A 57671-nucleotide genomic window follows, 5' to 3' on the forward strand; every position below is an offset into this window, starting at 1 on the left:
CAACGTACAGCGATATCCGCAGGTAAATGGGTATTAACACCCATTGTCCATGCGGGATCTTTACGGTGCGCCGTTGTTTCAAAATGGACAACTTGCCCCGTTGCATGCACTCCAGCATCTGTTCTTCCGGCACAAAAAACTGATATAGGTTCATTAGCCACTTGTGAAAGGGCTTTTTCTAACCGTTCTTGTACACTGCGCACTTCATTTTGGCGTTGCCAGCCATAATAACGACTACCATCATACTCAACGCCTAACGCGATTTTGATTGTTGTGCTTTCAGAAATAACCGTTGACTCAGTCAAAGGTTGTTCTGTTACTTCAGCACTCACTGGCGCATTCATTAGTAAAACTGCTCCTGCATTAATTGTTCTGCCACTTCAACAGCCATTAATGCCCCACCAAAGCGCACATTATCTGCCACTGACCAAAATTGTAAGGCTTCTGGCATACCATAATCATTACGGAAGCAACCTAAATTTAGGCTCACATTTCCCGAAGCATCGGTCACTTGTGTTGGAAAATCATTTTCATCACTGATACTCAGGTCTTCATTTTCTTGCAATGTTTCACGTGCTTCATCACTGCCCATTGGGCGTGATGTTTCTAATTGCACTGATTGCGCATTACCATAGAAAACTGGAGCTTGTAATGTAGTGACTGAAATTGGAAGGCCTTCGTCTTGTAAGATTTTACGAATTTGGTCAACCATGCGACGCTCTTCTTGTACTGAGCCTTCGTCATCAACCATAAGAGGTAGAATATTAAAGGCCAGTTGCTTATTAAAACGGCCTAATTCAGGTGGAACACCATTAAGTAAACGAGCACTTTGTCCAGCAAGTTCATCAACTGCTTGTTTTCCAAAACGGGAGACTGACATTAAATTGGTCACGCTAAGACGAGTTAAACCAGCAGCTTCTGTTAATGGATTAATCGCACGTAACAATTGGCTCACCATACTGTCAGCAATAGAAACGATATTACGGGTGCGATATTCTGCAAGCATTGAGCTATTCACGCCAGGGACTATCAGTGGTACATCCCAATCCATAGCAAATATGCCACTACAATCAATGACGATGCAGCCTGAATCTGCTGCTTGCTGTGCATATTGCGCACTAATTTCTGTCGGAGCAGCAAAGAAAGCTAATTGAATATCTGCCCATTCGATATTGTGAATACCTTGAACAGCAACACTTTTGCTGTTTACACGCACAGATTTTCCAATACTGTCTTCACTTGCGATTGCGGTCAGTTCACCAATGGGAAATTCACGCTCTTGCAACAGCTCTAAAATAGCTTCACCAACAGCACCTGTTGCACCAACAACAGCAATATTCCAACCTTCTCCCATAAGATATCCTCCAATACCATAAAATTTTAAAAATAATGTTGTGCTTTATTTGCGTGTAGCACTTTTGTATGTAGCACTAAAACCAATCGCACTTAATGTATTGGCCGTGGTTTGGTTATCACAAATTACATGTAGTGAAGACCATTCACGGCGTACAGGATAAAGTTTGCGTAATTTATCAAACTCTCCTTTTACACCGGCCACTTTTCGTAATGGTGCATCATCTCGACGCACATCATAAACAAGGTGGATCAGTTGTTTTAATAACGTTTGTGTTAGCTCACCTTGTACTGAAATTGTTGAAATAGTCGGTGCTGGCAACAAGGTTGATAATTCAACTTGTTGAGGCTGTCCAATAAAATCACAGTAAGCTTCAAATACTTGTGTTGTACCGCGCGCTTTACCTTCTAAGGTATAACCCGCAATATGTGGAGTGCCTATATCGACTTTATTTAATAATTCAATAGAGAGATCTGGCTCTGGCTCCCAAACATCTAATACCACACGTAAGGATTTACCTTTCTCAAGTACAGATAATAGTGCTTGATTATCAACAACCTCACCACGGCTCGCATTAATTAAAATACGTCCTTCAGGTAATTTTTCGAGGTTGTTCTCATTTATCAAATGATAACTTTTGTATGGACCTGATTTATTGAGAGGTGTATGGAAAGTCAGAATGTCCGCTTTTTCTAATAGCGTTTCCAATGAATGAAATTCTTCATTATCACCGTTATCTGCTCTAGGTGGATCGCAAAGTAATACATTGACACCTAATGCGCGTAAGCGTGTTGCTAATCGCCCACCGACATTACCCACGCCCACAATACCAACAACTTTATCGGCTAATTGAAAGCCATCTTGCTCTGCAAGCATCATCAGTGCAGAAAATACATATTCTACAACAGCAATAGCATTACAACCTGGTGCTGATGAAAAACCAATTTGTTGTTGCTCTAACCATGCAATATCCACATGGTCAAAACCGGCCGTTGCCGTTCCAACAAATCTCACTGGCTTGCCTGATAATAAGGATTCATTGACTTTAGTAATCGATCTCACCATTAAGGCATCAGAATCATTAAGTTCATCAATAGGTAAAGGACGACCAGAAACCGCTTTTACCTCACCTAATTGGCGGAAAAGCTGTTCCGCATAAGGCATGTTTTCATCAACCAGAATTTTCACTGTGTTATCTCACTGATTTGGTATTTATGTGTGTAAACAATCAATCAAAAAATAAATTTAAGCGGTCTATTTTGCCACTTATTAACAACAAAGCCTATTATTGACAGTAAAATCTGCCTAGATTTTAAGTAAATATATGAAAAGAAGACTTAGCAATTGGGTAATCGACGAAAACGTTCTGGCGTTGTGCCAGCAAATTGTTGAAACATTGCAATAAATGTAGACGAAGAGCTGTATCCCACATCAAACGCAATTTCATTCACACTTTTTCCTTGTTCTAATAAAGAAATTGCATGTAAAAAACGTAAGCGCTTACGCCATTCGCTAAAAGACATGCCTAATTCTTGTTGGCAACGACGAGAAAGTGTTCTCTCTGAGGTATAACGTTTTTTAGCCCATTCTTCTAACGAAGTATTATCAGCTGGGTCCTGCTCTAATGCAGAAAGTATTGGGGCAAGTAATTTATCTTTAGAAGAAGGTAAGTATGTATGATGAATCGGTGAAGCTTTAAGCTGATCTATCAACACTTGTGCTAAGCGAAAATCTTCTTCTGTTTGTGGTTTACAGACACCACGATGAAAGAAATCAGAAAATATAGTTGAAAAAATAGCACTTAATTGAATTAAACACGGTTTATCTAACAAACCTTCACACCAACTTGGTGCGATATCTAGCACCTTAAAAGAGAGTGTCTTTTTATTATAACTAGCATGCCCTACATTTTTAGGGATCCACACACTAAATTCAGGGGGTGCTAAAAACCGCTGTCCTCCAGCTTCTAAATCCATGACACCAGAAATCACATAAAGCAACTGACCAAAATCATGTTGATGATAAACAAACTCGGTTTCAGCTAATAGTTGCTCATCACGAAATCGCACTGTATCTGGATCAGACAATAACCATTGCATTTTTTGTTGTTCAATTGTCATCTTTATGTTGTTCTCTTGTCATGTTGTCTTTATTGGCCTATCTGTTGTCTGGTTTTCATTATATATATCTAATCAGACAAGCTTACAATAGCAACCTGGTTTAAAAATAGATGTGAGAACAATGAAAAACGCAATATTTCCGCTTTTAGCAGTACTGATCTGGTCCATTAATGCCGTCGTCAATAAAGCAGCTGCGTCTGTTATCGATCCTGCGGCTATCTCTTTTTATCGTTGGTTTCTCGCCTTTTTAATTATGACGCCTTTTTTGATCATGCCTGTTTGGCACCATCGTAAAACCGTCAAACAATATTGGTGGAAATTATTTATTCTTGGTGCATTAGGAATGGTGATGTACCAGAGTTTGGCTTATTATGCTGCACATTATGTTAGCGCCACATTTATGGGCATCTTGAACTCGTTGATCCCATTACTGACGGTTATTATCAGTATTTTTGTTTTACGCGTTGTGCCTACTGTCGGAATAGTGCTCGGTACTGTGCTTTCAATTAGTGGTTTGGTCTGGCTAATTAGTCGTGGAGAACCGACCCAGTTACTTTCTCAAGGATTGGGATATGGCGAGCTAATGATGTTTATTGCTTCGGCATCATACGCACTTTATGGCGTTTTAACAAAACGGTGGTCTATCGCACTACCTAATTGGCAATCACTTTATGTTCAAATTGGGTTTGGTGTTCTGTTATTATTACCAAACTTCTTTCTTGCCGAAAGCGTGGCATTAACGAAAGACAATATTGGATTAGTGATTTTCGCGGGGATTGGTGCTTCTATTCTTGCTCCTTACCTGTGGATCTTAGGTGTGATGAAATTAGGTGCGAATACAACCTCTATTTTTATGAACCTAATGCCATTATTTACAGCAATGATTGCTATCACACTTCTTGGTGAAGAAATGCATAGTTATCATTTAGTGGGTGGTGGTATTGTGTTATTGGGTGTGCTCTTAGTGCAACAACTGAGAGCACCACTGAATTTCCGACGTCAGTCTGCAACGAAAAAAGCAGATTGTCATCAGGAGATGTGAGTCAATGTCAAAAAGACAACAATAAAAAAATACCGGCTAAATTCTTAGCCGGTCACATCATGATGTTAGGTTTTATAAATAAAACTGACATAAGAAATCAAAGTATAAAATATAAAGTAATACAAGTATCCGTGGCAAACATTACCAACTTTTATATTAAATAGCTTCTACTTATTTGTAATAAAATAATCCAGATCAATTTTTTTCAGCTCTTTTTGTCCTATTAGTCCTTTCTATTAACCTAACTCCATATAAAACAAAACATTTAATGATTTTAGTTACAATTAAATTAAACGATTGAAATAAAACACGATTAATTTCATTTAATTATTTAAAACAATTAGTTATAAAAAACCGTCTATTTTATTAGAATAATAAAACAGGTAACTATTAGAAGGGGTATTTTTAAAGATTATTTATATAATCTTTTTTAAATAGTTTTTATTCAAAAAGTATCTTTATTAGAATAATAATTTATTTTAACTTGTGAATTTAAAATAAAAAGGCAGTCTCCATTAAAATGAAGCCTGCCTTTTTTAATAAGAAAATATAAGTATAACTAACTAGTTTTTATATTTGCTCATTACTAATGAAGCATTAGTACCACCAAAACCAAAGCTATTTGACATTACAGTGTTTAACTTTTGTTCTGTTGGCTGAGTAATAATATTCATACCCAGTGCTTTATCATCTAATTCTTCAATATTAATGCTTGGTGCAATAAAACCATGCTCTAACATCAATAAGCTATAAATTGCTTCATGTACACCAGCCGCACCTAATGAGTGACCGGTCATCGCTTTAGTGGCTGAAATAGCTGGTGTATGTGTACCAAATACTTCAGTGATAGCTTCAAGTTCTTTTAAATCACCAACTGGCGTTGAAGTACCATGTGTATTGATGTAATCAACTTTCTCAACATCTTGCATTGCCATTTGCATACAACGCACAGCACCTTCACCAGAAGGAGCAACCATATCTGCGCCATCGGAAGTTGCACCATAGCCTACAACTTCAGCATAAATATGTGCACCACGCGCTAATGCGTGTTCTAACTCTTCAACAACCACAATACCGCCACCACCAGCGATAACAAAACCATCACGGTTTTTATCGTAAGTACGGGAAGCTTTACTTGGTGTTTCGTTATATTTCGTTGAAAGTGCGCCCATAGCGTCAAATTCGCAGGTCATTTCCCAACTTAATTCTTCGCCACCACCAGCAAACACAACATCTTGTTTGCCTAATTGGATAAGCTCAACGGCGTGGCCAATACAGTGTGCTGATGTTGAACAAGCAGAACTGATTGAATAGTTAACGCCTTTAATTTTAAAAGGTGTTGCTAAACACGCTGAAACACCCGATGCCATTGCACGAGTCACCATATAAGGACCTACGCCACGTAGACCTTTTGCTCTCATGCCATCAGAACCTTGGACTTGGTTACGTGGAGAACCACCACCAGATCCTACGACTAAACCTGAACGAATATTAGAAACTTGGTCTTCACTCAGACCTGAATCTGCTATCGCTTCTTGCATAGATAAATAGGCATAAACCGATGCGTCGCTCATAAAACGGCGGATTTTACGGTCAATAAGACCTTCAGTATCAAGCTTAACGTTGCCCCAAATGTGGCTACGAAGCCCCATCTCTTTAAATTCTTCTGAGAAAGTTATCCCGGAACGGCCTTCCTTTAAAGAATCCAGCACTTCTTTCTGGTTATTACCAATGCTCGAAACAATACCCAGACCCGTGATCACTGCGCGCTTCATTCATACCTCTTTACAATAATAGTTGTAGCTGCGGGATTTCTGAGTAGCACTCTAGCGTACAGTTGTACGCTGAACAAGTCCGATCAGGATCTTTTTTACAAAAATGCAGATAAGCTGATAAAACAGTTTCCCCTTAAAGGCTGGTACAACCTAGCTAACAGCGCTAAGATATTAGACAATTTTTTGGAGAAATACAGGCAGTTCCGTGAATAATAGCTCGATAAATACCGCATCTTTAAGTTGGAATGAACTTGGTACGCCTATCTCAGAACAATTTGGCGATATTTACTTTTCAAACCAAGACGGCCTAGAAGAAACAAGACACGTATTCTTACAGGGAAATCATTTTCCATTACGTTTTGGTACACATGTACGCTCTGAATGTGTTATTGCAGAAACAGGGTTTGGTACTGGACTGAATTTTTTAACACTGTGGCAAGCGTTTGAGCAATTTAGACAAACATCACCCAACGCATGTTTAAAGCGCCTTCACTATGTTAGCTTTGAAAAATTCCCTCTCACAAAAAATGATTTACAATCCGCTCATTGCCATTGGCCTGAACTTGAAAAATATTCAAAAGCACTTTGTTCTCAATGGCCATTACCTATCGCTGGTTGCCACCGTATTATTCTCGCAGATGGGGCAATCACACTAGATTTATGGTTTGGTGATATCAACACCTTGTTACCGCAAACTCGCCAAGCACTACGCAATAAAGTAGATGCATGGTTTCTCGATGGCTTTGCCCCTTCTAAAAATCCACAAATGTGGAGTGAAACACTCTTTCAATCCATGGCAGATTCAATGAGAGAAAATGGTACATTTTCGACATTTACTGCTGCCGGTATTGTAAAACGAGGTTTGCAAAGTGTTGGGTTTGAGATAAAAAAAATCAAAGGATTTGGGCAAAAAAGAGAGATGTTGACAGGTGTATTCCCTCATTCATCCTCCCCCGAATACCTACCTTATTATGCACGACCTCATGCAACACAAGCACAAGATATCGCTATCATAGGTGGTGGTATTGCTAGCACCTTTATCGCACTTTCTTGCTTAAGAAGAGGCGCTAAAGTCACCTTATATTGTGAAGATAAACAGCCCGCAACAAATGCATCAGGTAATCGACAAGGTGTTTTATACCCTTTGTTAAATGGTAAGTCCGACGAAATAGAGCAATTTTTTACAACCGCATTCTTATTTGCTCGACGTGCTTATGACAATCTAAACCAAGCTGGCATTATGTTTTCTCACCAATGGTCTGGTGTTGCTCAACTTATTTATAATGATAGAGTGCGAAAAAAAGCAGAACGAATAATTAATCATTCTGCATCTTTTCACGAAATAGCTTGTTACCTTTCTCAAGATGAGATGAATACCCAGTGCGGGTTAGATATTAATTACGAAGGGCTTTTTTACCCGCAAGCTGGCTGGCTTTCTCCCACTGAATTAACCACTCAAGCACTAAAATATGCTCAACAATTGGGTTTAATACTGCAATTTAATCATCAAGTTACGCAGATAATGCAACATGACTCATCTTGGAGCTTAAATATCGTTCATCGTAACGATAATCATGTGACACAAATTCAATCACAACATGATTGCGTAATTTTGGCAAATGGACATCGAATTACCGACTTTACCCAAAGTGCCAAGTTACCGATTAGTGCGGTTAGAGGCCAAGTTAGTCATATTCCAACAACAAATACACTATCAAAATTAAAAACAGTGCTTTGTTATGATGGCTATTTTACGCCAGTTGATAATCAAGATAATTTGCATTGTGTTGGCGCAAGCTTTCGCAGAGATAGGTTAGATTTGACGGTTTCCAGTGAGGAGCAAGAAGACAATCAATATCATCTTACGCACTGTTTAGCCAAAACACCTTGGTGCTTTGATGTTGATTTTAGCCAAAACAATGCACGAGTCGGTATTCGTTGTACGATACGCGATCATCTACCGCTATTAGGTGAAGTACCCAACTTTGAAAACTTGCTATTAGCATATACCCATTTAGATAGGTTTAAGCGTAGAAGACAAACGCCCGTTTTAGCGCCTGCTTATCATCAGCTTTATATCATCAGTGCATTAGGCTCTCGTGGATTATGTTCAGCACCGTTATCAGCCGAAATTCTCGCAAGCCAAATTTTTGATGAACCCTTCCCTGTCGAAGATAGTGTATTGAATGCCTTACACCCTAATCGTTTTTGGGTAAGGCCTTTACTACGCGGAAAACCGATTGAAGTAAAAAAGTAAAAGTAGCTTCTCCCGTTAGTGTATAAGCAACCGCTTTAGGTTGCTTATTTTAACGTTATTATTTTTTAATGTTATGAACTAATAAATCTTACATTTCATTGCACAGCGCGTTTCTTTCACGAATCCCCCTCTTTCAACTTCATCGTCTAAGATTTCTTGCAAAGAGTGTGGAACTTCATTTTCTGGCAAAATAGAAAAACCTAAGCGTTGATAATACGGTGCATTCCAAGGAACATGACGAAATGTTGTCAATGTAACGGTACTGAATTGGCGCGCCGTTGCTTCATCTTTGACTTTTTGAATAAGTAATTTACCAATTCCGTTATTTTGCCAATCTTGGCTGACAGAGAGTTCATGAATAAATAAACTATCAGTCAATGCTTGCGTCATAATAAATCCCACAGGTTCATTGTCGTGATTAACCGCAACCCAATGTTCATGTTGGTTAATAAATTCTAGATGTGTTTCAACCCCTTGGACATCACTTTCGCTGATCCACTTTAAGTCTTCTAATATGCTAAAAAGTTGCCCTGCAGATTGCTCAATCGTAGGTAATTTAATGGCATCATCAATTTGTGTTTGACGAAGTGTAATACCATTATTTTTTATTTTATTTTGTGTGATCGTCATATCTATTTCCAGTTCTATACTTTAATACTTTGATAGTTAAACTTATTAAAAAGCCATCCTATTGGATGGCTTACATTAACACTAAATTGATGACTACTTTTTCAGCTATTTTAATCTTTCGGTAAAATACCATAAGATTGAAACTGACCACTCGCCTCAATAAAACGTGTGTAATATTTATTATCTTCTACCGAGTCCTTTACAGCCCTATTAGCATACGCATTAGAGACTGCCAATGTCGCCTTATAAAGTTTATCTTTTAATGCGTTGTGGATCTTTGGATCTTCACTTTCCTGAATTTGATTTAAAAGCGACACAAGCTCTTCTGCTTCTGCTTGAATATCGGGATCAGTAAATTCTGCCGTCGGTAGCATGTAATCTAAATTGAGATTCACCGAATCGTTATACTCATCTTCTTGTGTAAATGGATTTAAATCTTTAGCGTACTCAGCAGAAATGTATTTAATAAATTCTGGTTTATCAAAACACTTATTTTTTATACCACCGTCATTATTTTTATTGCGTGTACGAATTTCATTAGGAAATGGCTCGCCTAGAGGGTAGGTACATTGAAAGGTATTACCATCAATTAATGTAGCATTAGTGCTACGTACGGGGAGTTCAAACTCGTAACCATTAATAATCAGTGGGTAGTCAACCGTTTTAAACTGGTCTGTTTTCCCTTTCACGGCATACACTTCAGAAAGGGTGTAGTACATGAAATTATCAGGGTTTAATATGCCACCATTATTGTTGTCATAAACCATAAAAAGGGCATTATTGCCTGCACTGTCTTTTAAGTTATGCTCACCAGGCGACAATGTAATATAGCCATTTTTACCAGGTTCAACCTGATATTCTTTACCATCAACACTAAAGCTGATCATATTTTCGCTTGGATTACTGTAATAAAATTTATTTTTTTTATTATCTAAATCAACTTGATCACAAGCAGACAAAAATAAAATGGCGCTTGTAAGTAGGCTTATTTTAAAGAAATTTTTCATCGTATCGTTATCCTTATCATAAATATTCTATGCAAATCATTTGCATCCCGAGAAACATTCCTAAAAAACATTTAAAAGTAATTTTACAGAAATGGCAAGGTGTTACAAAAGATAGCACTATTATGCTTAATCAATGAGAGATACATCGACTTTGAAAAATCAAATAAAAACAATTGATAAATAGTGAGGATTGATTTTTGACTAAACACTCACCTTTTTCAACAGCAAATATCCTAAATATGACTTAAGTGTCATTATTTTAATAAGATTTTAAGAAAGAAAAAACAACCGATTGTGCCGGTTGTTCTCTTAGGTAGACATATAGAATTAATTAATTGAATTAACTAAATCGTGCCACGTAGATAATACTAATACTTGATCAGGTGGCGATAGCTCACCTGCTTTTATTGCCTTTTGAATGCTCTCTTCCACACGCGCTCTTAGCGCTTCTAATTGTGTGTTGTTTTCTTGCTCAAGCTCAGCAATAGCCAGTGTTATATGGCCTTGTAAATATCCACCAGCAAATAACTCATCGTCAGTGGCATGTTCAACACGGCTATCAATTCTATCTAACAAGTACGTTTCATACTCAGAAAGCATTATTTATCCTCAATATATAATGTTGCTGTATTCAGTATCTACACTGCATTATCAATGCAGAAAACGTATGATACAGCAACCTTACTACATCAGACTCCACCCTATCGGGTAAAACCTTCACAGTGGATAAGCGATAGTTATTCTCGCAATCCTTAATTAACTAAAGGGTTTTCCTGATAAGGAAACATCTCTTCCGTTAGCTCAGGGGTATTGTAAAACAAATGTAACGCATTAATAAATAGCTGAGCACGAGGTGGCGTGTTTTTATCTCGTAAATAAGCAAGCACTTGTTCTCTGACCTTGTTTCTAAACTCATAGCGATCAGGCTCAAAGTTACCTTCTAGATTGTCACAACTGACATTAAAAGGATAACCCGCAGCTTGGCAAAATAACCAATCCAGTGCTTGAGGTTTAATTTCTACCGCCTCAAACTGCCCTTGCGTCGTTTCATCGCGTCCATCGGGGCAATACCAGTAACCATAATCAACTTGTTGACGACGAGCCGCGCCTGCAATACACCAGTGTGATATTTCATGTAATGCACTCGCATAAAAGCCATGAGCAAAAATGATTTGGTGATAAGGTGTCTCTTCATTTGCTGGCAAATAAATCGGCTCATCATCCCCTTTGATTAAACGGGTTTGAAAACTTTCGCTAAAACATTGATTAAAGATATCAATTAACTGTTGGTAATGATGTGCTGACATTTAAAAAACCATTTATTCCTAATTAAAAAGTGCAGAGAACCAAAGTGCAATAGTATCGCCATGATTGTCATTAATGAGTTTGATGCTCATCAAGAAGGAGATAATGACCAGCATAGGCCTTATTAATTTTTGCCCTTTCGTTAAAACCAAGCCTGCACCTAAGCGAGCACCAATAAATTGCCCACAAAGCATAACTAAACCAAGAGTCCAAATAACTTGCCCACCAATAATAAAAAATAGTAGGGATCCAAAATTAGAGGTGAAATTGAGTAACTTAGCATGGGCAGTCGCTTTTGAGAGATTATATCCAAGTAACATGACATAACCTAAAGCGAAAAAAGAACCTGTACCAGGTCCAAAAATACCATCATAAAAACCCACACCTCCGCCTAATATTGCGCCAAATGTATAGTAACCAATACGTTGTTTACTGTCTTGAGCACCAATTGACGGAGTAAGAAGAAAATAAAGACCAATAGCAATAGTGAGAATTGGAAGTGCTTGTTTCAGAACCTCTGGATTAATAAATTGCACCAACATAGCGCCAGAAACCGCACCAATAAAGGTCATTAAAATCGCAAATCGTTGGGATTTTAAATCAATAACCCTGCGACGTATAAAATAGAGTGTTGCAGAAAATGAACCACCAACAGATTGCAGTTTATTGGTTGCAAGCGCTTGTACTGGTGAAATACCGACCGAAAGTAAAGCAGGAATAGTAATTAAACCGCCGCCACCAGCAATTGAATCGATAAAACCCGCAATTAAAGCGACAAAGAAGAGAAGAAGGTAGATGCCATCTGAAAAGAGCCAATCCATTTATCTATCCGAATTATCAGAAATGAAAGGACGTGTTGCTGTCTCTTTCGTTTATTTATTTTGAAGAGAGTAACAGCAACACAGTCTGAGCATAATAAAATTAGGCGCTCACACCTTTAAAGCTAACATCAAACTTACTACAGCTTATCAATCACGTTATTGATGTAGAATGATTACCACTGCATTAAAGGTGGCACAACATCACCACACTGACCACGCTGACGCAATGCATGATCGAGTAATACAATTGCCATCATCGCTTCTGCAATTGGAATAGCGCGTATTCCCACACAAGGATCGTGACGCCCCTTAGTTATCATATCGACTTCCTCACCGTCACGATTAATTGTTTTGCCTGCAATCGTGATACTGGAGGTCGGTTTTAATGCGATATGTGCAACAATAGGCTGACCACTGCTAATTCCCCCTAAAATCCCACCAGCATGATTACTGGTAAAACCATTCTTGGTGATTTCATCTCGGTTCTCTGTACCTTTTAATGTTACAACACCAAAACCATCACCAATTTCAATACCTTTAACGGCATTAATACTCATCAAAGCATGTGCTAAATCAGCATCTAGTCGATCAAAGACAGGTTCACCAAATCCAGCAGGTACGCCTTGAGCAACAACGGTGACTTTTGCACCAATAGAATTGCCTTCTTTTTTAAGTGCGCGCATATATTCATCAAGTGCATCTAAACGCGAAGGATCAGGACAGAAAAATGGATTACTTTCGACAATAGACCAATCAACAAGATCACACGTAATTGGCCCTAATTGAGATAGGTAACCTCGAACTTCGATACCTAATTTCTCTTTTAGGTATTTTTTTGCAATTGCACCTGCGGCAACACGCATAGCTGTCTCACGAGCAGAAGAGCGTCCACCACCACGATAATCACGTAAACCATATTTTTGTTCGTAGGTATAATCAGCATGACCAGGACGAAAAACATCTTTGATTTCACTGTAATCTTGAGAGCGTTGGTCAGTGTTTTCAATCAACAAACCGATGCTAGTTCCTGTAGTGACACCATTAAATACACCCGACAAAATACGAACTTGATCAGGCTCACGACGTTGTGTGGTATAGCGTGAAGTTCCGGGTCTACGTCTATCTAAATCAACTTGTAAATCGGCTTCTGTTAAAGGTAATCCAGGAGGCACACCATCAACAATACAACCTAATGCAACACCATGAGACTCACCGAAAGTCGTCACTCTGAATAATTGTCCGATACTGTTTCCTGCCATCCCTTTATTCCTATCTTTTACTGTGTGATGTTATCAATATGTTATTTGCAATAAATAACAATCTACCGTCTCATTGCTGTTACATCAACGTTTATCAGTAGAAAAACACGCTGAATATTCGACAAGCTGTTCGCGAGTTAACATAAAGACACCAAGCCCACCATTATCAAACTCAAGCCATGTAAACGGAACGTCTGGGAATTGTTCGATAAGATGAACCATGCTGTTTCCTACTTCACACACAAGAACACCTTTTTCACTTAAATATTCAGGCGCTTTTAGTAAAATTTGGCGTGTAATATCAAGACCATCAATACCTGATGCCAATGCTAATTCTGGTTCAACTTGGTATTCATCTGGTAAATCACCCATATCTTCAACATCAACATAAGGCGGATTCGTCACAATAATATCGTAAGGCGTTGGAACAATAGCGTTAAATAAATCAGATTGCATTGGGTAAACACGATGAGCCAGACCGTGGTTTTCAATATTAAATTCTGCCACTTCCAGAGCATCTACAGAAATATCAACCGCATCCACTTCCGCATCTTCAAATTCATGAGCACATGCAATGGCGATACAACCACTTCCGGTACATAAATCAAGAATACGTGTTGGCTCTTGCTGGATTAAACCATCAAAATGGTTATTGATTAATTCACCAATAGGGGAACGAGGAATAAGCACACGTTCATCAACATAAAATTCATGACCGCAGAACCAAGCTCGATGAGTTAAATAAGGAACAGGGATCTTTTCCTCAATTCGACTTTCAATCAGAGTAATAATTTCCATTTTTTCAGAGGTTGTTAATTTAGTCGATAACAGCGCATCTGGAATATCTAAAGGAAGTGCAATAGTTGGTAATACAAGCTGTAATGCTTCATCCCATGCGTTATCTGTGCCATGACCATAATAAATGTCAGATGAATTAAACTGACTCATAGCCCAACGTAGCATATCTAGGATAGTGCTTAAATCAGCAACTGCTTCCTCTTTTAGTGTTATATCCAAAATGGTTGTCCTCTGAAGAAATAGAAAGTCTGTAGTTTGCCATGAAGATGGTGATAAATCAGCGGGAAACCGTAAAAAAACATAACAACGTTATCACTACGGCTTATATCAACACACTTATTATGGTTTTATACTTCAGTCATAGAATAAAAAGCAAAACATACAAACTATTTAAAATTAAAATTTGATATTTTATACTTTTAATTTAACTTTCATTAGCAAGAAATTAAAAACGAGCCATACTTAATACATGAAAGAATTAACTGTATACCAATATGCGCCTAGAGATGTTTTTCATTCAATATGCAGTCACTTGATAACAAATACATAATTTTTGAAAACTCTTTTTGATATCTTTTTATCTTAGTTTTACCGCAAGCTTAAGATATAAAAAAGTTTATGTTCCACAGATATTCTGAGCAAAGCAACTTGTTAATCACCTCGTATTTGCTAGCTATGTGACTATTTCGGCAGGGTAGATACCCTGCCTTTTTTTATGCCAAATTTATAACCTATACTTTTTTATCTCTGACACTATTTCATGTACTATTGCCTTATAAAAACAGTAACACTATGAAGAATCATAAAAAATGAATAAAAAATTTTCACTGCCACCTTCTGAAATTGAGTTATTTCAGGAAATGATAAAAGGTACAAAGAAATTACCTCAAGATAAAATACTTCACTCGCCAAAACGTAAAAAAGTGACACACTACGCTATTGAACGTTTGCAACAAGAACAAGTTGATGCTTCATATTATTTTTCTGATGAATTTCAACCTAATTTAGCGACAGAAGGCCCTATGCGCTACCTAAGAGAAGGCGCAAATGCTTATGAGTTGAAAAAACTACGTCGTGGCGATTATGTTCCTGAGTTTTTTCTAGATTTACATGGTTTAACACAACTAATTGCCAAACAAGAGATTGGTGCTTTGATTGCAGCCTGTAGGCGAGAGCACGTTTACTGTGCTTGTATTATGCATGGACATGGCAAACATATTTTAAAACAACAAACACCACTTTGGTTAGCGCAGCACCCAGATGTCATTGCGTTCCATCAAGCCCCAAAAGAATGGGGAGGTGATGCCGCGTTATTAGTGTTAGTCGAAAATGATGATATTGCCCGTCGTTGATATATCAGTTATCTCAAGCATTAACCCTTAAATCACCCGAATGGTGAAATAAGGCGTTAATTATTTTTATTGAACTAATTTATTTCAATGTTGAAGGTGAGACTTGCCATAGCAACTCCCCTGCACCTTTTGACAAATCAAAATCAACACAAGCAATCGTTGATGTTGAAAACATAGGCGCGCACACCGCAGGGCACAATTCAGCCACAACATAGCCGACTAAAGGCAAATGGGATATAACCAAGATATTTTGATATCCTGTATCTCCTAAAGCACGTAAATAATGTGCAATATGTGAAGGATTACCACCAGGAATAAGCCCTTCGTCGGTTTCTATTTTGCTTGGTAGCGCTAAATCTGTTTTTACAGCCTCTAATGTTTGTTGAGCTCGTAAATAAGGGCTAACTAAAACATAATCGATAGGATGCCCTTGCGTTGTCATCCATTCAGCCATCTTTATTGATTCACTTCTTCCACGCTCAGTCAGTGGTCGTAGTGCGTCGCTTGCAGCATCAAGCGCTGCTTCTCCATGGCGCATAATAAAAATTTGCATAGTAAATTATTAAACCTATTTTATTTTTTGTAATTACTGGCATTAACGTTTTTAAGATAATTAATCTAATCAAGATAAAATGAATATATTCTTATATCAAATCGCCAATGTCCTAATTGCAATTGCATAATTCACCTATTTAAAATCATGCCATTGTTTTACAAATTTCATGTCATTTTTCAGGATTTTATTTTAAAAAACTTCATTTTTAAATTTATTTTCAAATAACTATATTGCCATATCTGGCTATCATTAACACTTTCGACCCTTTTTTCCATTAAAAATTCATCAATTATTAATCTGACGCAAAAAGTACAAGAAAAAAGGCGCCTAAGCGCCTCAATCTAAACAAGTGTCACAAAAGGAAAATGCAATGGTATAGAGGTTTAATTAGTCATAAAAACGTTCATTTCGTTTAGCCATTTCAACTAACCGTTCACAAGGACGATATCTTTCACCATATTTATCAGTAAGTTGATTAAGTTTTTCTACTACTTTTGTTGTTCCCATGCTATCCATATAACGGAAAGGGCCACCAAAGAAAGGAGGGAAACCGATACCAAAAACAGCACCAATATCACCATCACGAGGTTGTTTTATAATATTTTCATCTAAGCAACGAACCGCTTCATTTAGCATCAATAACAAACAACGTTCTGTGATTTCAGAGTAAGACAATTGGCTTTTGGGTTTAATTTGTAAAAGACGATAAATAGTAGGATCGGGCTGTTTTTTATTTTTTCCAAATGAAAAAGGCAGAACATGTTTTGTATAAAGGTAAAAACCTCTGCCATTTTTACGCCCTTTTCTATCATCAGCAATAATGGCATCAACAGCAGGTGGAGAAGCAAATCGTTCACCAAATGCATTCACTAATATTGGTGTTATTTTTGTACCAATATCGATACCAACTTCATCCAATAACTGAATAGGCCCTACAGGGAAGCCAAATTGAACGAGTGCTTTATCAATATTTTCAATCGGTTCACCCTGTACTAAACAGGTCAATGCTTCACTAATATAAGGAGCTAGAATACGATTAACATAGAATCCGGGTTTATCACCTACAACTATCGCAACCTTACCTTGCTTTTTAGCGAAAGCCACCGTTGTTGCAATAGTTTTTTCGTTAGTATTATCATGTGGAATAACTTCAACTAATGGCATTTTTTCTACAGGGCTAAAATAGTGAAGCCCAATCACTTTTTCTGGATATTTCGCTGTTTTTGCAATTTCATGAATAGGTAATGAAGAGGTGTTAGATGCAAAAATAATTTTACCTTTCCCCACATCTTCAATATCTGCCACCATTTTCTGTTTTAAAGCAAGATCTTCAAACACCGCTTCAACAATAATGTTGGATTGATGAAAACCGCTGTAATCCAATGAACCAGAAAGTAAGCTCATTTGGCGTTGACGTTCACGTGCAGATAATCTTTTTTTACTGACCTTGGACGAAAGCGCTTTCCAACTATAATTTAAGGCTTGAGCAATTCCCTTATCGCTAATATCTTTGATCCTTGCAGGTAAATTGCCCTTTGTGGCAGTAACAAAAGCAATACCGCCCCCCATTAATCCCCCACCTAAAATACCGATATGATGCAAACCATCAGGTTTTTGAGATGAACCTGTCTCATTTTTAAGTGTTGTTGAAGCAAAAAAGAGATGTCTTAACGACGATGAAACTGGTGTCATCGCTAACTCACCAAAAGCAGTTGCCTCTTCTTTAAACCCTGTTTGAATATCTTTTTCGAGTCCACGCTCTATTACATGCAAAATACGTTCAACTGCAGGATAATGCCCTTTTGTCTTAGCTAATGCGCGTTTTTTCGCTTGCCCAAAAAGTATATTTCTCCCTAATGTGGTATTTGCCCAGAAACGATCCATGATTGAATGTTTTTTCTGCTCTTTTTTACCCGACAAAATCCATTTTGCTGCAACATCTAATAAAATATCTTGTGAAACAACATCATTAACAAGACCTAATTTCAACGCTCGTTTAGCATTGATTTGTTTACCTGTTAAAATTAAATCTAACGCCGACGTCACACCAATAAGACGAGGTAAACGCTGAGTTCCCCCTGAGCCGGGCAATAACCCAAGTTGCACCTCAGGAAGCCCTAAACGTGTTTTGTTATTATCCGAACAAATTCGTCCGTGGCAGGCCAATGCTAATTCAAGTCCCCCACCAAGACATGCACCATTGATAGCTGCAACAACGGGTAATGGGTAATTTTCAAGTTGGGTAAAAAGGTCTTGTCCTGCTTTTGCGAGTGCACTTGCTTCTTCTTTTGTTTTGCAACCCGCAATCATTGAGATATCAGCGCCAGCAATAAAACTATCTGCCTTACCTGATGTGATAATTAATCCTTTTACACCAGAATGTTGTTGCGCTTGTTTCAAAACATCTTGGAACTGCTGTACAAATTCAGCTTTTAAGGTATTCACTTTTTCGCCGATAACATCAATTGTTATAACGCCGACTTTATCGTTACGAACTGAAAATTGGAAAACGGAAGGTTTTTCTAGTGTTGTTTGTTGTTGTTCCATTATTCCACCTCCAAAATCATAGCTGCACCTAATCCACCAGCCGCACATGCGGTCGTTAACCCAAACCCACCACCTCGGCGTTTAAGCTCATGGAGCATCTGTGTCACCATTCTTGCCCCAGTTGCTGCAAATGGGTGTCCATAAGCAATAGAACCACCTAGCACATTAAATTTATCCATATCCACCTCTCCAATTGCCTTAGATAATCCTAATTGCTCTTTAGCAAATCGTTCACTCGCAAATAACGTCAAATTACTCAACGTTTGCGCAGCAAAAGCTTCATGCATATCAATTAATGTTAGATCACTCAAAGAGAGGCCTGCGCGCGAAAGCGCAAGTGGCGTGGCATAAGATGGTCCTAATAACATATCTTTCCAGACATCTGTTGCAGTAAACGCATAACTACGTAGATAACCAATCGGTTGATAGCCTAAGCTTTTTGCAACTGACTCTTTCATCATTAATACTGCGGCTGCGCCGTCCGTTAATGGCGTACTGTTTGCAGCAGTAACACTACCATGGCGACGATCAAAAGCCGGTTTTAACTTGGCGTAAGAATCAAGAACGGAGTTTTTACGAATATTGTTATCTTGATGAAAACCTTCTTTGTAAGGCGGGAAAAAAGCGGTCATTACCTCATTATCTAGTTTTCCCATTTCCCATGCTTTAGTGGCTAATTGATGAGAACGATGTGCTAATTCATCTTGAGCAACTCTAGAAATATGATAAGTCTTTGCCATTTGCTCAGCGGTATCTCCCATACGTAATCCCGTTGAATACTCAGCCACAGCAGGAGCAACAGGGAGAAGATCACGAAACCGCAATTGACTTAAATAACTTAAACGCTGGCCTAATGATTTTGCTTTATTAAGACTTAACAAGACATCCGCTAATTTTTTACTGACACCAATTGGTAAAACTGATGATGAATCTGCACCACCCGCAATACCTACAGAAACATGCCCTGCCATCATGCTTTCAGCAACATTTGCAATCGCTTGAAAACTCGTTGCACATGCTCTTGTAACGCTGTAAGCGTCTGTTTTTACACTTAAGCCAGCACCGAGTACAATTTCTCTGGCAATATTCGGTGCTTCTGGCATTTGAACCACTTGTCCGAAAACAAGTTGATCGATAATTTCGGGAGGAATTTCATTGCGAGTCACTAATTCTTGAACCACTGAACGCCCTAATTCAACCGCAGGTATTCCTCGATACGCAGTCGCTTGTTTAGCAAAAGGTAAGCGTAGCCCGCTGACAATGGCGATGCGATCTTTCATAGCACTGTTCGTTGATGACTTCATAACGGCTCCTGACAAAATGAGTTCCTAACACCAAAGAGGTCTGACCTGACAATAGTGTTAACAAAAATTTCACCTATCAGAAACATCATTTTATGAGAAGTGGGAGTTAGCGCGCATTATTTCGATAGAATGTCTGAAACCCAACAATAACGATAGAAAGGGTAAAAACACAATGGTGGGCAATAAAAAAGGCTGTTGAATTTCAACAGCCTTAAATCTATTTATTTTCAGCGGATTAACGTAATCCTAACTGGAAGATCAGGTTTTCTGCTTCACACGAAAATGTAAAATCAGCAGTAAGTTGAACACCACCATCTACATCAGCAAATTGTTGATTAATTTTGCAAGGCTCTGAAGCGATAGATTGTGCTTTTGCACTGAGTTGATCCAACATTGCTTGCGCTTCTACTTTATCAGCGAAGACATGCTGATATGACGCAGTGCAATTTTTATTGTCAATAATAGTACCCACATCTACACAACAGCAAGCAGCGGTTTCTTCTGCACTACAACGATTAATTGCGTCTGCCATTTTAGTCTCCCAACGAAAGAAATGTTAATTATCTATCATAATTGCAAAAAAATAAAATAAACTGCTTTAGCTCAAATTATCTTACAATTTTACAAAAATAATTGATTATTCTGTTTATTTAACAATCAAAAATATCTTTATTGGGATGCTTTGTGAAAATAATGTTAAGTAAATCCCAATTATTAAATCAAAACAGCAATATTTGTAAAACATACTTGCAACATTTGGGGTGTTCAACTTTATACTTAAACAACTGGTCTGATTTGTCATAGCGACAACCGCACCTAAAATCCAGCGCTTCTAATCAGAAGTAACAACTTAAAAAAATTATGAGGGTTTAGGTCATGAACCGTAAAAACCTGTTTACCCGCACAGCACTAGCTACCTTGGTAGGTGTTATCTCCTCTCAAGCAGGTGCTGCCGGTTTTCAGTTAAATGAATATTCTACTTCAGCACTAGGGCGTGCATTTTCAGGAGAAGGCGTTATTGCCGATGACGCAAGCGTAGGTAGCCGTAACCCAGCTGCACTCACTATGTTTGATCGTCCTGAATTCTCTGTTGGTGCTATCCATATTAATCCAAGCGTCGACATTAAAGGTAAATCTCCACTTACAGGAACTAGCACTACTGCTGGTGATATCGCACCAAGTGCATTAGTCCCTAATATCCACTTTGTTGCCCCTATTAATGATAAATGGGCGATTGGTGCCTCAGGCACAACAAACTTTGGCTTAGCGACTGATTTTAAAAAGGATTATGCTGCAGGCCTTATTGGTGGTAAAACCGATTTAAAAACCATGAACTTAAACTTAAGTGCAGGTTATCGAGTAAATAATCAATTCAGTGTCGGCTTAGGCTTAAATGCCCTTTATGCTGATGCTGAAATTACCCGCCATGCTGGTGAACTACCTGGAATGCTTGGTCTTCCTGTATCACCTTCAGCGAGAGTTGCTCAACTTAAAGGTGATGCTTGGGGCTTTGGTTGGAACGCCGGTCTATTATATGAATTTGACGAAGGTAACCGAGTTAGTTTCACTTATCGTTCTAAAGTTAAAGTGAAATTTAAAGACGGTGAATACCAAAACGATCTACCACCACTGCCTGCACTTGATGCGATGGGTATTATTGGCACCAACGGCGAAACCATTAAAGGTAAACTTGATCTTAACTTACCAGAGATTTGGGAGTTTGCCGCTTATCACCGTGTTGCACCAAAATGGGCGGTTCACTATAACTTTGCTTATACAAGCTGGAGTGCTTTCGAAGAGTTAAAGGCCACACGTAAGAGTGATGGTCAACAACTGTTCAGGAAAGAAGAAGGCTTCCGTGATGCATGGCGTGTGGCTTTAGGTACAACCTATTATCACGATGATAACTGGACATTCCGTACCGGTATCGCTTTCGATGATAGCCCAGTCCCTGCTGATAAACGTTCTATCTCTATTCCAGACCAAGATCGTTTCTGGTTAAGTGCGGGTACAACCTATGCATTTAACAAAGATATGTCTGTTGATGTTGGCTTAGCATATATGCACGGTAAAAAAGTCACAATCAAAGAGAAACTGGCTGAAACACCACTTTCCCCTACCTATGAATTCGAGTCATCAGGTAAAGCATGGTTATACGGTATGAACTTTAATTACCGTTTCTAATTTCTCACTGTGCTTTTTATACAAAAAATGGTCTTTTTTAAGACCATTTTTTATTTATTCATCAAGCTAACAAAGATAATAAACTAATCGATAGAATCTAAGTCATCTTCAATCGCTTTCGCGTTAGGGTTCTCTTTTACCGTACCAGCTTTGAAGTCATTACTCTGGAAGTAAGCTTCTCGCATCATTAAGTAAGGATCAGACGAATTTTGCAAAATAGCATCAGAATCGAGCAATTGTGCCCGTGTTTCAATGCCTTCTAATGCCCACTTACCTGCTGACATCCAAAACGTTAAATAACTCAGCATAGGATACGTTAAGTCAGCCCAGTCACCACCCTCTTCACGGACAGTGAAGCTACCATAGCCCGGTACAACCACATAAGGGCCATAATCCATACCATAATGACCTAATGTACTACCAAATCGCATTGGAACTTCTTTTTCCATCGTTTCTTTGGACATACCAGCAACATCAATTAAGCCACCCATACCAAAGACTGTATTGATCCAAAAACGACCAAAATGTTTTGCTCCTTTTTCAAAATCGCCACGCAATACACTATTTAACATACTAGCGGGCTCTTCTAAGTTACCGAGAAAATTAGATAAGCCATTTCTTGCTGGTGGCGGTACATAGTCACGCCAAACAACAGCAACGGGGCGTAGGATATAAGGGTCTAAAACATAGTAGTTAAAATCAAACATCTGGCGGTTAAACCCTTCCAATGGGTCAGAGCGCCCCTCCCCATTATTAGGGGTACTTGCACATCCTGAAAGTAAGGCGACTGAAAGAGCAACACCGCACAGGCGATACTTCATAATGTTCTCCGCTAATTATCTTATGATGAGCAGCATCATAGTTCGCATATTCATAAACTCTATATATAATACTGTCAATGCGTAACAAGTGGTACTTTTATTAGGCGTTGATCTTATAAGATAATTCAGTTTTTAGGATTATCCCATTGAGCTAATTTACAATATTAGCCCAATATTATGGGCTAATATAAAAATCTATGATGTTATTTAATTATATTCTTTTATCACTAATCGCTCTTCTGGAACAGGGTACGAAAAATGCTCTGTAATAAAATCAAACTCTACTTCTGTGGTTTTAAACGGGTTCTCATCTGATTGATTACGTAAAGATAATCGTTTTTTACACTCAGCACTTTCTACTTTCAAAACATGAAATAAATAGGGCATTCCCGTATTATCAGCTAATGATTTTAACCATTGTCGTTGCTTCGCTGTATTCGCCGGAAAATCCATAATAACGGTATTTCCAGCTTTAAGAAGAACTGCAATATGTTCGCTTAATACACTCTTCACTAACTCACTTTTTTCAATATAGTCAGTTACTGTCTTTATTTGATTTGGATAAAGTCGCGATAACCATTCATCTTCATTGATTAATACCGTTCTGGGTGATTTAGCAAATGATTTTGCTAACGTTGATTTACCAGAAGCAATTTTTCCACAGAAAAAATGCAAACGAGCATCAGAAGATAATTTTAATAAATCAGTACCATAAGAGTTATCGATAACACAAAGCCATTGGTCATTAATAAGTTTAAAAACATAAGTAGCTTCTCTTACCGTATTAAACTTTCCTTCATTTGGCATATTTGCACTTAAAAGTGTTTGTGCTAAAACAAGCGCACAATCTTCACCAAAAATAACTTTTACTTTACCTTGAGAAACTTGCAGTGAGTGATTAAAAAATTCGGCAATCGCCATAAATGCTTTTTTCAGTGAAGGCTTACCAGAAACATGCAAATCATCTTTAACCACCAACGTGCCATTTTCAGTATAAAAGTTCATTAAATACTCAAAATTTTCGTCAGTAATAGCTTGATCTGCATTTGCAATTAGTTGTGTTAGCGATTGGGTATGTTGTTCAACTTCTTGTGGAGTAAACATTTTTTATCCTTATCTTTTCTTTGTACCAGATAAGGAGTTTAAAATAAAAAAACCCGCTTATCTGGCGGGTTCTTAATACAACCAATCCCCACCACTAAGTGATGGTAATAATAATTGCTGGAGAGGTTGTAAAATATGACATAAAAATAAACCTTATAAATAGACTAAACAAAATCTAGCAGTAATTTATTTTTTAAACAAGAATATATTTTTAAAATCAAACCAATAAATTAATTGATGTTTAATTTCTCTTTGAATATAAAACTGTTTTATTTAACTGTTATAGATAAATAATTATTTGCTCTCATGTTGGCAACAACATGATGTTTTCCCAGATAATTTGGCTTCTTGAATAGGTGGGCAAGGTACTGTTCCATAAGAACAAAATACACAACAGTCTCCTTCAAGGGGTTTTAATAAAGCATGACAATGTGTGCATTCATAAAACCATTGGCAAGCATCCGTTGGCATTGTTTCCATTTTTTTCGTATGACAATGCGGGCAAGTGATTTCTGACATCAAGTTAATCTGATTATTTGACATTTTATTTCCACATAAATTTATAAACATCATCTTTGTTGTTTAGAATACGCTCTTTTTATTTTTCAATAGCATATAAAATCAATAAATTGTTTATTTATCCATCACTTATTAATCGAATACTTGTTGTTTTATTGCTGAAATATCCACTTCTTCTAAATACTGAACAATATTAGGGAAAAAAAGCTCATGATAGCCATACTCTTTTTTTCTTAATTCAGTAATTGCTTGCTCTTTTGTCCAATTTTTGAAGATTAACCGATACATTGCTATGATAGTTCCTGTACGATCACTACCATGCCAACAATGCACCACGACTGCCCCAGACGTACTTTTTATTTTGCGCAATACCGCAATAATATCCTCATCCGTTATTCTACCTGCGTTCATTTTTACTTGAAAAGCTTCTAGTTGCGTGTTCTTTACATCATCATTATCACTATGATATTCACGTAAATTAATAATCGTCTTTATGCCTTGGGTTTCCAACCATTTCATCTCACCCGGCGTTGGTTGCCCTGAACGATAAACTTTTTCTGAAACTTGGTAAAAGTTTTCAGGCGGCACAAGAATATCAGTTGGCCTTGAATTACACCCCACCAGCAGAAAAAAACAAACAATAAATAAAAACTTTAAATAGCGAATATCATTAATTGATTTTATATCCATATAAAAACCTAAATTTATTGTTGGTTATTGAATGAGGAAGCAAAACAATAGCGATAATAGCCTGAATTGATAAGCGTGGCTCTAAGAATAATTTCTAAAATGACCGAATGGGCAATAGATGGCGTTCCCTACAGGAATCGAACCTGTAACTAGCCCTTAGGAGGGGCTTGTTATATCCATTTAACTAAGGGAACGTACGTAACGAGGTAATGTATGACTAATGGATGGACTGTATTTTACCTCCCTCACTCTCTATTAATCAAGTTTTAACGCACTGATATTGGAAGGAATTTTTTTGTTTCTTTTTTGAACAGTGAAATTTACCTTAAAAAAGGAATAATAAATACCATCATCAATGATTGTGTTTATTCTTATATATAACAGTTTTACTAAAATTCTTTCAATTGCTTCAAAAATAATTTCGGTGAGTATCCCATCTCTTTATTAAACATTGCACTAAAGGCACTCGGATTCTCATACCCTAATTCTAAAGCAATTTCGGTAACTGAATGACCTTTCTTTAACGCCGTTAATGCATACATTAAACATGCTTTTTGACGCCATTCTCGAAAAGAAAGCCCTGTTTCCTTATGAAATAAACGCGTAAAAGTGCGTAGACTCTTATTTAACTTTTCAGCCCACATTTCTGGCGTAGTACGAATATTCGGTTGTGACATAAATTCAGTACACAACCCATCTAATAAAGCATGTTGGGGCAAAGGAGTAAAATAAGGTAATGGTTTGGCCTCAGCTAGTTCATGACAAAGTAACGTTAATAAAGCGCTATCTCTCCCACCTAAATCATAAAGTAAAGGAAGTTGATTTGCACAAAGTAATAGCTGATGAAGCAAAGGCGAAACGTGTAAAACCTCACAATATTCCGAATAACGAGGTACTTTATTCGGCTCAATATAGAGACTATAAGTGCTGCTACCCAACATTAATACTTGATGTGTTTTTTCAGCTGGGATCCACACACCACTGTAAGGTAATACAATCCATTGGCCATCTTCTGTTTTGACTTTCATTACGCCATTGGGTGCATATAAAAATTGGGCTCGCCGATGATGATGTGCTTCAAGTAATGTGTCATAAGGATAATCAGAGCCTAATGCTAAAATATCACGAGGAAGATGATCCACACTGTTAATATCGATATTACGCATAATATTAAAATTGTCCTAAATTCATATAAACTTGTCATTATCGCGTGGGTAAGCCATCGTTTTATTCTATATTGTTAATCTCCTGACTCAACAGGAGATTTGAAATGACACTCTGGCTGATTTCTTTTGGTTTAATTTCGGGCATCACAACATGGCTATTTGGCTTTGGCGGTGGTTTTGTCACGGTTCCCTTACTCTATACACTTATTCTGACGCTCTGGGGAATAGACAGTTTACCTGCCGAACATGCTATGCAAATCGCAGTTGCCACCTCTGCATTAATTATGTTGTTTTCTGCAACAGTCACAACCATTAAACACCATAAGGCAAAAAGGCTTGATTGGCATATCATGTTCATCCTTTTTATTGGGATTGCGTTTGGGGGGATCTTTGGTGCCCTTCTCGCATTAACAGTTGAAGGTACTTGGATCAAATGGATCTTTATTGGTTATCTCTTTGTCACTATTTTAGATTGCTATTTTCGCCCTGGTTTTATGGCACCTACTCACAACGCAAAAAAGGTGACCAAAGCACAAGAAAGCATTAATGGCACAGTGATTGGTATTATTGCCGCTTTTTTAGGGGTTGGCGGAAGTGTAATGACAGTTCCTCTATTACGTCGTAGAGGTACACCAATGGCACAATCTGCAGCAATGGCAAATGCCTTAACCTTACCTTTAGCTCTCACTGCAACATTCACTTATGTCGCACTTTCCTTTGTATCACCTTTAAATAGTGAATCTGGCTTTATTGGTTATATTTGGCTAAAGGCAGCCTTTATTCTGATTTGTAGCACATGGATAGGGTTAAAGATCTCTGAGCGCTTTTTATCTCGTATTCCCGATAAATGGCATGCAAGAGTTTATCCCTTATTACTGAGCCTTGTCTTAATCGTTATGTTGTTTTAAATCCTTTCTTTTATATAAAAAAGATAAACAGAAAAACAATTTTGACAACACGCAAACAAAGTGGCTTTCAATATTCAATGAGCCACTTTATTTTTAACATTTGCTTTAAACCTTTTCCTACGCACATTTACTTGGCATTAATATTATTAAGATGTATAAAACAAAAAACAGCTCTTTTTGACAATCAATATACAGCCCCATAACTATTAGCTTCATTAATTAATGTTTAAACATAATGAATAATAATTTATAGATTGTCTCATTTTTAGTATCAGTTTGATTACGTTTCACTGAGCATTTTCTGCACAAAATATCATCTCTTTATTTTTCTCTTTTATTCGTATTTATCATCAAAATAATAAGTTAGCTATTTTTTACAAAATATATTTTAAGAAGAAACTGGATTTAAATAACGCTAAAAAATATTATTTAGTTTGATTTTTAAATAACAAATTAATTACAATGACGTTGAATTTCGATATATAAATAATTATATATCGATAGGCTTTTTTGTCAATTATTTATTGTATTTAATCATATATTTAAAATACACTTTAATAAAACAAATTAATGTCATAAGTAAGTGAATTTAAAAGAAGTAAGCATAAATGCCTCAGCCTCTAAGATCCTCTCTTTCTCCTCAAAATCTTTATAACACGAGTTAATAGAAGAAAATAATTATCATTTGATTTTGTCTATTTTAGTTAATTTATTTTGTGACATTTATTAACGTCTTATTCTCTATTATTTATTATTTACAACTAACTCATCACTTATGGATTAATAAACTGGAGACGCCTTCAAATATTTATTTAATCGTCTGTATATAATATTTAGCTATAAGAAGAAACTGGAGGTTATATGAGTATTAGTCGTCGTTCTTTCATTAAGGGGATGGGGATAGGATGTGTGGGTTGTACTGTGAGTAGTTTACCACCGGGTGCACTTGCATTTAATCCTGTAGATTCTCTTAAGGGTCAGTCAACATTAACACCTAGTCTATGTGAGATGTGTTCTTATCGTTGTCCTATAGAAGCTCAGGTTGTTAACAATAAAACTGTATTTATCCAAGGAAACAGAAACGCAGAGCATCAAAGTAGCCGTATTTGCGCCAGAGGTGGAAGTGGCGTTAGTCTGGTTAACGATCCAAACCGTATTGTCAAACCCATGAAACACAAAGGCCCTAGAGGTGCAGGTGAATGGGAAGTCATAAGCTGGGAACAAGCCTATAAAGAAATAGCTGAAAAGATGAATGCAATAAAACAAAGCTATGGAGCTGAAAGCATCTCTTTTTCATCTAAGTCAGGATCGCTTTCTTCTCACCTTTTCCATTTAGCCGCCGCATTTGGTTCTCCAAATACATTTACACACGCAACTACTTGCCCAGCAGGTAAAGCCATTGCTGCATCCGTTATGATGGGTGGTGATCTTGCAATGGATTTAGCAAACTCTAAATATATTCTCTCTTTTGGTCATAACCTTTATGAGGGCATTGAAGTTGCTGAAACGCATGAATTAATGACAGCACAAGAACGTGGTGCAAAATTAGTCAGTTTTGATCCTCGTTTATCTGTCGTTTCAAGTAAAGCAGACGAGTGGTTCTCAATCCGCCCTGGTGGCGATTTACCTGTTCTAATGGCGATGTGCCATATCTTAATTAAAGAAGATCTCTACGATAAAGAGTTTGTTGAGAAATTTACGGTAGGTTTCCCACAATTAAAAGAAGTTCTACAAGATACAACCCCTGAATGGGCTCAAGCACACTCAGATGTTCCCGCTAAAGATATTGCTCGTATCGCTAGAGAAATTGCAGCAAAAGCTCCTCATGCACTGATTATGCCAGGCCACCGCGCGACCTTTAATAAAGAAGAGATCAATATGCGCAGAATGATCTTCACCTTCAATGCTTTACTAGGCAACATTGAACGTGAAGGTGGTATGTATCAGAAAAAGGCAGCAGCAAAATACAATAAATTAGCAGGTATTAATATTGCTCCTGAATTGGCAAAACCAAGTGTTAAAGGTATGCCTGAAATTACCGCAAAACGCATTGATGCGACAGCGCCTCAATTTAAATATATCAATAAAGGTGGCGGTATTGTTCAATCGATTATCGACTCAACATTAGAAGGCGTACCATATCAAACAAAAGCATGGATTATGTCTCGTCATAACCCATTCCAAACAGTCAGTTGCCGTCCTGAGCTAGAAAAAGCAGCGCAGAAGTTGGACTTAATTGTTAGTTGTGACGTGTATTTAAGCGAAAGTGCCGCTTATGCCGATTACCTTTTACCTGAATGCACCTATTTAGAACGTGATGAAGAAGTTGCTGATGTTTCAGGTTTAAATCCCGCTTATGCATTACGCCAGCAAGTTGTCGAACCTATTGATGATACCAAACCAAGTTGGTTAATTTGGATGGAATTAGGTAAAGCGTTGGGATTAGAAGCTTATTTCCCTTGGGAAAACATGGGGGTAAGACAGCTTTATCAAGTTAATGGTAGCGAAGCGCTATACAAAGAGATGCATAAAAAAGGCTATGTCTCTTATGGTATTCCATTATTGTTACGCGAACCTTCTTATGTAAAAGCTTTTGTTGAGCAATATCCAGAAGCCATCAAACATGTTGATAGCAATAACACAATGGAAAAAGCGCTCTCATTTAAATCACCAAGTGGCTTAATTGAAATCTACTCTGAAGAATTAGAAAGCCGTTTAGAAAATTACGGTATTCCTCGCTTCCACAACTTCCCATTAAAAGAAAAAGACGAGCTTTATTTTATTCAAGGCAAAGTCGCCGTTCATACTAATGGTGCAACACAATATGTACCGTTATTAGCTGAATTAATGTGGGAAAACCCAGTTTGGCTTCATCCAGAAACAGCAAAAAACCATGGTATTAAACATGGTGATGAAATCATTCTGGAAAACAATATAGGCAAAGAAAAAGCACACGCTTTAATCACTGAAGGCATTCGCCCTGACACCGTATTTGTTTATATGGGTTCGGGTGCAAAAGCGGGTGCAAAAACAGCAGCGACTACAACAGGTGTTCACTGTGGCAACTTATTACCTCATGAAATTAGTCCTGTATCGGGTACTGATGTGCATACATCAGGTGTCAGAATTAGTCGTGCTTAAGGAAAAAAATAACGATGAACAATAATGATAAACAATTTGTCATGCTACATGATGAAAAACGTTGCATTGGGTGTCAGGCCTGTACTGTTGCGTGTAAAGTCATCAATGACATTCCTGAAGGTTTCAGCCGACTTCAAGTTCAAATTCAAGGCCCACACAACGATGAAGCGGGTGATCCACATTATCAATTTTTCCGTGTTTCATGTCAGCACTGTGAAGATGCACCTTGTGTTTCTGTTTGCCCAACTGGCGCCTCTTTTATTGATGAAAATGGCATCGTACAGGTAAAAAAAGAGTTGTGTATTGGCTGTGATTATTGTGTTGGTGCCTGTCCTTACCATGTTCGTTATATCAACCCAATGACGCATATCGCAGATAAATGTAATTTCTGCTCAGATACTCGATTAGCTGAGGGTGAATTACCTGCGTGTGTATCGGTATGCCCAACGGATGCACTTGCTTTTGGTCGTATCGACTCACCTGAAATTCAGGCTTGGATCAAACAAAAATCCGTTTATCAATACCAATTAGATAATGTCGGAAAACCAAGTTTATTCCGTCGTAAAGAAATCCATCAGGGGGATAAAGCATGACTAGTATCTGGGGAGCAGAACTCCATTATACGCCAGATTATTGGCCTGTATGGTTAATGGCGGCAGGTTTATTAATTGTTGCCATGATAGCCATTTTAGTTATTCATGGCTTGCTACGCTATGCCCTTGCACCAAAACATTCAGGCCATTACGAAGAAGAGCGTGTTTATTTATATTCTAAAGCGATCCGTTTTTGGCACTGGGGTAATGCTTTACTTTTTATCCTATTATTACTAAGTGGCTTTTTAGGGCATTTCTCTATCGGAAATGTCACTTCAATGGTGCTATTACATAAAATCTGTGGTTTTGTACTTATCGCGTTCTGGATTGGTTTTATTCTGATTAATCTAACAACCAGTAACGGTGTACATTACAAAGTAAGATTTAATGGATTAATTGGCCGTTGTATCAAACAAGCTCGCTTTTACCTCTATGGCATAATGAAAGGTGAACCACATCCTTTTGCTGCAACTGAAACTGATAAGTTTAACCCTCTTCAACAACTTGCTTACTTAGGTGTGATGTTTGGTTTAGTGCCACTGTTACTTGTTACTGGATTATTATGTTTATACCCAGAAGTACTTGGTTATGGCTATTGGATGTTAAAAGCACACTTAGTTTTGGGTATTGTGGCATTAATGTTTATTTGTGCTCACTTCTATTTATGTACATTAGGAGACACTTTTACACAGACATTCCGCAGTATGGTTGATGGTCATCATCGCCACCAAAAACATGATACTCATGGTTCAGTAACTAAAAAAGCAGAGCATTAATTCCCTCTGGTTACTCCTTACAGAAAGATCATTATCTAAAATGCCCGTGTAAACGGGCATTTTTTTGATCTTAATTCAGAAACAATTTCATAATCTTATTATTAGCAAATATATCATTTTATTTACATGTTATTCGGTGTATAGTCAGCGCCCATCCTCGCTATATAAAAACCTATACAATGATATACATTGCATCACATTTGCGATGAGCATCGTTGTATAAATTTTTTAATATCGATGGAGTTAAATAACTAAAAAATATATTTTGGGAGTCTATCGTGAAGAAATTTATCATTTCGACAATAGCTTGTGCTATAGCACAAACATTAGCCGTATCAGCAAGTGTAGCCGCTGAAAATGCTGAGAAAATCGTCGTTACTGCACAACCAGTGAATAATAGTGAAGCCGGTGCTGGATTTGTAACTCGTGAAGTTGATATGGGACCATTAGGTGAAAAAAAATGGTTAGATACACCTTACACAACAAATACCTTCACTCAATCCATGATTGAAAATCAACAAGTTACCAGTGTTGCGGATATTTTAAAATATAATGCCTCCTCTCAAATGCAAGCACGTGGTGGTATGGATGTTGGTCGTCCTCAAAACCGTGGAATGCAGGGTAATGTTGTCGCTAACTCTCGTTTAGATGGTGTGAATATTATTTCTACCACTGCATTTCCTGTCGAAATGCTTGAACGCGTAGATATTATAAATGGCCTAACAGGTTCACTTTATGGACCAGCAAGTCCAAGTGGGCAATTTAATTTCACACAAAAACGCCCAACCTTAAAACGCTTAACTTCACTGAATGCTACTTATATCAATGATAACCAATTTAAAGGCCATCTTGATTTAGGTGGTTTTATTGATGATAACAACACTTTTGGTTATCGCATTAATCTAATGCATGATGAAGGTAAAGGTTATGTCGCAGGTAGCAAAACACGTCGCCAGCTAATCAGTACCGCATTTGATTGGAATATCTCGTCTGATACTGTCTTAGAAGTGAATTTTAGTGATTATTGGTTTAAAAAAATGGGTTATCCGGGTGCATTTTCGTATGGACCAAAAGTCACCGCATTACCTGATGCACCAGATCCAACTAAAGCGGGCTATGGTCAAGCTTTTGCGGGCGTTGATCTTCATACCAGAACAGTAAGTAGCCGACTAAAACATGATTTTAACGAAGATTGGCAAATCAGTGCAGCAATTGGCTATCAAACGGCTGATCGCGGATTCCGTTCTGTTTCTAACCAGCTAAGTAATGATGGTAAGCAATTTACACCAACGTTATCCGTTCCTTCTACTTATGGTCGTTTTACTGTTTTAAGTCATTCTGTCAATGTTAATGGTCATGTGATGACAGGCGCACTTTCTCATGATTTAGTGCTCGCTACTAGCGGTTATCGTTGGGATATTTACGGAGCAAACGGCAACGATCTGAAATTTACATTACCAACTCAAGATATTAATAATCCGCATCGTTATGATGATCCATCTAATGAAGGCTTCTATACTGGCAGCGCTCGCACCAAAAACAGTCGCTCACAAGTTCAATCCGTTACTTTTGGTGATACAGTTACCTTTAATCCGCAATGGTCAGTGATGGGATCGCTAAGCCAAAACTGGATCAAAGAAACTTCCTATCGTGCTGGTGGTGAGAATCACACCGAAAATGGTTTAAGCCCTGCTGTCGCATTAATGTTTAAACCTATTCCAGAAGTAATGACTTATGTTTCTTATGCTGATTCATTAGAAGAAGGTGATTCAGCGCCCGATACTGCAGATAACAAAGGTGAAGTGCTAAAACCTTACCGCAGTGAGCAGTGGGAAATGGGTGTTAAATCACAAATTGGCGATCTCAATTTAAATGCTGCAATTTTTCAATTAGAACGTCCTTTTGCTTACGTAGGAAATGACAATATCTTTAAAGAACAAGGCAAACAACGTAACCGAGGATTGGAGCTGATTGCTAATGGACAAGTGACTGATGAACTTTTCGTATTCAGTAGCATGACATGGTTAGATCCAACATTAACTAATACAGGTAATGCGAAAACCCAGGATAAAGATGTTGTGGGTGTACCAAAATACCAAGCAAATCTATTAGCCGAATACCATTACCCTACCGTGCCAAATGTTATCTACAGTGCTAATGTTCACTACACAGGTAAGCGTGCAGCAAATACCACTAATACGATGTGGGCAAAAGCCTATACTACACTCGATCTGGGTGCTCGTTATCAAACACAATATTGGGATAAGAAAACTACTTTCCGCCTCAATTTAGATAACGTGACGAATGAGCATTACTGGGCATCTATTTTCTCTGGCAACCAAAATGGTGCTATTGGTGGTGCAAATGCTTTCTTAGGTACGCCTCGCCAAGTTTCTGCTTCTGTAAGCATTGAACTCTAAGAGGAAAACGAAATGTATAAAGGGTTTTTCAAAACCCTGTGCATTGCGTTACTGGGAGCTTCGGCTCTCAGTATCTCCTTTAATGCACAGGCGCAAAGAGTTGTTCAGTATTATCAAAATCAATCCATTACTGTTCCTGATTCACCAGAAAGAGTCGCCACGAGTTGGAATGCTCAAAATGCGATACTTGCTATGCTTGGGGCTGGAGATAAAATTGTTTCCACAACCGATTTAGTCAAAACTATTCCTTTTTTTACTGAGATTGTTCCTGCTATAAAAACGGCTTCAATTTCCAGTAAAGGTAATAATGACACACTGAATATCGAAACATTAATTGTTAGCCAACCTCAAATCTTTTTTGCAACAGGAAAGCTATCTGATGCACAAATGGTGGCACTAAAAAATGCGGGGATCAGTGTTGCATTATTAAAATCAGGTTCAATGGATGCTTTGTTAGAAAGAACTTTGATCACTGGTGAGATTTTAGGTTCAAGTAGTCACCAATTAGCAAAAGATTATTTAGCTTACTTTCAGCGTAATACGGCGCTTGTAAACAGTGCCATAAGCGAGATAAGCATCAAGAAACCAGTAAAGGTTTATCATGCTTTTGGGTCGCCATTAAGAACATCTGGCGCGCCTTCGCTAAATCATGATTGGATAACACTTGCTGGAGGAGTCAATGTTGCAGAACATTGGTTTGACAATGTACCTAGTCGAGCAGGTGAAGTTTCCTTAGAACAAGTTATTCATGCTAATCCTGATGTCATTGTCACTATGTATGCAAGAGATACGGAAATCATCAAGAATTCACCTGAATGGCAATCAATTACTGCGGTACGTGAAGGTCGTGTCTACACAAATCCCAAAGGTCTATTTTGGTGGTGCAGAGAAACGACAGAAGAAGCGCTACAATTTTTATGGCTTGCAACAATTTTATACCCAGAGCAAACACAGCACATTGATATCATCAAAGAGACAAAACAGTTTTACCAAACATTTTTTAATATCTCCCTGAGCGATCAACAGGTCGAATATATTTTGACACCACCACTCCAAGACTAAACTAACAGCCTTTTCATCATGAAGGTGAAGAGGCTGTAAGCTCTCCTCTTGTATAAAGGCTATCTGTTGCCATTTCTACATTGCTATTAAATGCTTAAATTTGAAAATTTGATCTAATCCTAATTTCTGACCTAGTTCTCTTTTTCAAGTTTTATCGTATCAACGTTTATGCTTTTTAAATTCCTTGGTATAAAGCACACAAGTTATACATTAATAGCTTTAAAAATGTTACCAAAAAGTAAAGTCATAGCAGGTAATATAAGAGCTGATTAGTAATAGATTTATATTTATAGGTATCTATCCCCTGTTAATTTACACATAACAATAGGTATGAGAGTATATTTCTACAGATATGTAAATCTCGGATATTCTGCGATAATATTTTTCTTTTTCTTGAAGAGAATTAAAAAATTTCATTCCCATAAAAACGTAAAATGCCCTAATAAGGGCATTAATATTATATAGAGGCTTTATTTCTATAATTAAGAAAATTCTTATTATTTACTAATCTTAAAGATATACATATATAAGAATTATCCTACTCAATTTAGTTATTCTAAAATGAGTTATCTTCTAATTTAAAGATATTTTTAGAAAATAGAAAGAGCCTTACTATCGAAATGAGCTGGAATATGTTGTTCATTATGCTCAATTTCTTGAGTCATTCCACTTGTTACTTCTTCAAAGAAGCTACCAATATTAACGCCTAGTACTTCAAGCACTCTAACTAAGCAATCAATATCAATACGGTTTACACCACGCTCATAACGGAATAATTGTTGCTCACTAATATCAATCTCTTTTGCTAACTGAAATACAGTATAACCCTGAGATTTTCTTAATGACTTAATTTTTTGTCCAACTGCATAAGCGACTGGATACTTGCTACTCATAATATGTTCTCGCTTTTCACTTTGATTGATATCTAATTTATAATGGTGTGTTATCGCGCAATAATATATAAAATTATATATTATCGAGGACACCTTTTTGTTTTAATAAAATATTATTTTTAGTAGATAAGAAATATTACAATTCATAACATGACTTATCATATGTAAATAATATACTACGCATTTAAACACTTTCAACTAGTCGAAAAAAGACAATCAAGGCTTGGTACTTTACTCATACTAGTAAACAATACCTAGGATAGCACTATATATTCTTTGTTTTCATATAGTTAAAATATTTTATTTATAAAATAGCGCTTTTTTTTTCTTAAACTTTACTCATTAATCAGAATAATTATCTATCATCCTCTTAATTTAAAGCGTGATGACCTGAATTGTGCAAAAATAAATCAAGTTGTATTAGTCTAATTTATTTAAAATAATAAATTAACCTCATAAAGAAGGTAATTTTCCTATTTTTCTAAAATAGCTTAAGTAATGTCAATGAAATCTGATGAATTAATAATTTCATATAAATTATGATTTAAAATCAACAAATTACAATTATTACATTAGGATTAAGATATAGATCACCTTTTAAACATTTGTTAATTAATTTATATAAGCATAAACCCTTAGCGTTTCAGCTAAATATATTTAAGATGTAATAAATCTTTATTACATTGGCATAAATAGGCAATACATTTAATTAATCATTTTTTTTGAATTTTTATTAATGAATAATTACCTTTTATTTTTAATAAGATTAAAAATCTCATTTTTACAATAAAAAAACATAATCATTGATATAAATATTTTTTGCTTTATCAGTAAGTTATTCGACACTTGAGCTCACCACAATAAAAATTGAACATTTTATCATCACATTGTTCTATTCTTTCTTTTTCACTCAAATACGCGCATTTGGATAGCGTAAAAACAGAATCTTTATTACAACTTAAATTAAATTTAAAAATGAATAAGCTGTTAAATATCCATTTTGGTATGATCTAATTTTGTTAAAAAACATAAGAAATATTCTTTTTATGTCCTAAGTATTTATACTCATTCTATATAAGAGTTATTCTTAGGCCCAAATAAACATTAATATTTTTATATAATTTATATTCCTGTCAAATGCACAATTTTCTCCATTTTCAGTAAAAAATGAAATTAACCACTTAATGGCAAATCAATTAATGATGAAATAAGTTCTTTTTGCTTCATATCATTTACTACGTAGTTCATTATGGTGCAAATTTTGACAAATATCAATTTTTTATAAAAATAACATAATAATCATTTAGTTATGTAGATATTTTTAACTTAAAGTTTCTTTAAAAGAAGAATGAAAAAAATTAAATATTATTATATTTAATCATTTAATTTCATCACGTTAGTAATAAATGGATGATAATTAAGAAAGATTAACTATAAAATTGTATTTTTTATCTTTATTCCTTCAATTTCCTCATTAGAAATAATCAAATGTACGTTTATTTATAGTTATGAAAAATGTTTTAACCCACTCATTTTATGGAGTTTTTGGCTCACTAAATACGTTAGAGTCATTCAATATACTGTTTTTAAGGTTATTTAATTTTATAAATAAACCGAAAAAACCTATAAATCATCAAAAAAAGAGCAGATCTTTCTTTTAATATTAATATCGTTTTTTGAATATTTCAGGCTAATACGTAGAAGGTATTCAAAGAGTTACTCATCTTTGTTTTAAATATAGAATGCCAATTAAGATATGAAAGCCCTTATTTTCTCTTTGGAAACATCTCTATTTTCCGGATAAACATAACAAAATGTAAAAAACGTTTTGAAAAACCGCCTTTTAACTTTTGCATCATGTAGAAGGCTTAATGTCTGAATAGACTAAAACAACCTTATAGAAACAGAGTGCATAAGAGGAAAGAATCAAAGAAAACGAAACGAGCTGTGGTACATGAAAATGAATGAAGCCATTAGGATGACTTAGAAAGCGCATACGCTTGAAGTTAGTGTAATAGCTAAAACGATGCGATAACTTATGAAAAGCTAATTTAAAAATCAATTAGTTAGGTTGTAGAACAACATATAAAAATAAAACGTTAAATCACTGATCATGATTATTTAAAGAGAATATAGGAAGTAAATAAGAAAGTAATGAGAGAGGATAAAAAGAAGTGGTGGGCGGTATTGGGCTCGAACCAACGACCTCCTCCTTGTAAGGGAGATGCTCTACCAACTGAGCTAACCGCCCGCTTGATTATTAAATGGTGGGTCGTGGGCGATTCGAACGCCCGACCAATTGATTAAAAGTCAACTGCTCTACCGACTGAGCTAACGACCCATTTAATAATTTTGCGTAAATCTGTAAGTAGCTTTGTGAATGGTGGGTCGTGGGCGATTCGAACGCCCGACCAATTGATTAAAAGTCAACTGCTCTACCGACTGAGCTAACGACCCGTCACAATGTTCACTACTTTATGTTGTATTTTTAGGAATGGTGGGTCGTGGGCGATTCGAACGCCCGACCAATTGATTAAAAGTCAACTGCTCTACCGACTGAGCTAACGACCCATACCTAATTATGTGATATTGCGCGAAATAACCGAATGAAGTGGTGGGCGGTATTGGGCTCGAACCAACGACCTCCTCCTTGTAAGGGAGATGCTCTACCAACTGAGCTAACCGCCCACTTCATGATGACTAAATTCTCACTACCACGCTTTAATGTAATTGGTGGGCGGTATTGGGCTCGAACCAACGACCTCCTCCTTGTAAGGGAGATGCTCTACCAACTGAGCTAACCGCCCAATTACATCAAATCATACAACGTATCACAACGAAAATAATGGTGGGCGGTATTGGGCTCGAACCAACGACCTCCTCCTTGTAAGGGAGATGCTCTACCAACTGAGCTAACCGCCCGTCGTGATGGGGTGCATTATAGGGATACTGCGCTATGAGTCAACGATTTTTATCAGATTTTTATCGTGAAAATGACTGTTCGTTTTATTTTTAGTCAAGATGCTTTTTTTAGCACCATAAGTGACACAGCAATTAACCAAAATAATCTTATGAGTAGCCTTCGTCAAACAAAACATCATCAATTTGAAATTTTTATCTCTGTTAAAAGCTTAATGTCATTGAGGAATTAGCATCCAGTGATAAAATAAGGCAACCATTTCGTTTTTTTGATAATCACGATTACTTATCTATATAAGTAAGACGTACTAAGGCAATCCCAATGAGTAAAATAAAAACCCGTTTTGCACCAAGTCCTACTGGCTATCTACATGTTGGTGGTGCGCGCACCGCACTTTATTCCTGGTTATATAGCCGTCACAATAAGGGCGAGTTTGTACTGCGTATTGAAGACACCGACTTAGAACGTTCTACTCAGCCAGCCATCGATGCAATCATGGACGGTATGAATTGGTTAAATCTGAATTGGGATGAAGGTCCTTATTATCAGACTAAACGCTTCGATCGCTATAACCAAGTTATCGATCAGATGTTATCTGCGGGCACTGCGTACCGTTGCTACTGCTCTAAAGAACGTTTAGAACAGTTACGCGAAGATCAAATGGCGAAAGGTGAAAAACCTCGTTACGATGGTTGTTGCCGTGGTGGTAATCATAATCACAGTGCTGATGAACCCCATGTTGTGCGTTTCTTAAACCCACAAGAAGGCTCTGTGATTTTTGATGATAAAATCCGTGGCCCGATTGAATTTAGCAACCAAGAATTGGATGACCTCATTATTCGTCGTACTGATGGCTCTCCAACTTATAACTTCTGTGTTGTTATTGATGACTGGGATATGGAAATTACTCACGTGATCCGTGGTGAAGATCATATCAATAACACTCCTCGCCAAATCAATATTCTCAAAGCATTGGGTGCACCTGTACCTGAATATGCTCACGTATCAATGATCTTAGGTGATGACGGTAAAAAACTGTCTAAACGTTATAATGCTGTAAGTGTGATGCAATACCGCGATGACGGCTATTTGCCAGAAGCACTATTAAACTACTTAGTACGTTTAGGCTGGTCTCATGGTGACCAAGAGATCTTTACTATTGATGAAATGATTGAGCACTTCACTTTAGAAGCTATCAGCAAATCAGCCAGTGCATTTAATACTGATAAATTACTTTGGTTAAATCATCATTACATCAATACGTTGCCAGCAGAAAAAGTCGCTGTTCATTTAGATTGGCATATCAAACAACAAAATATTGATACCAGCAATGGTCCATCATTAGTTGAGCTGATCAAATTATTAGGTGAACGCTGTAAAACATTAAAAGAAATGGCTGAAAGTTGTCATTACTTCTATATTGATTTCGAAACCTTTGAAGAAACAGCTGCGAAAAAACATTTACGCCCAGTCGCTCGCCAACCATTAGAAGTGGTTCGTGATAAATTATCTGCTATTACTGATTGGACTGCTGAAAATGTTCACCAAGCTATTCAAGATACCGCTGATGAATTAGAAATCGGTATGGGTAAAGTTGGTATGCCATTACGTGTTGCTGTAACGGGTGCAGGCCAATCTCCTGGCTTAGATGTTACTGTTCATGCTATTGGTAAAACACGTAGTATTGCGCGTATTAATAAAGCATTAGACTTTATTACAGAAAGAGAAAATCAAGCTTAATTTACACATTAAACTTGCTGACTAAGAGAGATACATTCCTAAATTACGGAATGTATCTTTTTTTTGTATTCTTTTTCAGCAATCAACAAATAATGTGAGATTAACTGATTGACAGTATTGTGCTTGTTGCCTATTATCAAGCCCGTTCCAGTATGTTGGGGCTATAGCTCAGTTGGGAGAGCGCTTGCATGGCATGCAAGAGGTCAGCGGTTCGATCCCGCTTAGCTCCACCAATATACTCTAGAACAATCCAATATGTGGGGTTATAGCTCAGTTGGGAGAGCGCTTGCATGGCATGCAAGAGGTCAACGGTTCGATCCCGTTTAGCTCCACCAGAATTTCAAGATCCTGAAGAGAAATCTTCGGGATTTTTTGTTTTCTACTCCTTATTCATTTCTATTGTGCAGTGTAACCCCCATCAACGGCATAAAATGCACCTGTTGTGAAACTACTTTCATCTGAAAGTAAAAAAGCAACGGTTTTAGCGACTTCTTCTCTGGTTGCCATACGTTTCATTGGGTGTGTATCTGCCATCCATTCACGTACTTCGTTGGGTAGCATTTGCATCCTTGGTGTATCGACATAACCAGGACCTATTGCATTGATCCTTATTCCTTTATCTGCAAATTCAAGTGCAGCTGAACGAGTGATCCCTAATACGGCATGTTTAGCTGCCGTATATGCTGAAATACCTGCAATACCGACAACGCCATTAGATGAAGAAAGATTAACAATACTCCCTCCCCCACTTTTTAAGATTGCGGGTATACCATATTTCAAGCCATAAAATACGCTATTAATATCGGTATCGATTACTGCTTTCCAATCTTCAATCTCATAATCCACAATAGATGTATTATGAGGCCCCGTGATCCCTGCATTGTTAACTAAGCCATGTAATGCTCCAGCTTGCGACATAACAGCCTCAATCATTTTTTCGACCTGAGAAGGTGAGGTCATATCAGCCTGCAAAGCAATGACTTTTTTACCCGTTATATCAATAGAACACGCTGTTTTTATTACTTGATCTAAATGCCTACCGGTAATGAAAACCGTCGCACCACGTTGAAATAGCAATTGTGCAATACCTTCACCTACACCTGTACTTGCACCAGTGACTAAAATCACTTTATCCTTAAAATAATCTTTCATTTTTATTTCACCTATTAACAATGACATCTCGTTTTATCGTACAATCGGAAGGTAATTAACTAAAGTTAACTATACATCATGATATTTGATTAACTTTAGTTAATCAATATAAAGTTTCTTCACGCGGGATGACCTGATAAAATTAACTTTAGTTAATATTATTCATGAGATGACGTATTTATGGAAAAATGTGAATTAGAAAATGCATTATCATTATTACAATGCACATTAGTCGCGCAACGCACTCGTTATACCCCAGAACAAGTCACTTGGGGTCAATATGATGTTTTAGAATTATTGCGCTTACGAGGTGATTTAACCCCATCCCAATTAAGTCATTCGTTAGCGATTTCAAGACAAAATTTATCGAAGTTTATGCGAGGGTTAAAAACCTTAGGATTTATTGCACAGTATCGTTCAGAAAAAGATAAACGTGAGTTTATTACCCATTTAACTGATGATGGCCACGCTTTTTTAGCAAGAGCAGCATTAGGTCGTAAACAAAATGCTGAAAAAATAAGTGAGTGTTTGACATTGGGAGAACAAACATTATTTATTGAATTAAGTCAGAAAATTATTAACGCATTAGCACCTGAAAAATCAGGTCTAGATAATAATTAATATCACCGCTTTAAGGGCTTTAATAGTCCTTCTAAGCCTTCAATTTTAATTGCAAGGGTCATCTCCATGAGTTGCCCTAGTTTTCCTTCAGGGAACTCTCCTTTCTTAGCAAACCATAATAAATACTCTTCAGGTAAATCAACCAACATTCGCCCCTTGTACTTACCAAATGGCATTTGTGTGTTTGCTATATCAATAAGATGCTGTTTTTCTAGCATATTCTATACCGTTGTTATCGAAGGAAAGGATCAATTATAGGGTAATTTAAAGATAAAAAAAGCAGTACCCGAAGGTACTGCTTGATTTTTTATTACCTGATGAACAAGTAATGTGGTTTACATTGTTATTTTATTCACATGCTATCTGTTTTATCTTGAGCGATTAAACAAACAAGCCTGCGATAGCCGCTGATAAGAAGCTCACTAATGTAGAACCGAACAGTAATTTCAGACCGAAACGAGAAACAACGTTACCTTGCATTTCATTTAGACCTTTAATCGCACCTGCTACAATCCCGATTGAAGAGAAGTTAGCAAATGAAACTAAGAATACTGATAAAATACCCACTGAGCGTGGTGAAATATCGGCTGCGATATCTTGTAAGCTACCCATTGCAACGAATTCGTTAGACACTAATTTCGTTGCCATCACACTACCAACACGTAATGCATCTTGTTCTGGTACACCAATTACCCATGCTAATGGATAGAAAACGTAACCTAAGCAATCTTGGAAGCTAATACCAAAAATCATGCTGAAAATTGCATTCACTGCAGCAATTAAAGCAATGAAACCAATCAGCATTGCAGCTACGATTAATGCAACTTTGAAACCAGCTAGAATGTATTCACCTAACATTTCAAAGAAGCTTTGACCTTCATGAAGATTACCCATTTGAATATCTTCTTCATTCTCAACAGAATATGGGTTAATCACAGAAAGGACGATAAAGGTACTGAACATATTCAGTACTAGAGCAGCAACAACATATTTTGGATCTAACATTGTCATGTATGCACCAACAATTGACATTGATACTGTCGACATTGCTGTTGCAGCCATGGTGTACATACGACGCTGAGACATTTTGCCTAAAACATCTTTATAGGCAATAAAGTTCTCTGATTGACCAAGAACTAATGAGCTAACTGCGTTGAATGATTCCAGTTTCCCCATACCATTCACTTTAGAAAGCACAGTACCGATAATGCGGATCACGAAAGGTAATACTTTGATATGTTGAAGAATACCAATTAATGCAGAAATAAAGATAATTGGACATAATACATTCAGGAAGAAGAATGCTAAACCACCTTTCATCATGCCACCGAATACAAATTCAGTACCTTGGGCAGCGTAACCTAATAAGTGATCAAATAATCCAGCAAAACCACGAACAAAACCTTCACCAACATCAGAGTTGAGGAAGAACCATGCTAATGCGATTTCAATAACTAATAACTGCACGATATAACGCAGACGGATCCCTTTGCGATTATTACTCGCAATGAATGCTAATGCGCCAATAACGGCGAGTGCTAAAACGAAGTGAATGATAGAAGACATGCATGCTCCAAAAATAAAAATAAATCTTGAGGAGCATTTTATGTAACGCGTAACATTAGGATGTGACTATTGTCACAATATCATGAAACCGCATACACACTATTTATTAAATAAGATAGGTTGATCACACTTTATAAGTTACTAAAGAAACATTAAATGTAAATTTCACTTAAGTGAAAAATGCTACTGAGAGCGTTTCTCAGTAGCATTTACTAAATAATAGTGTGATTATTTAGATTGATCAAGTAATCTTATCATTTCATCTTCATCAATAACGTCTATCCCTAACTCGTTAGCTTTCACTAACTTAGAACCTGCCGCTTCACCTGCAATCACCATATCAGTTTTTTTAGAGACACTTCCACTCACTTTTGCCCCTAAAGCCACTAATCTATCTTTTGCTTCATCGCGTGTTAATTGTGATAGTGAGCCAGTTAACACTACGATTTTACCAGCAAAAGGATTATCTCCCGCTTCATGAGTGACTATTACTGGTGCTTGCCATGTAATGCCTGCGTCATTAATTAGCTGATCAATAACCGTTTTATTGTGTTCTTCTTGGAAGAAATTCACAACGTGCTTAGCCACAATATCTCCCACATCTGGGACTGATTTTAGTGCTTCAACATCTGCATTTCGTAATGCTTCAAGCGTAGAAAAATGAGCGGTTAATCCACTTGCCGTTGCTTCACCAACTTCTCTAATTCCAAGAGCATAAATAAAACGCGCAAATGTTGTTGATTTTGATTTATCTAATGCAGCAATTAATTTTTTTGCTGATTTTTCACCCATTCGCTCTAAACCAGACAAGATTTTCTCATCTAAACGAAAAAGATCTGCTGGTGTTTTGACATACTCTTTTTCAACCAATTGGTCGATAATTTTATCGCCCATACCATCAACATCCATCGCACGACGAGAAACAAAATGCTTAAGCGCTTCTTTACGTTGTGCACCACAAATTAATCCCCCAGTACAACGCGCTACCGCTTCGCCTTCAATACGCTCTATATCAGATTGGCAAATTGGGCATTGCGTTGGAAAAATAATCTCTTGTGCATCAGCAGGACGTTTCTCTTCAATCACACTAACAACCTGAGGAATAACATCACCCGCACGACGAATAACCACAGTATCGCCAATACGCAATCCCAAGCGTTCGATTTCATCAGCATTGTGTAATGTAGCATTACTCACGACAACACCAGCAACTTGCACAGGCTCTAAACGGGCAACTGGGGTAATTGCACCAGTACGCCCTACTTGGAATTCAACATCTTTGATAATCGTCATTTGCTCTTGAGCTTGGAACTTATAAGCAATAGCCCAACGTGGTGCCCTTGAGACAAAACCCAGCTCTTCTTGCAGCGCAATATCATCCACCTTAATAACGACACCATCGATATCAAAGCCTAAGTTAGGGCGAATTTCTTCTACATGATGATAAAACTCAAGAACGGCTTTACTACCAGTACACAGTTTTACTGCATCACTGACAGGTAATCCCCATTCTTTAAATAGTTGTAAACGGGCATAGTGGCTTGCAGGTAACTCACCACCTTCGAGTACACCAACGCCATAACAGAAAAAGGTTAATGGGCGTTTCGCTGTGATACGCGGATCAAGTTGTCGTAAAGATCCCGCCGCTGCGTTACGAGGGTTAGCAAATACTTTTCCCCCTGTGCGACGAGCTTCTTCGTTTAAATATTCAAAGCCTTTTTCATTCATAAAGACTTCACCACGGATCTCAATACGTGCAGGAATATTTTCACCATATAAACGCAATGGAATAGCTTTAATGGTTCTTACGTTTTCAGTGATGTTCTCTCCTGTTGTACCATCCCCTCGCGTTGCAGCTTGTACTAAAACTCCATTTTCATAAAGTAAGCTAACTGCAAGTCCATCAAGTTTTAATTCACAGCAAAAAGTGATTTCTTCACTATTTTTTAAACGATCTCGCAAACGCTTATCAAATGCCTGATAACTGGTTTCATCAAAAGCATTATCTAAAGACAACATTGGAATTTCATGTCTCACTTGCTCAAATGCAGTGAGTGGTAATGCACCAACACGTTGTGTAGGTGAATCCGAGGTAATTAATTCAGGATGTTGGGCTTCTAATGCTTTTAGCTCATTCATTAAGCGGTCGTATTCAGCATCAGGTATTTCAGGCGCGTCCATGACATGATAAAGATATTCATGGTGACGTAAGGTAACGCGAAGTTTATCAATTTTTTGTTGAGTATTTTTATTCATGATTTATCACCAAAGAAGAAAAACCCCCGCAAGCGGGGGCTTTTTTACAGATAGAAACTATTGATTTAAATCCAGCGTCCTGCGAATTCTAGATTTATAAAGCTCGATTTTTTGTGGTGTTAAGAGTTTGCGCTCATCATCAAGTACAACTCCTCCCACATCAGATGCAATACGTTGAGCTGCAAGCAACATCAATTTAAAGTTTTGGTTAGCATCACCATAAGATGGCACCATCATAAACATAGAGACACCTGGTGTGGTTAATTCAGCCATGGTATCTATATCAAAGGTTCCCGGCTTCACCATGTTGGCTAAGCTAAACAAAACAGGACCATTAGCCGTTGGATTTAGATGACGATGGAAAATATTCATTTCTCCAAACTGGAATCCAGCTTGAATAATACTTTGCATCAATATTTCACCATCCAACATTTGACCATGGTGCGCACTTACGTTTAAGACAATAACCAGCTCTTTCTCTGCTTCTTCTACAGGTTCTACAACTGGCGCAGATCCCGTTTTTGGCTCTTCAGCCGGAGCATGATGCGAAGATTCAGTTTCAGCAGGAGTCACATGAGCCGTTGTCTCTGAAATCGAAGGCTCTGAGCTCACCGATGAGCTTGTATTAACGTGTGATTTTATTTCACCCGCTACATTGACCACTGGAGCTTGTCTTGGCTCATCCCTAACAACAGGTGCAGATTCTTTTTCAATAACATCAAATACTCCAAGGCTTGGCTCTTGTTGTAGTGATGTTTCATTAGAATGCCCTTTTGCTTGGTTCTCAGACATTAATGGATCTCTATCTGCCACCGAAAATTCAGGTTCATGTAGAGACTCCGATTTTATCGGTAGCTCACTCTCCCGCTTTTCAGTAGAGGATAAAGTTGATGTCTGATGACTAGTCTCAGCATATTGTGGTTCGTCATCGTTCTCATCTGACTGATAATTCTGTTTCTGACGTTTTACTGGGCGATTACGGAAAAGCTTAGAACGCTCTTTTCGACCAATCCATAAGCCGTGTAATAACAAAGCTATGATTAAAATCGCACCAACAACGATTAATATCAGACGCAAATTTTGCTGCATCATTTCTATCTCTGTTGTCTTGAGGTTTAATAGCCACGTTGGCGAATATTACTTTTTACTAAGAGTATTTGCCAATGCTCATAAGTGCAAGCCAATACTTAATTTTCTTGTCACAAAGATACACACTTCAATCTCTTATGCGCATTTTTTAGACAATTCATGACTAGTAAGGCTGATTATCTCCCTATATGATACTAGCTTGCCCTCATTGGAGAGAATAGGAAGTATGACAAATTTGACAGAAACGAATAAAAATTTAAATGGATTTCATTATTTTGCTCTTGGTTGGCGTTTAATTACACGCAAAGGGCTAAAACGTTTTGTTATCTTGCCGTTACTTGCCAATATTATTATTCTCGGAAGTGCCTTTTGGTGGTTATATGGTCAAATTGGCGATATGGTCAATTGGATGATGGAAAAAGTCCCTGATTGGTTACAATGGCTAAGCTATTTAATTTGGCCATTATCCGTTATTTTTATTTTATTGGTGTTCACTTATTTCTTTAGCACCTTAGCTAATATTATTGCCTCTCCTTTTAATGGTCTGTTGGCTGAAAAATTAGAAGGTCAAATAACCGGTATTGCACCACCAGATACGGGAGTTACGGGTATATTAAAAGATATTCCACGTATTCTAAAACGTGAATTAACCAAAATAGCTTATTATTTACCTCGTGCTATTGTCTTGTTATTACTTTATTTTATCCCTGTTGTCGGACAAACTGTTGCTCCTATTTTATGGTTTGCTTTTGGTGCTTGGATGATGGCAATTCAATATAATGACTTCCCATTTGATAACCATAAAATTTCATTTGCAGCGATGAAATCCTCACTCAAACAGGACAAATGGAATAATCTTCAATTTGGTATGATTATTAATATTTTTACCATGATCCCTATTCTAAATTTAGTCATCATGCCTGTCGCTATTTGTGGTGCAACAGCAATGTGGTGCGATCGTTATCGCAAACAACATACACAAGAAGGGCAGTGGTAAGCATTATCTCGTCGCTTATCGATCATGTTGAAAAACCCCGTTTTATTAAAACGGGGTTTTATTTTATAGGTTATATTTAAAATGCTAATTGTGTTTATTTAGCAATTGAACATATTACTCAATGAGTGAACGAATATAATCTTTCGTTTCTTCTCTATCCATCGGCTCACGTTCATTGATGCCCATTTCAAAGATATTTAAAGCACCATCTAATTTTTCAATCAGCTCTTCATCGTCTCGAATACAGAAAATATACGCATTTTCAAACGGTGTGAGATCCACTAACCGTAACCCTTTTTCTGTCAAAAAGTGGTTAATATATTCCAGATAAGGTAATTCATAAGGCAACATATAAGGATCAACACTCATCTCATCCCAATCAATATTTTCAACTTGAGATAAAATCAATGCGCTAGGTGATTCAGACAAAGAAATTTGTTCTAAGGATTTCAAATCAGGAATATCACCAAAATATTCTGTCCATTCCACATAATCCATTAATCCTTGAGCAGAGAGTGATTCGTATAGCCAATTAAGTACATCTTCTTGAGCATCAGACTCAGGTAAATTTTCACGCAAAGCTTGCGCGTCTAATTCAGGTACAGCGAGTTCCAGTGCGCTAATCAACTCTTCAATGGTTTCCATTATGACCCCTGTATTTACAATAAACGTAGTTAAAAATAGATTATCAGCCATCAATATACTGCACATCTCTTGATTTATTAATTTGTGAATCTTCTCACTCACTCTTGATTAGAACCTTTTGGAATAAAAAGAAGAAAAAGTTATAAGGTTATTCATAAAGCTTATTTCCATCTTTGTCTTGATGGCGTATGGTAATTTCATCTGACCTTATAAAAAATCATGTACCGAGGATAAAAATGAGCAAGATTTTCGAAGACAACTCGCAAACTATTGGACACACTCCCTTAATTCGCTTAAAGCATTTCGGAAATGGTAACATTCTAGCTAAAGTGGAATCTCGTAACCCAAGCTTTAGTGTGAAATGCCGTATCGGTGCCAACATGATTTGGGATGCTGAAAAGAAAGGTATCCTAAAAGAAGGTGTTGAACTTGTAGAGCCGACAAGTGGTAATACAGGGATTGCACTTGCCTATGTTGCAGCTGCACGCGGATACAAATTGACGCTAACCATGCCTGACACCATGAGCATTGAACGCCGAAAACTACTCAAAGCATTAGGCGCCAACTTAGTGCTAACTGATGGCGCGAAAGGCATGAAAGGGGCTATCGATAAAGCCAATGAAATTCGTGATAGCGATCCTAGCCGTTATCTCCTACTACAACAATTTAGTAATCCAGCTAACCCTGAAATTCATGAAAAAACCACAGGCCCTGAAATTTGGAACGACACTGATGGTGAAGTCGGTGCTGTAATTGCAGGTGTCGGCACAGGCGGTACTATTACGGGTATTGGTCGTTACTTGAAAAAGACTCAAGGTAAAGCAGTAACAATGGTTGCGGTTGAACCAACTGGTTCCCCTGTTATTACACAAGCCTTAGCTGGTGAAGAGATTAAACCAGGTCCTCATAAAATCCAAGGTATTGGTGCTGGTTTTATCCCTGAAAACCTAGATTTATCATTACTGGATCGCGTTATTCAGATCACAAACGAAGAAGCTTTTGATACTGCGCGAGAATTAATGACCAAAGAAGGTATTTTAGCGGGGATTTCTTCTGGAGCAGCGATTGCAGCCGCCGTAAAACTGTCAAAAGAACCCGAATTTGCAAACAAAGAAATTGTGGTAATTTTACCTTCTTCAGGTGAACGTTATTTAAGCACACCACTTTTTGCTGACATTTCTGATAGCTAAATCGCATCATCTCAATTGTAAAATATTTATTAAAAAAGCACCTTAAAGGTGCTTTTTTTGTGGTAGAGATCAAACTTTGTCATCCAGACAGGTGATTTATTCCTTCGAGTTTAGTATTTAATCAATTAATTATTTCGAAGGTCGAAATTAATCAGAAAATAACCGAGATGATAAAATCACCCTCTTTTATTTTCCTGAACACTATTTTTATCAGATGACGCTTTACGACTTAATATTATCTGATATAGCTACGCAAAGCAGGACAATTTCATCTACACTTACTAAGTCCTGACTTAATGTGAACAATTGAGTTATAAAAGGAAAAAAATCCTATGTACCAGCAAGAAGTTACTATTACAGCACCAAACGGCTTACATACTCGTCCTGCGGCACAATTTGTAAAAGAAGCCAAAACGTTCTCTTCTGATATCACCCTTATCTCTAGTGGTAAATCTGCTAGTGCTAAGAGCCTTTTCAAATTACAAACCTTAGGTTTGACCCAAGGTACTGTAGTGACTATCTCTGCTGAAGGCGAAGACGAAAAGCAAGCCGTTGAAGCACTGGTAAAATTAATGGCGGAATTAGAATAATTCGCGATTAAGCATTAGCACAGTATTTATTCCCCTGAAACCATTCAGGGGAGTTAACCTCTAATGATGATTTTAAAACAACAGTATTTTGCAATCCTATTCTTTTAAGATTATCACCAGCAAGTCGTAGGATAAATTATGATTTCAGGAATTTTAGCATCACCCGGTATCGCATTTGGTCAAACCCTTCTCCTCAAAGAAGAACCAATCATCATTAGCCAACGTAAGATCCAAAGTGATGAAATTGAGAATCAAATCGAGCGCTTTAAAGATGGCCGTAATAAATCTGCACAACAACTAGAAATCATTAAAGAGCGTGCTGAAAAGAATCTCGGTGCAGATAAAGCCGAAATCTTTGAAGGCCATATCATGTTGTTAGAAGATGAAGAGTTGGAACAAGAAATTGTTACTCTTATCAAAAGCGACAAAAAAACTGCCGAAGCTGCTGTTCAATCTGTTATTGAAGATCAAGCCACCGCATTAGAAGCATTAGATGACGAGTATTTAAAAGAGCGTGCAGCTGACGTTCGTGATATTGGTAAACGCTTGATGCGTAATATTTTAGAAATGCCAATTATCGATTTAAGTGCTATTTCAGAAAAAGTTATTCTAGTGGCAACTGACCTCACCCCTTCTGAAACAGCTCAATTAAGCCTAGATAACGTATTAGGCTTTATTACTGACTTAGGGGGCAGAACATCTCACACTTCTATTATGGCTCGTTCATTAGAAATCCCTGCTATTGTGGGCACATCTAATGCGACACAAACCATTAAAAAAGACGATTATCTGGTTCTTGATGCGATTAATAACAAAATCATTATTAATCCATCTGACGAAGAACTCGAAGCATTAAAAGCCATCAAAGAAGAGTATCTGCACGAAAAAGAAGAATTAGCAAAACTCAAAGATTTACCTGCCATTACACTTGATGGGCACCAAGTCGAAGTTTGCGCTAATATTGGTACAGTTCGTGATGTTGCTGGTGCTGAACGTAACGGTGCTGAAGGTGTTGGTCTGTATCGTACTGAATTTTTATTTATGGATAGAGACTCTTTACCAACAGAAGATGAGCAATTCCAAGCCTATAAAGCGGTAGCAGAAGCGGTTGGAAGTCCTGCGGTCATTATTCGTACTATGGATATTGGCGGTGATAAAGACTTACCTTACATGAATCTACCCAAAGAAGAGAACCCATTCTTAGGTTGGCGTGCAATTCGTATTTGTCTTGACCGTAAAGAGATCCTTCATTCACAATTACGTGCTATCTTAAGAGCATCTGCTTTTGGTAAACTGCGTATTATGTTTCCAATGATTATCTCTGTTGAAGAGATCCGTGCATTGAAAGCAGAACTTGAAATATTGAAAAGCCAACTTCGTGAAGAAAATAAAGCTTTTGATGAGTCTATTGAAGTCGGTGTGATGGTAGAAACACCAGCAGCTGCAGTAATGGCTCGCCATATGGCAAAAGAAGTTGACTTTTTCAGTATTGGGACTAACGATCTAACACAATATACTCTGGCTGTAGACCGTGGAAATGAGCTGATATCTCATCTATATAATCCAATGTCACCTGCAGTACTCAACCTGATAAAACAGGTGATTGATGCATCACATGCTGAAGGTAAATGGACTGGAATGTGTGGTGAACTTGCTGGAGATGAACGAGCAACACTGCTCCTTCTAGGCATGGGATTAGATGAGTTTAGTATGAGTGCTATTTCAATTCCTCGCATCAAAAAAGTGATCCGCAATGCGAATTACGATGATGCAAGAGCACTAGCAGAGCAAGCACTTGCTCAGCCAACTGCAAAAGAATTGATGGACTTAGTAGAAACTTTTACTAAAGAAAAGACACTGTGCTAATCGCATTAGCCAGAGCCCGGTCCCAACTACAATAATTAGGAGAAGATTCATGGGTCTGTTTGATAAATTAAAATCACTGGTTTCAGAGGAAAAGAAAGGCAGTGGCACGATTGATATTGTTGCACCACTTTCAGGTGAAATCGTCAATATCGAAGATGTTCCTGATGTTGTTTTCGCTGAAAAAATCGTAGGTGACGGTATTGCTATCAAACCTGCTGGTAATAAAATTGTTGCACCAGTCGATGGTACTATCGGTAAAATTTTCGAGACTAACCATGCTTTCTCTATTGAGTCTGACAACGGTATCGAGTTATTTGTCCACTTCGGTATCGACACTGTTGAACTGAAAGGTGAAGGGTTTAAACGTATCGCTGAAGAAGGTCAGCAAGTAAAAGTTGGTGATACTATTTTAGAATTTGACTTGGCTGTATTAGAAGAAAAAGCAAAATCAGTTCTAACGCCAGTTGTCATTTCTAATATGGATGAAATTCAAGGTTTAACCAAAATGACAGGCCCAGTTACTGTTGGTGAAACCGTTATTATTCAGATTAAAAAATAATCTTCTGAGATGTTCTCTATTTAAACCGCCACCAATAATGTGGCGGTTTTTTTATATTCAAAACCCAAAAAATACTCTAACTCATTCGACGATATTATTACTCTAAATAATTCAAGGTGTAGCTAGGCGACAAGGGAATAAGTCGCTAAGAACATACATAAGTATGTGACTAGTGTGAATGAACGCAGTTAACAACTGCTACAACTTGAAGTATAACGAGTAAATACTCTAAATAATTCAAGGTATAGCTAGGCGACAAGGGAATAAGTCGCTAGGAACATACACAAGTATGTGACTAGTGTGAATGAACACCCTCAACAACGCTACAACTTGAAGTATAACGAGTAAATATTCTAAATAATTCAAGGTGTAGCTAGGCGACAAGGGAATAAGTCGCTAAGAACATACATAAGTATGTGACTAGTGTGAATGAACGCAGTTAACAACTGCTACAACTTGAAGTATAACGAGTAAATACTCTAAATAATTCAAGATGTAGCTAGGCGACAAGGGAATAAGTCGCTAGGAGCATACATAAGTATGTGACTAGTGCGAATGAACGCAGTTAACAACTGCTACAACTTGAAGTATGACGAGTAAATACTCTAAATAATTCAAGATGTAGCTAGGCGACAAGGGAATAAGTCGCTAGGAACATACACAAGTATGTGACTAGTGCGAATGAGCGCAGTCAACAACGCTACAACTTGAATTATGACGAGTAAACGCCTGTTGATAAATAACGATCCCCTCTATCACACACAATGGCCACAATCACTGCCCCTGGATTTTCTTTTGCAACGCGCAGAGCGCCAGCAACAGCGCCTCCAGAACTCACACCACAGAAGATACCCTCTTGACTTGCTAAAAGGCGCATCGTTGATTCTGCTTCGGTTTGAGACATATCAATCACACTATCCACCAGCTCTTTTTTAAAAATTCCCGGCAAATAAGCGGGCGACCAGCGACGAATACCTGGAATTTGGCTTTTTTCTTCTGGCTGAAGTCCAATAATTTGCACGCTATCAGATTGTGTTTTTAAGTAACTACCCACACCGGTGATCGTCCCCGTTGTTCCCATACTCGAAACAAAATGTGTAATACGACCTTGCGTCTGTTGCCAAATTTCGGGGCCTGTTGACAAAAAATGGGCTCTTGGATTATCTGGGTTATTAAATTGATCTAATACTTTTCCCTCTCCCTGCTGTTCCATTTGTTGTGCGAGATCTCGTGCACCTTCCATACCGACTTCACGACTCACTAAAATCAATTCTGCGCCATAAGCTTGCATTGATGCTTGACGTTCTTTACTCATATTCTCAGGCATTAACAGCTTTAAACGGTAACCTTTTACCGCTGCAATCATGGCTAAGGCAATCCCAGTATTACCACTAGTTGCCTCAATAAGCGTATCACCTGGCTTTATTTCACCACGTAATTCTGCTTGTTCAATCATAGATAATGCGGCTCTGTCTTTCACTGAACCTGCTGGGTTATTACCTTCAAGTTTAACCCAGATTTCAGCGTCTACTTCTTGCGTAAGTCGTTGTAGTTTTACTAATGGTGTATTACCAATAAATTGTTCTAACCCTGCCACAATAAGTCCCTGCTCATTTATTTGTCTGTATTAATGAAGAAATCACATTTAACTTATTAACGCAATAGCATTAACGTATTTAGATAACTTTAGGCTATTGTCAAAACCAAAACACCCATGCTTAAAAATAGGCATGGGTGATAATTAGAAAGTACAATGAGAAATATAATTACGCGGTATACGCCAACGACACGGTTTTTAAGGGAGTATCACCCGAATATAAACGGGCTTGGGCACCTCCCATATAATAGGTGTTTCCTTTTGCTGGCGTTAAAGACATCTCATTCCATACTGCCGTAATTGGCGTTTTACTCCATCCAATGGGTTGTAAAATCAATTGCCAATAATGTCCTTTAGGTGAAACCTCAATGACTTTAACCGGTAATCGACAGACACTATTTTCATGTGTACTTAATGCTATTTCCCAAGGACGTAAAAATACATCTACTTCACCTTGATAAAGCGGTGTCACCGATAATGGCAAGTGATAGCCCCCAATATGTAATTGTGCGCCATTAATCTCACCTTGTAGATGATTAACATCACCTAGAAATTCGAGTACAAAACGGCTTGAAGGTGATTGCCACACTTCTTGTGGTGTACCTACTTGTTCTATTTTTCCATTCCCCATTATCACAATGCGATCAGCCACTTCCATTGCTTCTTGTTGATCATGAGTCACAAAAACGCTAGTAAATTTAAGTTCTTCATGCAACTCACGTAACCAACGGCGTAATTCTGTTCTTACTTTTGCGTCTAAAGCGCCAAAAGGCTCATCGAGTAGTAAAATTTGAGGTTCAACAGCCAAAGCCCTTGCTAAAGCCACCCGCTGTTTTTGCCCACCCGATAATTGTGCAGGATAACGTTGAGCTAAGTGAGGCAATTGGATCATCTCCAATAGTTGGGTCACTTTTTTATGAATAGCATCTTTGCTTGGTCTTTCACGACGTGGTAATACGGTTAAGCCAAATGCAATATTCTCAAATACGGTCATATGGCGAAACAGCGCATAATGCTGAAAAACAAAACCGACTTTACGTGAACGAGCATGTAATCGACTAACATCTTGTCCTTCAAAACAGATTTTCCCTTGGGTTTGATGTTCTAATCCCGCAATAATACGTAAAAGTGTTGTTTTTCCTGATCCTGAAGGCCCTAACAATGCCACCATTTCACCTGAAGCGACATCAAGACTGACATCATGCAACACTTCGGTGCGATCAAAATATTTTGTGACGTTATTAATTTCAATACTCATATTTTGCCTCTACTTTTGTGTCAATAATGATGTCATTGCTGACGCGCTAAGTGCCATTGCAATGCACTTTTAAACATTAAGGTGAATATCGCCATCATGGCGAGTAATGCGGCGGCCGTAAAGGCACCAACGGTATTGTAATCTTGATGCAGCAATTCAACTTGTAACGGCAGCGAATAGGTTTCACCACGAATAGCACCAGATACCACTGAAACAGCCCCGAACTCACCAATGGCTCTGGCATTGGTTAATACCACACCATATAACAATGCCCAGCGAATATTCGGTAATGTCACACGCCAAAACATTTTCCATCCACTCGCTCCTAATAACACAGCGGCTTCATCTTCTTGGCTACCTTGACTCATCATCACCGGCACCAGTTCTCTAACCACAAAAGGGCAAGTGACAAACACCGTAACTAATACCATTCCCGGCCATGAGAACATAAGCTGAATATCAAACTGAGATAACCATTGCCCTGCCCATCCATTACTACCGTAAAAAAGTAAGTAGAGCAGTCCAGCGACAACAGGCGATACCGCAAAAGGAATATCAATTAGTGTCATTAATAGTTGACGTCCTGGGAAGCGGAAGCGAGTAACCAGCCATGCCATACTGACACCAAACAACATATTGACAGGTACGGTGATTAACGCGATTAATACCGTTAACCAGACAGCATGTAACATATCGCTGTCTAATAAGTTTTCAGTAAATATTTCAATACCTTTTGAAAACGCGGTCATAAAGATCCACGCTATAGGCACAACTAAAAATAAAATGGATAACACAACGCCTGTAAGGATTAATCCCCATTTTATCCAATCAATCTGGCGACGATAAATAGAGCGTTGCTGTATAATATCTGACATCAATGCCCCCTCAACCGTTGTCCAAATCGGCTTTGCAATCCATTAATTGAAAACAGTAAGACTAAAGAAACAAGTAAAATCACAGAAGCCACAGCACTAGCTGCAGGATAATCAAACTCTTGTAATCGAATAAAAATCATCAAGGAAACCACTTCTGTTTGCCATGCAATATTACCGGCAATAAAAATAACGGCACCAAACTCCCCCAAACTGCGTGTAAAAGAGAGCGCGGTTCCAGCAATTAGCGCGGGTGATAATTCAGGTAATACAACTTTACGAAATGTTTGCCAACGGCTCGCTCCTAGCGTTTCAGCGGCCTCTTCATACTCTGGGCCTAACTCTTCAA

General features: G+C 37.6%; 49 protein-coding genes and 10 tRNA genes (2 of these 59 cut by a window edge). 19 read left to right on the forward strand and 40 right to left on the reverse strand.

The features are described from left to right. The 4 genes from truA to GWI68_RS14510 form a co-directional block, all read right to left on the reverse strand. Positions 1 to 344, reverse strand: partial view of a tRNA pseudouridine(38-40) synthase TruA gene (truA, locus tag GWI68_RS14495; RefSeq protein ID WP_243733408.1) — the 5' portion only. 541 nt of this gene lie to the left of the window's left edge; the window shows 344 of its 885 coding nt (coding positions 1–344); it begins with the start codon at positions 342 to 344; its stop codon lies off the left edge, out of view. Then, complete coding sequence (locus GWI68_RS14500) at positions 344 to 1354, reverse strand: aspartate-semialdehyde dehydrogenase (protein WP_166540744.1); 1011 nt, start codon at positions 1352 to 1354, stop codon at positions 344 to 346. Before GWI68_RS14500 ends, truA begins: the two co-directional genes overlap by 1 nt. A gap of 45 nt (positions 1355 to 1399) precedes the next feature. Then, positions 1400 to 2542 (reverse strand): 4-phosphoerythronate dehydrogenase PdxB, encoded by a 1143-nt coding sequence (pdxB, locus tag GWI68_RS14505; RefSeq protein ID WP_166540745.1) that lies wholly within the window; start codon positions 2540 to 2542, stop codon positions 1400 to 1402. A 149-nt stretch (positions 2543 to 2691) separates the two neighbouring features. Next, positions 2692 to 3474, reverse strand: coding sequence for a helix-turn-helix transcriptional regulator (locus tag GWI68_RS14510; RefSeq protein ID WP_109407270.1), 783 nt, complete (start codon positions 3472 to 3474; stop codon positions 2692 to 2694). 121 nt (positions 3475 to 3595) lie between these two features. Here GWI68_RS14510 and GWI68_RS14515 point away from each other — a divergent pair, with 121 nt between their 5' ends. Next, positions 3596 to 4516 (forward strand): DMT family transporter, encoded by a 921-nt coding sequence (locus GWI68_RS14515; RefSeq protein ID WP_166540746.1) that lies wholly within the window; start codon positions 3596 to 3598, stop codon positions 4514 to 4516. Positions 4517 to 5079: 563 nt separating this feature from the next. On the opposite strand, the gene fabB is transcribed toward GWI68_RS14515, so the two are convergent. Next, positions 5080 to 6291: a beta-ketoacyl-ACP synthase I gene (gene fabB, locus GWI68_RS14520; RefSeq protein WP_109407272.1), complete on the reverse strand. Its 1212-nt coding sequence runs from the start codon at positions 6289 to 6291 to the stop codon at positions 5080 to 5082. A gap of 205 nt (positions 6292 to 6496) precedes the next feature. Between fabB and mnmC the strand changes: the two genes are divergently transcribed. After that, positions 6497 to 8548: a bifunctional tRNA (5-methylaminomethyl-2-thiouridine)(34)-methyltransferase MnmD/FAD-dependent 5-carboxymethylaminomethyl-2-thiouridine(34) oxidoreductase MnmC gene (gene mnmC, locus GWI68_RS14525; protein WP_166540747.1), complete on the forward strand. Its 2052-nt coding sequence runs from the start codon at positions 6497 to 6499 to the stop codon at positions 8546 to 8548. 78 nt (positions 8549 to 8626) lie between these two features. Here the strand turns inward: mnmC and GWI68_RS14530 are convergent, their stop codons facing one another. From GWI68_RS14530 to prmB, 7 genes are all read right to left on the reverse strand, one after another. Continuing rightward, on the reverse strand, positions 8627 to 9178 hold the full coding sequence (locus tag GWI68_RS14530; RefSeq protein WP_166540748.1) for a GNAT family N-acetyltransferase: 552 nt from the start codon (positions 9176 to 9178) through the stop codon (positions 8627 to 8629). Positions 9179 to 9288: 110 nt separating this feature from the next. Further along, a complete protein-coding gene (locus GWI68_RS14535; protein ID WP_109407275.1) occupies positions 9289 to 10185 on the reverse strand; it encodes a hypothetical protein in 897 nt (298 codons plus the stop codon). A gap of 327 nt (positions 10186 to 10512) precedes the next feature. Then, positions 10513 to 10785 carry a YfcL family protein gene (locus GWI68_RS14540; RefSeq protein ID WP_109407276.1) on the reverse strand — a complete coding sequence of 91 codons (273 nt, stop codon included), beginning with the start codon at positions 10783 to 10785 and terminating at the stop codon, positions 10513 to 10515. Between the two features lie 152 nt (positions 10786 to 10937). Next, positions 10938 to 11492 carry an elongation factor P hydroxylase gene (locus GWI68_RS14545; RefSeq protein WP_166540749.1) on the reverse strand — a complete coding sequence of 185 codons (555 nt, stop codon included), beginning with the start codon at positions 11490 to 11492 and terminating at the stop codon, positions 10938 to 10940. 18 nt (positions 11493 to 11510) lie between these two features. Beyond that, positions 11511 to 12311 (reverse strand): sulfite exporter TauE/SafE family protein, encoded by an 801-nt coding sequence (locus GWI68_RS14550; protein WP_072068644.1) that lies wholly within the window; start codon positions 12309 to 12311, stop codon positions 11511 to 11513. A 173-nt stretch (positions 12312 to 12484) separates the two neighbouring features. Next, entirely contained in the window at positions 12485 to 13570 is a 1086-nt protein-coding gene (gene aroC / locus GWI68_RS14555) for a chorismate synthase (RefSeq protein WP_109407278.1), read from the reverse strand. Positions 13571 to 13654: 84 nt separating this feature from the next. Continuing rightward, positions 13655 to 14587, reverse strand: a complete 933-nt coding sequence (gene prmB, locus GWI68_RS14560) for a 50S ribosomal protein L3 N(5)-glutamine methyltransferase (protein WP_109407279.1) — start codon at positions 14585 to 14587, stop codon at positions 13655 to 13657. A gap of 590 nt (positions 14588 to 15177) precedes the next feature. Here prmB and smrB point away from each other — a divergent pair. Beyond that, positions 15178 to 15720, forward strand: coding sequence for an endonuclease SmrB (gene smrB / locus GWI68_RS14565; RefSeq protein ID WP_166540750.1), 543 nt, complete (start codon positions 15178 to 15180; stop codon positions 15718 to 15720). 79 nt (positions 15721 to 15799) lie between these two features. On the opposite strand, the gene sixA is transcribed toward smrB, so the two are convergent. The 4 genes from sixA to GWI68_RS14585 form a co-directional block, all read right to left on the reverse strand. Then, the gene (gene sixA / locus GWI68_RS14570; RefSeq protein ID WP_109407281.1) at positions 15800 to 16273 is read right to left on the reverse strand and encodes a phosphohistidine phosphatase SixA; all 474 of its coding nucleotides are present in this window, start codon (positions 16271 to 16273) and stop codon (positions 15800 to 15802) included. Between the two features lie 390 nt (positions 16274 to 16663). Continuing rightward, complete coding sequence (fadJ, locus tag GWI68_RS14575; protein WP_347877537.1) at positions 16664 to 18826, reverse strand: fatty acid oxidation complex subunit alpha FadJ; 2163 nt, start codon at positions 18824 to 18826, stop codon at positions 16664 to 16666. Further along, a complete protein-coding gene (gene fadI, locus GWI68_RS14580; RefSeq protein ID WP_166540752.1) occupies positions 18823 to 20127 on the reverse strand; it encodes an acetyl-CoA C-acyltransferase FadI in 1305 nt (434 codons plus the stop codon). Before fadI ends, fadJ begins: the two co-directional genes overlap by 4 nt. 235 nt (positions 20128 to 20362) lie before the next feature. After that, positions 20363 to 20659: a YfcZ/YiiS family protein gene (locus GWI68_RS14585; protein ID WP_082151772.1), complete on the reverse strand. Its 297-nt coding sequence runs from the start codon at positions 20657 to 20659 to the stop codon at positions 20363 to 20365. A 344-nt stretch (positions 20660 to 21003) separates the two neighbouring features. Between GWI68_RS14585 and fadL the strand changes: the two genes are divergently transcribed. Beyond that, positions 21004 to 22311 carry a long-chain fatty acid transporter FadL gene (gene fadL, locus GWI68_RS14590; RefSeq protein WP_166540753.1) on the forward strand — a complete coding sequence of 436 codons (1308 nt, stop codon included), beginning with the start codon at positions 21004 to 21006 and terminating at the stop codon, positions 22309 to 22311. A gap of 83 nt (positions 22312 to 22394) precedes the next feature. Here the strand turns inward: fadL and mlaA are convergent, their stop codons facing one another. The 6 genes from mlaA to GWI68_RS14620 all read right to left on the reverse strand — a co-directional run bounded on the left by mlaA (position 22395) and on the right by GWI68_RS14620 (position 26611). Further along, a complete protein-coding gene (mlaA, locus tag GWI68_RS14595; RefSeq protein ID WP_166540754.1) occupies positions 22395 to 23132 on the reverse strand; it encodes a phospholipid-binding lipoprotein MlaA in 738 nt (245 codons plus the stop codon). 207 nt (positions 23133 to 23339) lie between these two features. After that, entirely contained in the window at positions 23340 to 24236 is an 897-nt protein-coding gene (locus GWI68_RS14600) for an AAA family ATPase (protein ID WP_227335740.1), read from the reverse strand. 294 nt (positions 24237 to 24530) lie between these two features. After that, positions 24531 to 24779: a GDCCVxC domain-containing (seleno)protein gene (locus GWI68_RS14605; RefSeq protein WP_166540755.1), complete on the reverse strand. Its 249-nt coding sequence runs from the start codon at positions 24777 to 24779 to the stop codon at positions 24531 to 24533. Between the two features lie 108 nt (positions 24780 to 24887). Continuing rightward, a complete protein-coding gene (locus tag GWI68_RS14610; RefSeq protein ID WP_166540756.1) occupies positions 24888 to 25445 on the reverse strand; it encodes a dual specificity protein phosphatase family protein in 558 nt (185 codons plus the stop codon). A 119-nt stretch (positions 25446 to 25564) separates the two neighbouring features. After that, a tRNA-Arg gene (locus GWI68_RS14615) sits at positions 25565 to 25639 on the reverse strand. Between the two features lie 195 nt (positions 25640 to 25834). Next, complete coding sequence (locus tag GWI68_RS14620; RefSeq protein WP_166540757.1) at positions 25835 to 26611, reverse strand: helix-turn-helix transcriptional regulator; 777 nt, start codon at positions 26609 to 26611, stop codon at positions 25835 to 25837. Between the two features lie 104 nt (positions 26612 to 26715). On the opposite strand from GWI68_RS14620, the gene GWI68_RS14625 reads away from it, so the two are divergent. From GWI68_RS14625 to GWI68_RS14650, 6 genes are all read left to right on the forward strand, one after another. After that, positions 26716 to 27519: a sulfite exporter TauE/SafE family protein gene (locus tag GWI68_RS14625; protein WP_166540758.1), complete on the forward strand. Its 804-nt coding sequence runs from the start codon at positions 26716 to 26718 to the stop codon at positions 27517 to 27519. Positions 27520 to 28380: 861 nt separating this feature from the next. Then, entirely contained in the window at positions 28381 to 30660 is a 2280-nt protein-coding gene (gene phsA / locus GWI68_RS14630; RefSeq protein ID WP_166540759.1) for a thiosulfate reductase PhsA, read from the forward strand. 14 nt (positions 30661 to 30674) lie between these two features. Then, the gene (locus tag GWI68_RS14635) at positions 30675 to 31253 is read left to right on the forward strand and encodes a 4Fe-4S dicluster domain-containing protein (RefSeq protein ID WP_109407291.1); all 579 of its coding nucleotides are present in this window, start codon (positions 30675 to 30677) and stop codon (positions 31251 to 31253) included. Next, positions 31250 to 32029: a thiosulfate reductase cytochrome B subunit gene (gene phsC, locus GWI68_RS14640; RefSeq protein WP_109407292.1), complete on the forward strand. Its 780-nt coding sequence runs from the start codon at positions 31250 to 31252 to the stop codon at positions 32027 to 32029. Before GWI68_RS14635 ends, phsC begins: the two co-directional genes overlap by 4 nt. A 278-nt stretch (positions 32030 to 32307) precedes the next feature. After that, a complete protein-coding gene (locus GWI68_RS14645; RefSeq protein ID WP_347877535.1) occupies positions 32308 to 34449 on the forward strand; it encodes a TonB-dependent siderophore receptor in 2142 nt (713 codons plus the stop codon). Between the two features lie 12 nt (positions 34450 to 34461). Beyond that, positions 34462 to 35511, forward strand: a complete 1050-nt coding sequence (locus GWI68_RS14650; protein ID WP_166540760.1) for an ABC transporter substrate-binding protein — start codon at positions 34462 to 34464, stop codon at positions 35509 to 35511. 590 nt (positions 35512 to 36101) lie between these two features. Here GWI68_RS14650 and GWI68_RS14655 read toward each other — a convergent pair. The 8 genes from GWI68_RS14655 to GWI68_RS14690 all read right to left on the reverse strand — a co-directional run bounded on the left by GWI68_RS14655 (position 36102) and on the right by GWI68_RS14690 (position 39326). Beyond that, on the reverse strand, positions 36102 to 36404 hold the full coding sequence (locus GWI68_RS14655) for a helix-turn-helix transcriptional regulator (protein ID WP_166540761.1): 303 nt from the start codon (positions 36402 to 36404) through the stop codon (positions 36102 to 36104). 2175 nt (positions 36405 to 38579) lie between these two features. Continuing rightward, positions 38580 to 38655: transfer RNA gene (locus GWI68_RS14660), tRNA-Val, on the reverse strand. Between the two features lie 14 nt (positions 38656 to 38669). After that, positions 38670 to 38745: transfer RNA gene (locus GWI68_RS14665), tRNA-Lys, on the reverse strand. A gap of 40 nt (positions 38746 to 38785) precedes the next feature. Further along, a tRNA-Lys gene (locus GWI68_RS14670) sits at positions 38786 to 38861 on the reverse strand. Between the two features lie 38 nt (positions 38862 to 38899). Next, positions 38900 to 38975: transfer RNA gene (locus tag GWI68_RS14675), tRNA-Lys, on the reverse strand. A gap of 41 nt (positions 38976 to 39016) precedes the next feature. Beyond that, positions 39017 to 39092: transfer RNA gene (locus GWI68_RS14680), tRNA-Val, on the reverse strand. A 43-nt stretch (positions 39093 to 39135) separates the two neighbouring features. Beyond that, positions 39136 to 39211, reverse strand: a tRNA-Val gene (locus GWI68_RS14685). Between the two features lie 39 nt (positions 39212 to 39250). Further along, positions 39251 to 39326: transfer RNA gene (locus tag GWI68_RS14690), tRNA-Val, on the reverse strand. 319 nt (positions 39327 to 39645) lie between these two features. Here GWI68_RS14690 and gltX point away from each other — a divergent pair. From gltX to GWI68_RS14705, 3 genes are all read left to right on the forward strand, one after another. Next, a complete protein-coding gene (gene gltX / locus GWI68_RS14695; RefSeq protein ID WP_166540762.1) occupies positions 39646 to 41064 on the forward strand; it encodes a glutamate--tRNA ligase in 1419 nt (472 codons plus the stop codon). Between the two features lie 157 nt (positions 41065 to 41221). Further along, positions 41222 to 41297: transfer RNA gene (locus GWI68_RS14700), tRNA-Ala, on the forward strand. Between the two features lie 26 nt (positions 41298 to 41323). Beyond that, positions 41324 to 41399, forward strand: a tRNA-Ala gene (locus GWI68_RS14705). A gap of 61 nt (positions 41400 to 41460) precedes the next feature. On the opposite strand, the gene GWI68_RS14710 is transcribed toward GWI68_RS14705, so the two are convergent. Continuing rightward, positions 41461 to 42216 (reverse strand): SDR family NAD(P)-dependent oxidoreductase, encoded by a 756-nt coding sequence (locus GWI68_RS14710; protein ID WP_166540763.1) that lies wholly within the window; start codon positions 42214 to 42216, stop codon positions 41461 to 41463. A gap of 180 nt (positions 42217 to 42396) precedes the next feature. Here GWI68_RS14710 and GWI68_RS14715 point away from each other — a divergent pair, with 180 nt between their 5' ends. Then, positions 42397 to 42837, forward strand: a complete 441-nt coding sequence (locus GWI68_RS14715; RefSeq protein ID WP_166540764.1) for a MarR family transcriptional regulator — start codon at positions 42397 to 42399, stop codon at positions 42835 to 42837. A gap of 2 nt (positions 42838 to 42839) precedes the next feature. On the opposite strand, the gene GWI68_RS14720 is transcribed toward GWI68_RS14715, so the two are convergent. The 4 genes from GWI68_RS14720 to zipA form a co-directional block, all read right to left on the reverse strand. After that, entirely contained in the window at positions 42840 to 43055 is a 216-nt protein-coding gene (locus GWI68_RS14720) for a DUF3820 family protein (RefSeq protein ID WP_023581656.1), read from the reverse strand. A 163-nt stretch (positions 43056 to 43218) separates the two neighbouring features. Continuing rightward, positions 43219 to 44403, reverse strand: coding sequence for a NupC/NupG family nucleoside CNT transporter (locus GWI68_RS14725; protein ID WP_036935465.1), 1185 nt, complete (start codon positions 44401 to 44403; stop codon positions 43219 to 43221). A gap of 228 nt (positions 44404 to 44631) precedes the next feature. Continuing rightward, on the reverse strand, positions 44632 to 46659 hold the full coding sequence (gene ligA / locus GWI68_RS14730) for an NAD-dependent DNA ligase LigA (RefSeq protein ID WP_166540765.1): 2028 nt from the start codon (positions 46657 to 46659) through the stop codon (positions 44632 to 44634). Between the two features lie 57 nt (positions 46660 to 46716). Further along, the gene (gene zipA, locus GWI68_RS14735; protein WP_208105217.1) at positions 46717 to 47748 is read right to left on the reverse strand and encodes a cell division protein ZipA; all 1032 of its coding nucleotides are present in this window, start codon (positions 47746 to 47748) and stop codon (positions 46717 to 46719) included. A gap of 226 nt (positions 47749 to 47974) precedes the next feature. On the opposite strand from zipA, the gene cysZ reads away from it, so the two are divergent. Beyond that, complete coding sequence (cysZ, locus tag GWI68_RS14740; RefSeq protein ID WP_166540767.1) at positions 47975 to 48745, forward strand: sulfate transporter CysZ; 771 nt, start codon at positions 47975 to 47977, stop codon at positions 48743 to 48745. Between the two features lie 114 nt (positions 48746 to 48859). Here cysZ and GWI68_RS14745 read toward each other — a convergent pair whose 3' ends face one another. Then, positions 48860 to 49390 (reverse strand): hypothetical protein, encoded by a 531-nt coding sequence (locus GWI68_RS14745; RefSeq protein WP_166540768.1) that lies wholly within the window; start codon positions 49388 to 49390, stop codon positions 48860 to 48862. Positions 49391 to 49626: 236 nt separating this feature from the next. On the opposite strand from GWI68_RS14745, the gene cysK reads away from it, so the two are divergent. The 4 genes from cysK to crr all read left to right on the forward strand — a co-directional run bounded on the left by cysK (position 49627) and on the right by crr (position 53595). Then, the gene (cysK, locus tag GWI68_RS14750) at positions 49627 to 50580 is read left to right on the forward strand and encodes a cysteine synthase A (RefSeq protein WP_166540769.1); all 954 of its coding nucleotides are present in this window, start codon (positions 49627 to 49629) and stop codon (positions 50578 to 50580) included. A 332-nt stretch (positions 50581 to 50912) separates the two neighbouring features. Further along, positions 50913 to 51170: a phosphocarrier protein Hpr gene (ptsH, locus tag GWI68_RS14755; RefSeq protein WP_006533407.1), complete on the forward strand. Its 258-nt coding sequence runs from the start codon at positions 50913 to 50915 to the stop codon at positions 51168 to 51170. 138 nt (positions 51171 to 51308) lie between these two features. After that, on the forward strand, positions 51309 to 53036 hold the full coding sequence (ptsI, locus tag GWI68_RS14760) for a phosphoenolpyruvate-protein phosphotransferase PtsI (protein ID WP_109407303.1): 1728 nt from the start codon (positions 51309 to 51311) through the stop codon (positions 53034 to 53036). Between the two features lie 49 nt (positions 53037 to 53085). Then, complete coding sequence (gene crr, locus GWI68_RS14765) at positions 53086 to 53595, forward strand: PTS glucose transporter subunit IIA (RefSeq protein ID WP_036935451.1); 510 nt, start codon at positions 53086 to 53088, stop codon at positions 53593 to 53595. Positions 53596 to 54307: 712 nt separating this feature from the next. Here the strand turns inward: crr and cysM are convergent. The 4 genes from cysM to cysT all read right to left on the reverse strand — a co-directional run. Continuing rightward, positions 54308 to 55192 carry a cysteine synthase CysM gene (gene cysM, locus GWI68_RS14770; protein WP_109407304.1) on the reverse strand — a complete coding sequence of 295 codons (885 nt, stop codon included), beginning with the start codon at positions 55190 to 55192 and terminating at the stop codon, positions 54308 to 54310. 169 nt (positions 55193 to 55361) lie between these two features. Beyond that, positions 55362 to 56450, reverse strand: a complete 1089-nt coding sequence (gene cysA, locus GWI68_RS14775; RefSeq protein ID WP_109407305.1) for a sulfate/thiosulfate ABC transporter ATP-binding protein CysA — start codon at positions 56448 to 56450, stop codon at positions 55362 to 55364. A gap of 32 nt (positions 56451 to 56482) precedes the next feature. Next, positions 56483 to 57325: a sulfate/thiosulfate ABC transporter permease CysW gene (gene cysW / locus GWI68_RS14780; RefSeq protein ID WP_166540770.1), complete on the reverse strand. Its 843-nt coding sequence runs from the start codon at positions 57323 to 57325 to the stop codon at positions 56483 to 56485. After that, positions 57325 to 57671, reverse strand: partial view of a sulfate/thiosulfate ABC transporter permease CysT gene (cysT, locus tag GWI68_RS14785; protein ID WP_072068681.1) — the 3' end only. It continues 487 nt past the right edge of the window; only the last 347 of its 834 coding nucleotides appear in the window; its start codon lies off the right edge, out of view; it ends in the stop codon at positions 57325 to 57327. The genes cysW and cysT overlap by 1 nt, the downstream gene beginning before the upstream one ends.

This window comes from Proteus sp. G2669, from assembly GCF_009915245.1.
Lineage (GTDB): Bacteria > Pseudomonadota > Gammaproteobacteria > Enterobacterales > Enterobacteriaceae > Proteus.

Excerpts from the sequence above, each read along its gene's own strand:
- phsC (WP_109407292.1), top strand. The coding sequence starts at position 31,250 with ATGACTAGTATCTGGGGAGCAGAACTCCATTATACGCCAGATTATTGG.
- aroC (WP_109407278.1), bottom strand. The coding sequence starts at position 13,570 with ATGGCAGGAAACAGTATCGGACAATTATTCAGAGTGACGACTTTCGGT.
- ptsI (WP_109407303.1), top strand. The coding sequence starts at position 51,309 with ATGATTTCAGGAATTTTAGCATCACCCGGTATCGCATTTGGTCAAACC.
- GWI68_RS14540 (WP_109407276.1), bottom strand. The coding sequence starts at position 10,785 with ATGCTTTCTGAGTATGAAACGTACTTGTTAGATAGAATTGATAGCCGT.
- GWI68_RS14600 (WP_227335740.1), bottom strand. The coding sequence starts at position 24,236 with ATGTTTACTCCACAAGAAGTTGAACAACATACCCAATCGCTAACACAA.
- GWI68_RS14635 (WP_109407291.1), top strand. The coding sequence starts at position 30,675 with ATGAACAATAATGATAAACAATTTGTCATGCTACATGATGAAAAACGT.
- crr (WP_036935451.1), top strand. The coding sequence starts at position 53,086 with ATGGGTCTGTTTGATAAATTAAAATCACTGGTTTCAGAGGAAAAGAAA.
- fabB (WP_109407272.1), bottom strand. The coding sequence starts at position 6,291 with ATGAAGCGCGCAGTGATCACGGGTCTGGGTATTGTTTCGAGCATTGGT.
- fadL (WP_166540753.1), top strand. The coding sequence starts at position 21,004 with ATGAACCGTAAAAACCTGTTTACCCGCACAGCACTAGCTACCTTGGTA.
- GWI68_RS14715 (WP_166540764.1), top strand. The coding sequence starts at position 42,397 with ATGGAAAAATGTGAATTAGAAAATGCATTATCATTATTACAATGCACA.
- GWI68_RS14655 (WP_166540761.1), bottom strand. The coding sequence starts at position 36,404 with ATGAGTAGCAAGTATCCAGTCGCTTATGCAGTTGGACAAAAAATTAAG.
- gltX (WP_166540762.1), top strand. The coding sequence starts at position 39,646 with ATGAGTAAAATAAAAACCCGTTTTGCACCAAGTCCTACTGGCTATCTA.
- GWI68_RS14720 (WP_023581656.1), bottom strand. The coding sequence starts at position 43,055 with ATGCTAGAAAAACAGCATCTTATTGATATAGCAAACACACAAATGCCA.
- cysZ (WP_166540767.1), top strand. The coding sequence starts at position 47,975 with ATGACAAATTTGACAGAAACGAATAAAAATTTAAATGGATTTCATTAT.
- GWI68_RS14725 (WP_036935465.1), bottom strand. The coding sequence starts at position 44,403 with ATGTCTTCTATCATTCACTTCGTTTTAGCACTCGCCGTTATTGGCGCA.
- GWI68_RS14620 (WP_166540757.1), bottom strand. The coding sequence starts at position 26,611 with ATGCGTAATATCGATATTAACAGTGTGGATCATCTTCCTCGTGATATT.
- GWI68_RS14515 (WP_166540746.1), top strand. The coding sequence starts at position 3,596 with ATGAAAAACGCAATATTTCCGCTTTTAGCAGTACTGATCTGGTCCATT.
- sixA (WP_109407281.1), bottom strand. The coding sequence starts at position 16,273 with ATGCAAATTTTTATTATGCGCCATGGAGAAGCAGCGCTTGATGCTGCA.
- GWI68_RS14650 (WP_166540760.1), top strand. The coding sequence starts at position 34,462 with ATGTATAAAGGGTTTTTCAAAACCCTGTGCATTGCGTTACTGGGAGCT.
- GWI68_RS14585 (WP_082151772.1), bottom strand. The coding sequence starts at position 20,659 with ATGGCAGACGCAATTAATCGTTGTAGTGCAGAAGAAACCGCTGCTTGC.
- smrB (WP_166540750.1), top strand. The coding sequence starts at position 15,178 with ATGAATAAAAAATTTTCACTGCCACCTTCTGAAATTGAGTTATTTCAG.
- GWI68_RS14545 (WP_166540749.1), bottom strand. The coding sequence starts at position 11,492 with ATGTCAGCACATCATTACCAACAGTTAATTGATATCTTTAATCAATGT.
- GWI68_RS14605 (WP_166540755.1), bottom strand. The coding sequence starts at position 24,779 with ATGTCAAATAATCAGATTAACTTGATGTCAGAAATCACTTGCCCGCAT.
- ligA (WP_166540765.1), bottom strand. The coding sequence starts at position 46,659 with ATGAATAAAAATACTCAACAAAAAATTGATAAACTTCGCGTTACCTTA.
- GWI68_RS14745 (WP_166540768.1), bottom strand. The coding sequence starts at position 49,390 with ATGGAAACCATTGAAGAGTTGATTAGCGCACTGGAACTCGCTGTACCT.
- cysK (WP_166540769.1), top strand. The coding sequence starts at position 49,627 with ATGAGCAAGATTTTCGAAGACAACTCGCAAACTATTGGACACACTCCC.
- GWI68_RS14500 (WP_166540744.1), bottom strand. The coding sequence starts at position 1,354 with ATGGGAGAAGGTTGGAATATTGCTGTTGTTGGTGCAACAGGTGCTGTT.
- mlaA (WP_166540754.1), bottom strand. The coding sequence starts at position 23,132 with ATGAAGTATCGCCTGTGCGGTGTTGCTCTTTCAGTCGCCTTACTTTCA.
- GWI68_RS14530 (WP_166540748.1), bottom strand. The coding sequence starts at position 9,178 with ATGACGATCACACAAAATAAAATAAAAAATAATGGTATTACACTTCGT.
- cysA (WP_109407305.1), bottom strand. The coding sequence starts at position 56,450 with ATGAGTATTGAAATTAATAACGTCACAAAATATTTTGATCGCACCGAA.
- GWI68_RS14710 (WP_166540763.1), bottom strand. The coding sequence starts at position 42,216 with ATGAAAGATTATTTTAAGGATAAAGTGATTTTAGTCACTGGTGCAAGT.
- GWI68_RS14610 (WP_166540756.1), bottom strand. The coding sequence starts at position 25,445 with ATGGATATAAAATCAATTAATGATATTCGCTATTTAAAGTTTTTATTT.
- GWI68_RS14625 (WP_166540758.1), top strand. The coding sequence starts at position 26,716 with ATGACACTCTGGCTGATTTCTTTTGGTTTAATTTCGGGCATCACAACA.
- phsA (WP_166540759.1), top strand. The coding sequence starts at position 28,381 with ATGAGTATTAGTCGTCGTTCTTTCATTAAGGGGATGGGGATAGGATGT.
- GWI68_RS14535 (WP_109407275.1), bottom strand. The coding sequence starts at position 10,185 with ATGAAAAATTTCTTTAAAATAAGCCTACTTACAAGCGCCATTTTATTT.
- GWI68_RS14510 (WP_109407270.1), bottom strand. The coding sequence starts at position 3,474 with ATGACAATTGAACAACAAAAAATGCAATGGTTATTGTCTGATCCAGAT.
- fadI (WP_166540752.1), bottom strand. The coding sequence starts at position 20,127 with ATGAAGTCATCAACGAACAGTGCTATGAAAGATCGCATCGCCATTGTC.
- cysW (WP_166540770.1), bottom strand. The coding sequence starts at position 57,325 with ATGTCAGATATTATACAGCAACGCTCTATTTATCGTCGCCAGATTGAT.
- GWI68_RS14550 (WP_072068644.1), bottom strand. The coding sequence starts at position 12,311 with ATGGATTGGCTCTTTTCAGATGGCATCTACCTTCTTCTCTTCTTTGTC.
- zipA (WP_208105217.1), bottom strand. The coding sequence starts at position 47,748 with ATGCAGCAAAATTTGCGTCTGATATTAATCGTTGTTGGTGCGATTTTA.
- ptsH (WP_006533407.1), top strand. The coding sequence starts at position 50,913 with ATGTACCAGCAAGAAGTTACTATTACAGCACCAAACGGCTTACATACT.